Origin of the sequence: Thomasclavelia sp., from assembly GCF_047249845.1 — a bacterium.
Taxonomy (GTDB): domain Bacteria; phylum Bacillota_I; class Bacilli_A; order Erysipelotrichales; family Coprobacillaceae; genus Thomasclavelia.
Genome location: NZ_JBKTWO010000003.1, coordinates 33,759 through 91,429 on the forward strand (window position 1 = coordinate 33,759; position 57,671 = coordinate 91,429).

Annotated in this window: 57 protein-coding genes, 1 tRNA gene and 1 other annotated feature (1 of these 59 only partly in view); of the genes, 11 read left to right on the forward strand and 47 right to left on the reverse strand. The window is 29.6% G+C overall.

The window, feature by feature from the left end:
- Positions 1-4: 4 nt before the first annotated feature.
- The 4 genes from aroF to ACLR9T_RS01220 form a co-directional block, all read right to left on the reverse strand.
- Complete coding sequence (gene aroF, locus ACLR9T_RS01205; protein ID WP_413107706.1) at positions 5-1,021, reverse strand: 3-deoxy-7-phosphoheptulonate synthase; 1,017 nt, start codon at positions 1,019-1,021, stop codon at positions 5-7.
- Positions 1,022-1,058: 37 nt separating this feature from the next.
- Positions 1,059-1,302, reverse strand: a binding site (T-box leader).
- A gap of 594 nt (positions 1,303-1,896) precedes the next feature.
- A complete protein-coding gene (locus tag ACLR9T_RS01210; RefSeq protein ID WP_413107707.1) occupies positions 1,897-2,448 on the reverse strand; it encodes a Sir2 family NAD-dependent protein deacetylase in 552 nt (183 codons plus the stop codon).
- A 121-nt stretch (positions 2,449-2,569) separates the two neighbouring features.
- Positions 2,570-3,445 carry a CPBP family intramembrane glutamic endopeptidase gene (locus ACLR9T_RS01215; protein WP_413107708.1) on the reverse strand — a complete coding sequence of 292 codons (876 nt, stop codon included), beginning with the start codon at positions 3,443-3,445 and terminating at the stop codon, positions 2,570-2,572.
- A gap of 108 nt (positions 3,446-3,553) precedes the next feature.
- Positions 3,554-4,672 (reverse strand): aldo/keto reductase, encoded by a 1,119-nt coding sequence (locus ACLR9T_RS01220; protein WP_413107709.1) that lies wholly within the window; start codon positions 4,670-4,672, stop codon positions 3,554-3,556.
- Positions 4,673-4,799: 127 nt separating this feature from the next.
- Between ACLR9T_RS01220 and ACLR9T_RS01225 the strand changes: the two genes are divergently transcribed.
- The 3 genes from ACLR9T_RS01225 to ACLR9T_RS01235 all read left to right on the forward strand — a co-directional run bounded on the left by ACLR9T_RS01225 (position 4,800) and on the right by ACLR9T_RS01235 (position 6,168).
- Positions 4,800-5,567 carry a YdcF family protein gene (locus ACLR9T_RS01225; RefSeq protein ID WP_413107710.1) on the forward strand — a complete coding sequence of 256 codons (768 nt, stop codon included), beginning with the start codon at positions 4,800-4,802 and terminating at the stop codon, positions 5,565-5,567.
- Between the two features lie 65 nt (positions 5,568-5,632).
- Positions 5,633-5,977 carry a hypothetical protein gene (locus ACLR9T_RS01230; RefSeq protein ID WP_413107711.1) on the forward strand — a complete coding sequence of 115 codons (345 nt, stop codon included), beginning with the start codon at positions 5,633-5,635 and terminating at the stop codon, positions 5,975-5,977.
- A gap of 115 nt (positions 5,978-6,092) precedes the next feature.
- Positions 6,093-6,168, forward strand: a tRNA-His gene (locus ACLR9T_RS01235).
- Between the two features lie 1,259 nt (positions 6,169-7,427).
- On the opposite strand, the gene ACLR9T_RS01240 is transcribed toward ACLR9T_RS01235, so the two are convergent.
- The 14 genes from ACLR9T_RS01240 to ACLR9T_RS01305 all read right to left on the reverse strand — a co-directional run bounded on the left by ACLR9T_RS01240 (position 7,428) and on the right by ACLR9T_RS01305 (position 24,540).
- Entirely contained in the window at positions 7,428-12,464 is a 5,037-nt protein-coding gene (locus ACLR9T_RS01240) for a discoidin domain-containing protein (protein WP_413107712.1), read from the reverse strand.
- A 929-nt stretch (positions 12,465-13,393) separates the two neighbouring features.
- Positions 13,394-14,821, reverse strand: coding sequence for a C40 family peptidase (locus ACLR9T_RS01245; RefSeq protein WP_413107713.1), 1,428 nt, complete (start codon positions 14,819-14,821; stop codon positions 13,394-13,396).
- A gap of 288 nt (positions 14,822-15,109) precedes the next feature.
- Positions 15,110-15,667 (reverse strand): transcription termination/antitermination protein NusG, encoded by a 558-nt coding sequence (gene nusG / locus ACLR9T_RS01250; protein WP_413107714.1) that lies wholly within the window; start codon positions 15,665-15,667, stop codon positions 15,110-15,112.
- A 1-nt stretch (position 15,668) separates the two neighbouring features.
- On the reverse strand, positions 15,669-15,857 hold the full coding sequence (gene secE, locus ACLR9T_RS01255) for a preprotein translocase subunit SecE (RefSeq protein ID WP_413107715.1): 189 nt from the start codon (positions 15,855-15,857) through the stop codon (positions 15,669-15,671).
- Between the two features lie 11 nt (positions 15,858-15,868).
- Positions 15,869-16,018: a 50S ribosomal protein L33 gene (rpmG, locus tag ACLR9T_RS01260; RefSeq protein ID WP_413107716.1), complete on the reverse strand. Its 150-nt coding sequence runs from the start codon at positions 16,016-16,018 to the stop codon at positions 15,869-15,871.
- Between the two features lie 48 nt (positions 16,019-16,066).
- The gene (locus tag ACLR9T_RS01265; RefSeq protein ID WP_413107717.1) at positions 16,067-16,681 is read right to left on the reverse strand and encodes a sigma-70 family RNA polymerase sigma factor; all 615 of its coding nucleotides are present in this window, start codon (positions 16,679-16,681) and stop codon (positions 16,067-16,069) included.
- A 17-nt stretch (positions 16,682-16,698) separates the two neighbouring features.
- A complete protein-coding gene (rlmB, locus tag ACLR9T_RS01270; RefSeq protein WP_413107718.1) occupies positions 16,699-17,424 on the reverse strand; it encodes a 23S rRNA (guanosine(2251)-2'-O)-methyltransferase RlmB in 726 nt (241 codons plus the stop codon).
- Positions 17,425-17,461: 37 nt separating this feature from the next.
- A complete protein-coding gene (locus ACLR9T_RS01275) occupies positions 17,462-17,839 on the reverse strand; it encodes a Mini-ribonuclease 3 (protein ID WP_413107719.1) in 378 nt (125 codons plus the stop codon).
- Positions 17,839-19,176: a cysteine--tRNA ligase gene (gene cysS, locus ACLR9T_RS01280; RefSeq protein WP_413107720.1), complete on the reverse strand. Its 1,338-nt coding sequence runs from the start codon at positions 19,174-19,176 to the stop codon at positions 17,839-17,841. The genes ACLR9T_RS01275 and cysS overlap by 1 nt, the downstream gene beginning before the upstream one ends.
- Before the next feature lie 260 nt (positions 19,177-19,436).
- The gene (locus ACLR9T_RS01285) at positions 19,437-19,958 is read right to left on the reverse strand and encodes a hypothetical protein (RefSeq protein WP_413107721.1); all 522 of its coding nucleotides are present in this window, start codon (positions 19,956-19,958) and stop codon (positions 19,437-19,439) included.
- A gap of 77 nt (positions 19,959-20,035) precedes the next feature.
- Positions 20,036-20,815 (reverse strand): Cof-type HAD-IIB family hydrolase, encoded by a 780-nt coding sequence (locus tag ACLR9T_RS01290; protein ID WP_413107722.1) that lies wholly within the window; start codon positions 20,813-20,815, stop codon positions 20,036-20,038.
- Between the two features lie 46 nt (positions 20,816-20,861).
- A complete protein-coding gene (gene glgA / locus ACLR9T_RS01295; protein WP_413107723.1) occupies positions 20,862-22,292 on the reverse strand; it encodes a glycogen synthase GlgA in 1,431 nt (476 codons plus the stop codon).
- Positions 22,292-23,401: a glucose-1-phosphate adenylyltransferase subunit GlgD gene (gene glgD, locus ACLR9T_RS01300; RefSeq protein ID WP_413107724.1), complete on the reverse strand. Its 1,110-nt coding sequence runs from the start codon at positions 23,399-23,401 to the stop codon at positions 22,292-22,294. The genes glgA and glgD overlap by 1 nt, the downstream gene beginning before the upstream one ends.
- 14 nt (positions 23,402-23,415) lie before the next feature.
- A complete protein-coding gene (locus tag ACLR9T_RS01305; protein ID WP_413107725.1) occupies positions 23,416-24,540 on the reverse strand; it encodes a glucose-1-phosphate adenylyltransferase in 1,125 nt (374 codons plus the stop codon).
- Between the two features lie 223 nt (positions 24,541-24,763).
- Between ACLR9T_RS01305 and ACLR9T_RS01310 the strand changes: the two genes are divergently transcribed.
- The 3 genes from ACLR9T_RS01310 (at position 24,764) to asnB (ending at position 27,545) form a co-directional block, all read left to right on the forward strand.
- Entirely contained in the window at positions 24,764-25,186 is a 423-nt protein-coding gene (locus tag ACLR9T_RS01310; RefSeq protein ID WP_413107726.1) for a cell wall hydrolase, read from the forward strand.
- 42 nt (positions 25,187-25,228) lie between these two features.
- Complete coding sequence (locus ACLR9T_RS01315) at positions 25,229-25,546, forward strand: spore coat protein GerQ (protein ID WP_413107727.1); 318 nt, start codon at positions 25,229-25,231, stop codon at positions 25,544-25,546.
- 139 nt (positions 25,547-25,685) lie between these two features.
- The gene (gene asnB / locus ACLR9T_RS01320) at positions 25,686-27,545 is read left to right on the forward strand and encodes an asparagine synthase (glutamine-hydrolyzing) (protein ID WP_413107728.1); all 1,860 of its coding nucleotides are present in this window, start codon (positions 25,686-25,688) and stop codon (positions 27,543-27,545) included.
- Position 27,546: 1 nt separating this feature from the next.
- Here asnB and ACLR9T_RS01325 read toward each other — a convergent pair whose 3' ends face one another.
- From ACLR9T_RS01325 to ACLR9T_RS01415, 19 genes are all read right to left on the reverse strand, one after another.
- Positions 27,547-28,707: a bifunctional folylpolyglutamate synthase/dihydrofolate synthase gene (locus ACLR9T_RS01325; protein WP_413107729.1), complete on the reverse strand. Its 1,161-nt coding sequence runs from the start codon at positions 28,705-28,707 to the stop codon at positions 27,547-27,549.
- Positions 28,708-28,824: 117 nt separating this feature from the next.
- Positions 28,825-29,487, reverse strand: coding sequence for a uracil-DNA glycosylase (locus ACLR9T_RS01330; RefSeq protein ID WP_413107730.1), 663 nt, complete (start codon positions 29,485-29,487; stop codon positions 28,825-28,827).
- Entirely contained in the window at positions 29,477-30,307 is an 831-nt protein-coding gene (locus tag ACLR9T_RS01335; RefSeq protein WP_413107731.1) for a Cof-type HAD-IIB family hydrolase, read from the reverse strand. Before ACLR9T_RS01335 ends, ACLR9T_RS01330 begins: the two co-directional genes overlap by 11 nt.
- A complete protein-coding gene (locus tag ACLR9T_RS01340) occupies positions 30,307-31,128 on the reverse strand; it encodes a Cof-type HAD-IIB family hydrolase (RefSeq protein WP_413107732.1) in 822 nt (273 codons plus the stop codon). The genes ACLR9T_RS01335 and ACLR9T_RS01340 overlap by 1 nt, the downstream gene beginning before the upstream one ends.
- Positions 31,129-31,177: 49 nt before the next feature.
- A complete protein-coding gene (locus ACLR9T_RS01345) occupies positions 31,178-31,957 on the reverse strand; it encodes an alpha/beta hydrolase (RefSeq protein WP_413107733.1) in 780 nt (259 codons plus the stop codon).
- Positions 31,958-31,996: 39 nt separating this feature from the next.
- Positions 31,997-32,281 (reverse strand): FtsB family cell division protein, encoded by a 285-nt coding sequence (locus ACLR9T_RS01350; RefSeq protein WP_413107734.1) that lies wholly within the window; start codon positions 32,279-32,281, stop codon positions 31,997-31,999.
- A complete protein-coding gene (gene yabQ / locus ACLR9T_RS01355; RefSeq protein WP_413107735.1) occupies positions 32,233-32,661 on the reverse strand; it encodes a spore cortex biosynthesis protein YabQ in 429 nt (142 codons plus the stop codon). Before yabQ ends, ACLR9T_RS01350 begins: the two co-directional genes overlap by 49 nt.
- Positions 32,661-32,957: a sporulation protein YabP gene (gene yabP, locus ACLR9T_RS01360; RefSeq protein WP_413107736.1), complete on the reverse strand. Its 297-nt coding sequence runs from the start codon at positions 32,955-32,957 to the stop codon at positions 32,661-32,663. Before yabP ends, yabQ begins: the two co-directional genes overlap by 1 nt.
- Positions 32,958-33,005: 48 nt before the next feature.
- Positions 33,006-33,524 (reverse strand): GrpB family protein, encoded by a 519-nt coding sequence (locus ACLR9T_RS01365; RefSeq protein WP_413107737.1) that lies wholly within the window; start codon positions 33,522-33,524, stop codon positions 33,006-33,008.
- A gap of 123 nt (positions 33,525-33,647) precedes the next feature.
- A complete protein-coding gene (locus tag ACLR9T_RS01370; RefSeq protein WP_413107738.1) occupies positions 33,648-35,015 on the reverse strand; it encodes an aminopeptidase in 1,368 nt (455 codons plus the stop codon).
- A gap of 109 nt (positions 35,016-35,124) precedes the next feature.
- Complete coding sequence (locus ACLR9T_RS01375) at positions 35,125-35,391, reverse strand: RNA-binding S4 domain-containing protein (RefSeq protein WP_413107739.1); 267 nt, start codon at positions 35,389-35,391, stop codon at positions 35,125-35,127.
- Between the two features lies 1 nt (position 35,392).
- Entirely contained in the window at positions 35,393-37,033 is a 1,641-nt protein-coding gene (locus ACLR9T_RS01380) for a putative manganese-dependent inorganic diphosphatase (protein ID WP_413107740.1), read from the reverse strand.
- Positions 37,034-37,042: 9 nt separating this feature from the next.
- Positions 37,043-37,708, reverse strand: a complete 666-nt coding sequence (locus tag ACLR9T_RS01385) for a transcriptional regulator (protein ID WP_413107741.1) — start codon at positions 37,706-37,708, stop codon at positions 37,043-37,045.
- A 192-nt stretch (positions 37,709-37,900) separates the two neighbouring features.
- On the reverse strand, positions 37,901-38,773 hold the full coding sequence (locus ACLR9T_RS01390) for a helix-turn-helix transcriptional regulator (protein ID WP_413107742.1): 873 nt from the start codon (positions 38,771-38,773) through the stop codon (positions 37,901-37,903).
- A 106-nt stretch (positions 38,774-38,879) separates the two neighbouring features.
- Positions 38,880-39,422 (reverse strand): GNAT family N-acetyltransferase, encoded by a 543-nt coding sequence (locus tag ACLR9T_RS01395; protein WP_413107743.1) that lies wholly within the window; start codon positions 39,420-39,422, stop codon positions 38,880-38,882.
- A gap of 1 nt (position 39,423) precedes the next feature.
- A complete protein-coding gene (locus tag ACLR9T_RS01400) occupies positions 39,424-40,008 on the reverse strand; it encodes an NAD(P)H-dependent oxidoreductase (protein ID WP_413107744.1) in 585 nt (194 codons plus the stop codon).
- 254 nt (positions 40,009-40,262) lie between these two features.
- Positions 40,263-41,651: an NADPH-dependent glutamate synthase gene (gene gltA, locus ACLR9T_RS01405; protein ID WP_413107745.1), complete on the reverse strand. Its 1,389-nt coding sequence runs from the start codon at positions 41,649-41,651 to the stop codon at positions 40,263-40,265.
- Complete coding sequence (locus tag ACLR9T_RS01410) at positions 41,651-42,499, reverse strand: sulfide/dihydroorotate dehydrogenase-like FAD/NAD-binding protein (protein WP_413107746.1); 849 nt, start codon at positions 42,497-42,499, stop codon at positions 41,651-41,653. Before ACLR9T_RS01410 ends, gltA begins: the two co-directional genes overlap by 1 nt.
- A gap of 219 nt (positions 42,500-42,718) precedes the next feature.
- Entirely contained in the window at positions 42,719-43,294 is a 576-nt protein-coding gene (locus ACLR9T_RS01415; RefSeq protein WP_413107747.1) for an accessory gene regulator B family protein, read from the reverse strand.
- Between the two features lie 181 nt (positions 43,295-43,475).
- On the opposite strand from ACLR9T_RS01415, the gene ACLR9T_RS01420 reads away from it, so the two are divergent.
- The 5 genes from ACLR9T_RS01420 to ACLR9T_RS01440 all read left to right on the forward strand — a co-directional run bounded on the left by ACLR9T_RS01420 (position 43,476) and on the right by ACLR9T_RS01440 (position 47,624).
- Entirely contained in the window at positions 43,476-44,180 is a 705-nt protein-coding gene (locus ACLR9T_RS01420) for a LytR/AlgR family response regulator transcription factor (protein WP_413107748.1), read from the forward strand.
- A gap of 110 nt (positions 44,181-44,290) precedes the next feature.
- Positions 44,291-45,427, forward strand: a complete 1,137-nt coding sequence (gene tgt / locus ACLR9T_RS01425; protein WP_413107749.1) for a tRNA guanosine(34) transglycosylase Tgt — start codon at positions 44,291-44,293, stop codon at positions 45,425-45,427.
- Position 45,428: 1 nt separating this feature from the next.
- Complete coding sequence (gene queA / locus ACLR9T_RS01430; RefSeq protein ID WP_413107750.1) at positions 45,429-46,454, forward strand: tRNA preQ1(34) S-adenosylmethionine ribosyltransferase-isomerase QueA; 1,026 nt, start codon at positions 45,429-45,431, stop codon at positions 46,452-46,454.
- 65 nt (positions 46,455-46,519) lie between these two features.
- Positions 46,520-46,888 carry a DUF6483 family protein gene (locus ACLR9T_RS01435; RefSeq protein WP_413107751.1) on the forward strand — a complete coding sequence of 123 codons (369 nt, stop codon included), beginning with the start codon at positions 46,520-46,522 and terminating at the stop codon, positions 46,886-46,888.
- Between the two features lie 106 nt (positions 46,889-46,994).
- Positions 46,995-47,624, forward strand: a complete 630-nt coding sequence (locus ACLR9T_RS01440) for an epoxyqueuosine reductase QueH (protein WP_413107752.1) — start codon at positions 46,995-46,997, stop codon at positions 47,622-47,624.
- Between the two features lie 33 nt (positions 47,625-47,657).
- Here ACLR9T_RS01440 and ACLR9T_RS01445 read toward each other — a convergent pair whose 3' ends face one another.
- The 10 genes from ACLR9T_RS01445 to ACLR9T_RS01490 all read right to left on the reverse strand — a co-directional run.
- On the reverse strand, positions 47,658-49,022 hold the full coding sequence (locus ACLR9T_RS01445) for an FAD-dependent oxidoreductase (protein WP_413107753.1): 1,365 nt from the start codon (positions 49,020-49,022) through the stop codon (positions 47,658-47,660).
- 60 nt (positions 49,023-49,082) lie between these two features.
- Complete coding sequence (gene nadC / locus ACLR9T_RS01450) at positions 49,083-49,937, reverse strand: carboxylating nicotinate-nucleotide diphosphorylase (protein WP_413107754.1); 855 nt, start codon at positions 49,935-49,937, stop codon at positions 49,083-49,085.
- Positions 49,915-51,216 carry an L-aspartate oxidase gene (locus tag ACLR9T_RS01455; protein ID WP_413107755.1) on the reverse strand — a complete coding sequence of 434 codons (1,302 nt, stop codon included), beginning with the start codon at positions 51,214-51,216 and terminating at the stop codon, positions 49,915-49,917. Before ACLR9T_RS01455 ends, nadC begins: the two co-directional genes overlap by 23 nt.
- Positions 51,217-51,230: 14 nt before the next feature.
- Positions 51,231-52,142, reverse strand: a complete 912-nt coding sequence (nadA, locus tag ACLR9T_RS01460) for a quinolinate synthase NadA (protein WP_413107756.1) — start codon at positions 52,140-52,142, stop codon at positions 51,231-51,233.
- A gap of 182 nt (positions 52,143-52,324) precedes the next feature.
- Positions 52,325-52,876 carry a beta-class carbonic anhydrase gene (locus ACLR9T_RS01465; RefSeq protein ID WP_413107757.1) on the reverse strand — a complete coding sequence of 184 codons (552 nt, stop codon included), beginning with the start codon at positions 52,874-52,876 and terminating at the stop codon, positions 52,325-52,327.
- Between the two features lie 37 nt (positions 52,877-52,913).
- The gene (gene dnaK, locus ACLR9T_RS01470) at positions 52,914-54,674 is read right to left on the reverse strand and encodes a molecular chaperone DnaK (RefSeq protein WP_413107758.1); all 1,761 of its coding nucleotides are present in this window, start codon (positions 54,672-54,674) and stop codon (positions 52,914-52,916) included.
- Between the two features lie 15 nt (positions 54,675-54,689).
- Positions 54,690-55,310 carry a J domain-containing protein gene (locus ACLR9T_RS01475; RefSeq protein WP_413107759.1) on the reverse strand — a complete coding sequence of 207 codons (621 nt, stop codon included), beginning with the start codon at positions 55,308-55,310 and terminating at the stop codon, positions 54,690-54,692.
- A complete protein-coding gene (locus ACLR9T_RS01480; protein WP_413107760.1) occupies positions 55,310-56,143 on the reverse strand; it encodes a DUF5685 family protein in 834 nt (277 codons plus the stop codon). The genes ACLR9T_RS01475 and ACLR9T_RS01480 overlap by 1 nt, the downstream gene beginning before the upstream one ends.
- A 277-nt stretch (positions 56,144-56,420) precedes the next feature.
- On the reverse strand, positions 56,421-57,068 hold the full coding sequence (locus tag ACLR9T_RS01485; RefSeq protein ID WP_413107761.1) for an HAD family hydrolase: 648 nt from the start codon (positions 57,066-57,068) through the stop codon (positions 56,421-56,423).
- 2 nt (positions 57,069-57,070) lie between these two features.
- A protein-coding gene (locus ACLR9T_RS01490; RefSeq protein WP_413107762.1) for an SIS domain-containing protein crosses the window boundary here: on the reverse strand, positions 57,071-57,671 show its 3' portion. Its footprint extends 395 nt past the window's final position; the window shows 601 of its 996 coding nt (coding positions 396-996); its start codon lies off the right edge, out of view; it ends in the stop codon at positions 57,071-57,073.

Below are 57,671 nucleotides of genomic sequence, written 5' to 3' on the forward strand. Positions count from 1 at the left end.
TTAATTATATTTTTTTACCAACAACCTCAGCAATCTTGCTGATTTGTTTCAATAACTCTTCATATCTTTCCGGTCTTAATGACTGTGGTCCATCACATAATGCTTTTTCTGGATTGTTATGCACTTCTATCATTAATCCATCTGCACCCGCTGCTACTGAGGCCTTCGCCATTGGTTCTACCAGCCACCATTTTCCTCCTGCGTGACTTGGATCTATCACTATTGGTAAATGTGTCAGTTTCTTTACTACTGGTATTGCCTGTAAATCTAATGTATTTCTTGTGTATGTCTCAAATGTCCTTATTCCTCTTTCACATAATATCACATTTGGATTCCCATTGGCCATGATATATTCTGCTGACATGATCCATTCTTCAAATGTCGCACTTAGTCCCCTTTTTAACAGAATCGGTTTTTTTGTTCCCGCTCCTACTTTTTTCAACAGATCAAAGTTCTGCATATTTCTTGCTCCAATCTGGATCAAATCTACCTTCTCATTAAATTCTTCTAGATACTGTACATCCATCAATTCTGAACAGATTGGCAGACCTGTTGCCTCTTTTGCTGCTACCAGGATATCCAGACCTGACGAACCCATCCCCTGAAATGCATATGGCGATGTTCTTGGCTTGAATGCCCCTCCCCTTAAAATATTTGCTCCAGCCTCTTTAGCCGCTTTAGCAATCTCAATCACCTGTTCCTTGCTTTCAACTGAACAGGGACCAGCAATCAATGCCAGATTATCCCCACCGACTTTGACTCCATCAACATCAACGATCGTATCATCAGGATGGAAGGCCCGGTTAGCTAATTTATATGGCTCTGATACTTTCATTACCTTTTCAACACATTCTTCTACTTCGATTATTTTGGGATCAATTTGAGTAGTATCTCCAACCATTCCAATAATTGTTTGAATCTCTCCTTTTGAAACATGAGGTACTGCACCCCGAGCTCTAATCACATCTTCAATTTTTTTAATACTTTCATCACTTGTGTGTGGTTTTAAAACAATAATCATTTTCATTTCCTCCTATAAATAAAAAAACTCGTCCTAATCAAAGGACGAGATATCTTCGTGGTACCACCTTTATTCACTAACAGATCACTCTATCAGCCTCATCAAGTACGCTATCTACATAGTTCATACTCTTACACGCTAACGGGTGTTACCGGAGATGCCTACTTGATTCAACATTCTACTCCTTGATGTATTCAACTATTCATTTGGATATCGTCACACCACACCGATACTCTCTTTGCCTAAACTTATAGTCTACTCTTTCAATTCATCGTATTTATTCTATGTATTTATCATACTCACTATTTATTTAAATGTCAACTAGCATACTAGATTTTAATTTATCTATTTTAATATATTTCTTAATATCATCTTAAATCATAATCCTTAAATTTATACAATACTTAATTACTATCCATTATCTTTTTTTGTTTATAATAAACGTGTATCGCTATTACTATGTTAGATATAATTATTAAAATTTACTATCATTGATTGTATGTACATAAAACAGTTCATAAAATGCTAATTATTGTAATTTTCTATCATTTTACATAATCTCATCATTATAAATACAAATCATAATTTTAAAAGTGCAGTATCCACAATCAATTATGAATACACTTTACTATATCCAATAACAAAACAAAGGTTTTCATCATTACCCCAATAATAAAGTTTTTTTCTATAAGCTCATCATTAATTTATTTTAAAGCAACAATAGTACAAAAAACAATTTTAAATATTTGCTATATAAGCTTTACATCTTTCGTTTAATATATTTTTCTAGATTAGAACAATAAAACATATCCAAAATCTTTATAATAATCATTTGTAAAGTTTTTATTCTAGCATCACATTCCAGTACTTTTTTCTTATTTCAATATTCTTTCTAATGTCTTCCTTACATTGTGCGCCGCATCTTCTTGTATTTCAATTATTTTAGCTCCTTTTGATCTAGCAACCTCTCTTAGATCACACGCAATCGCTGTATGATAAGAACAACCAATCACAATAAATACATCATCAGGCTCTAAATCATATACCATTTCATAAGCCATTTGATAGTTTGGTGCCGGATCCCCATATAATACTGGTTTATTATACAAACTATAAGCAATGTTCATTTCATCATCTTCAGGTAATCCCCCATGCAATTCTAATGCATCACTACCTGCTAGTTTATGTAACCCATCAATATTCATTGTAATAACAGGTATATTATATTCAGCCAAACTATAATGTGCATCATTTGGCTTAGCCCCATTCATATTAGCTTTTAATTGTTTAATAACTTTATTATATTCTTCATGATGGCTATTAGCATAACTTCTAAATAATTTTTCTCTTACATCTGGTCTTTCCATAAAAGTAGGAATATTTGATTGCTTTGATATTCCAGCTCCTGTAAATGCGATAACTTTCATTTTGTTCTCCTTTAATTCATCTTTTATATAGTATATTATTAAATACTTCTGATATTTCCATATTCTATATTTTATTATCATATCACTGATATCACAATTAAAAGCCCATTATTAGGCTTGGTTAAATTATTTTTATTGATTCAATTATCATAAGAATTGATAAAATCAAAATTATTATTCCTCCAATATTTTTAAAATAATCTCTTACTCGATACTGAAGTTTAAATTTAGGTCTATTCTTAAATTCTTTGATAATTAAAATGACCGCTATAATTATTACTGCTATAATTAATATATTAATTATTATCTGAAATACTTCATTATTAATATCCTCTAATTGACCAACAGCATTATTTATCATATGAATTGTAATAGCAGGGATTATAGAATTACTTTGTAAAGTTACCCAACACAAGAACAACGAGACAATAAATGTCGGAATTGATTGAGGTAAATTACCATGCATTAAAGCAAACAATAACGAAACTATGATAGACGCAAAAACATATCCATATTGTTTTAGTTTTCCTAAGATCAGTCCTCTAAATATCAATTCTTCTGACACTGGTGCAACAATAACAGTATAGATGATTAAACAAATATTTGAAATTAAACTATCACTAGTTGAAAAATCCGGTGTTTCAAAAATAACTATTCCCGATAATAAATCCATTATATACCCTATTACTAAACTTGTTAACCAGGCTGCACCTAAAGCCATAACGATAAACTTTAAATATTGTAATAAATTAAAATCATCACTTATCTTAATAGGAATGCTTAATTCAAACTTTTTTTGGTATTTCTTAATTATATAAAAAGTTACAAAACCAGTAGTGATAAGAGGTGAAAGAAATAGTATTATATCCTCTCCTATTTTCATTCCTATAAATATTGGCTCAATAATTAACATGACAATTAATTCTAAAAGCATATAAAAAAGCAGCATTCGATTAAGTTTTTTAGCATCAGTGTCAAATTGCATTAAATTACTCATATACTTTTCCTCCTATCTATTTTTTCTTTATAATTATTTTATCATTTAAATATTATATATGTCAAATATTGACATAATAAAACTAACTATAAAAGTTAGTTTTATTAATTATTTATCTATGTAATTACATACTCGTTTTAAATCTTCACGAATTAATAACTGTTGCGGACACATTTTTTCACAAGCACCACATTGTTTACAATTTTCTGCTTTCTTTTCAGGAGCCATATTAGCAAGTTTTGTTTTAAACATCTCATGTCCTCCATAAATATATCCGTTATTCCAATATTTAAAATTCGTTGGAATATCTACTCCAAATGGACAAGGCATACAATAACCACATCCTGTACACCCATTTTGTGTTCTTGATTTTAAAGTATCCTTTACTTCTTGAATCAATGTTAGTTCATCTTCATTTAAGTATTCAAAATTTTCAAATACAGCTAAATTATCAAGCACCTGATTATAAGTAGACATACCACTTAAAACAACTTTTACATTTGGTAGACTAGCAATATATCGTAAGGCCCAAGATGAAATACTTGCCTGAGAATTATATTTTTTAAATTTATCAGTTATATCACCTGGCAAAGATGCTAATGCTCCCCCTTTTATTGGTTCCATAACAATTAAAGGAATATTATATTTTTCCGCTAATAAATAACCTTTCATCCCTGCCTGAATATCCATATCCATATAATTTAACTGTAATTGACAAAAATCCCAATCATAATATTCTAAAATTTCTTTAAAAACAGGATATTCATCATGAAAACTAAACCCAAAATAACGTATTTTACCCTCATCTTTAAACTTTTCACATAAATCCAGTATGTCATATTTAATTACTTTATCCCATTTTTCCTTATCTAATGCATGTAATAAATAAAAATCAACATAATCAACATCTAATCTCTTTAATTGATCTAAAAAAACTTTCTTTGCATCTTCTTTACTAGAAACATCCCAAATCGGTAATTTAGTCGCTAGAAAAAAATCTTCACGATTATATTTCTTTAATACCTTTCCAACAAATGGTTCACTATCCCCATTGTGGTAAGGATATGCTGTATCAATATATGTTACTCCTGAACTAATAGCCTTATCAAGCATTTTTTCAGATTCAGCTTCATCAATATTACCATTTTCATCCAACGGAAAGCGCATACATCCAAATCCTAATAAAGAAGGATTAATTCCCAATTTTTCAATCTTTTTTGTTTTCATCTCAATTCCTCCATAATACTACATATATAAATATTATACTATGGAATAATATTTTTGCCATATTTAAATATTCTTAAGAAATATCAAAATAGATATATGTTATTATATAAATATAGGGAGCTTTAAAATGAAAAAAAATAACAATTTATTTGATTATACCTTAATTTTTATATCAATTATATCAATTGGATATTTTATCCTTGTAATCTTAAATTCACGTTTTATTACCGCATATCTTGCTTACCCAAGCATTTCATTTATATGTATCTTTTATGGTTGTTATGAACTAAAAAATAATATTAATCTCTTATCTAAACTACCTCTTAAATTAGACCATTTTATAAAAATAATATTTGTTATAATAATATCGTTATTTATTACAATAGAAGGACTAATTATTCATGAAAGATTCAATAACCATCTAAAGGATAGTGATTATGTTATTGTGTTAGGATCGCGATTAAATGGTAATACCCCTTCACAACTATTAAAATACAGATTAGATGCAGCTTTTACATATCATCAATCATTTCCAAATGCAATGATTATTGTTAGCGGCGGTCAAGGAAATGGTGAAGATATTAGTGAAGCTAAAGCTATGAAAGAATATCTTATTGAAAAAGGAATTAATGAGGACTTGATAATTGAAGAGGATAAAAGTACTAATACAAACGAAAATATCATTTATAGTAAAAGAATCATTGATTCTCTAACAAAAAACGATTATAAAGTAATGATTATAACTAATGGTTTTCATTGTTATCGTAGTAAATTACTTGCAAATAAGCATAATTTGACTGCCTATACATATAGTGCTAAAGAAAATATAGATATTGCTTTACACTATTACATAAGAGAATTTTTTGGTTGTTTAAAAGATGTTTTAATATCCTAATTATTCCAAATTAATCACATAATTATTTATAATTATTATAGTAACCTATAAAAGGAGGGATAAATATGTTTAGTAAATTATATATCACAATTAAATCAAATAATGAATTAGACGATAGCATAATTGATCCTATTACATTTATCTTAATGGATTGGGGTAGCAAGAACGAGCTAATTGATTGGGATATTTATCCTAATCGAGCTAAACTTGAAATTAGTACCGAAGAAGATAACTACACCCCTTATAGTATCACATACCAAGGAATGGATTTAATTATGGAATTATGTTATGAATATGAATTTATAATGACAATCATTAATAATGATAACATTAACGAAACATACACAACATATTATAGTAAACCTGGTTGTAATAACTTTGAAACAGATATATCTGAATTATTAGATTAAAAACTCATTTCGAGTTTTTTTGTTTTTTTTTACATTTTCTCTTTACATTTATCAAAATATTATATATAATCATTCTTGCGTTGAGAGTTAACAAGCTCTTGATTAGATATTTATGGCGGACGTGGTGAAGTGGTTAACACACCAGATTGTGGCTCTGGCATTCGTGGGTTCGATTCCCATCGTCCGCCCCATTTTTTTTTACAATAATTTAGTCTATCAATCTCTTTAAGTATTTATATACATTTTATGAATACATAATTTTATATAAATATTCTAATAGTTTATCAATCCAATTGATGACTAAAAGATTATTTATATTGAATTATATTATTATATTCGTTATAGCATTAGTTGAAATTATAACAAATCGATATAATTAGTTACAATTTTTGCAGGGATTTTTATGCCAACTAACATATGAAACAAAGTTTTTCACTGTAGAAACTTTGTTTTTTATTTACTTCTATTTATTATTACTTTGATATATAGGATAATACTAAAATATTTTTTCTATCTTATTAATTTTATATTTTATTTCTGTAATAAACTAATTTCTAAACAATGATTTTTGTCTCTTTTCAAGTCATATCTTACTTTTGTATTGTTTTCTTATAAAATCAAATACTTCTTTTATTTAATTAATTGTCTCAATATATTAGACTTATAAAGATTTTTCAGGTTCTTAAACTTAAAAATTATTAGTAAATAAATTCAAAGCAGAAATCATAGATGACTTTTATAAAACAATTAAGAAATAAGCTATAAACTTTTGTAATTTATTTTATATAAGTAACACTAACAAAGAAATTGAAGCTGCAAAATATACCTAAGAAAATATTTCCAAAACACATAATTTTTAAAGGACAAAATATATTAATTTCCAAATATTTAAAATTAAAAAACTATTACTTTCACCAATCAATATCCACACTAAGCTCATGTATTCTCAAACCATAAATCGATAATTCTAGTTAGCTGACTACAACGTCATCATTGTCAATTAAGTATATTTTACAATAAGTGAAATAAAAAAATATTTTATGTTTTGAATGCAATGATACAATGTTCAAAAAGTAGTAATTTCTAATACACTGTTATCAACAACAAATCCAAATTTCTAATCAAGTAAGAGGAAATAATTATCTCCGACCTCTCACACCGCCTAGTAAGCCATTTAGCACTCAGTAGTTTAAATCTATATAATATAAGTTAACTTATAGAAATGAATTTGCATAAATGTTCCTACAACTTTTTATGACTTCGTATTACTTTTCACCACATTATATTCGTGTTCCTCGTACTGGAGTTTTCAAATTCCACTTCACTCTTGATACTGCCTAGTGATCAGCAGCTGCGATATCTCCCTCGCAATAGACTTTCACCACCTAGATATATGCCACCAAAAAAGGTAACATTTTTATACAAATGTTACCTTTTAATTTTTTATATTTTAAATTTCTTTTCTTTTTTTGTTTCCGTAGATTACTAATGAAGCAAGTGCGAGTCCTGCTAGTGGATACATCATATTCGTTGTATCTCCTGTCTTTGTTGCATTTACTGTTGTATCTCCTGGTTTTACAGTAGTTCCAGGATTATTAGTATTATTATCTACTGGTGGATTACTTGGATTAGCTACTAATCCAGCCATTGCTTTTGTTAATCCATTTGTTGCATCATTTATTTGGGCTTCTGTTGCTTCTGGATCATTTAATACTTTATTAGCATTATCTAATTCTCCTTCAAATAAAGCCCATGATGCTGCTGTATAGTTAACTTTATTATATCCGTTTGCCTTATTAATTAAATCTTCTAATAAGTTTTTATTTGGTTTTAATCTTAAGTTAACAAACGCTTTTACTAACTCTGTATATACATCATCTACTTCTGGCTGCATAGCATTTTCATCAGCTAATACTTTATTAACTTCCGTTAATACTAATTGTAATGCACTCCATGTTGATTCTGTATAATCACTTGCTGTTAAGTTAGCAATCTTATCCATCATTTCTTGTAATGCAATCTTATCACCTTTATAGAATTCTAACATCTGCATTACTTTAGCTAAACGATCAAATGCATTATTTACTTCTTCTTGACTTGCATTGTCTTTTGCATAGATAGTTTCAGCATTTTCTAATGCTGCTTTGAATTCATCAGCTACTGCTGGTACTAATTTACCCAACTGTTCTTGAGTTACATCTTTTGCCATATCAATCGCTATTGATAATGCTGTTTTATTTGTTGTAGTTTCTTCCTTTCTAACTAACTGTTCTCTAGCATTAATCAACTGATCTTTTACTTTATCTATATCTGCCTGAGAACTATTACTATTATCAGCAATAATTGCAATAGCATTATTAAGAACTTGTTTATACGCACTCCAAGAATCAACTGTATATTCATTTTCTACCAAACTACTATAATCTTTTACCAAAGCATCTAACGCATCCACATTACCACGTTCTACTAGACTATCCAAGAATTCTTGAATTCTATTACAGATTTCAAATAAATCATCTTCACCTGCATCCTTATTATTAATCACTTCATCAGCTTTCAACAATAAGTCATCAATTACCTTTTGATCAAATGATGACGTTGTATAATCATTTTCATCTAGTTGGTTAACCGTTGTAACCATGTTCATTAATATTGTTTTATCAATTTCATTATTATCTTCGTCAACAGGTGCAAAGAAACTAAATTCTGCAGCCGAAGCAAATTTATTGATAGTATCACCATGTGAACCAGTAATTACCATTCGAACTGATTTAGCTGTTTTTGAATCAAATTTTACTGTTTTTAATGCATTATCACCACTCCAAGTATAATTCTCAACAATTTTAGATTCAATATTATTTTCATCAGTTACGTATAAATCAAATTTTGTAATATTTCCATTAGTTCCATTTTGACGTGGTAAGTAATTTAATTTTGCTATTTCTGTTGGAGTATCAAATGTAAATGTCACTTCAACTGGTAATGTTACAGAGCTATCATGCCAATTTGAATGCCAGATCGTATTTGGATTATTATCCAATGTATTAGCAATTACTTCGCCATCAGCAGTATTTTCTGTTGATGCTGATGCACTTATAATATTATTATCTATCTTACCTTTTTCTTCATCACTACGAGCAATTTTGACATTATCTATTTTACCCTTAATTGCATTTGTCTTAGAACCAATTCGATCTATTGATAAAGCAAACGTACTATTAGTGATACCACTCTTTTTAACCATATCATTATGAACAAACTGACCTGTTGCATAAGCTACAAATTCACCATCCACATATAAAGCGGTTTTTAAATTTGATGTTCTAATAGTTATATTAGTCCACTTATTTAAAGGTAATTCATAATTAAATTCATAATTATATAATTCTCTTGTAAAACCAAGTTTACCATTTTCAGTAATACGAATATCATGGCTACCATAAGCACTGTCAGATTCAAATAAAATCTGTCCTGATTGAGCTTCTTCTAATTTTAAATCAAATGATAATTCATTACCATCACCTAACTTATTAAGCGGGGTTTCAATATAGCTTTCTCCACCTTCTAATTTAACTGCATTAGATTTTTTTCCTTTTGAATATACAACATTTGTTGCATCAGATAAATCACGATCATTTTTTGAAACATCATTTAACTCATTATTTTCTTCAAATGTATAATTAGCATAAACCCCATCAACTTCTGTTTCTTCAAATAATGGATTACTATTAGGTGCTAATCCAACCTGATCACTAGCCGCTTTAACATTAGCTAAACTTTCTTTTTCTTTACCATTTGCCCATGTTTTTTCTGCAATTACTGGTAATGCATCTTGGAAACGCTTATACATATCCGCTTCACTTAAACCACTAGCACGTTTATCAATATTATCATTCCAAATTGCAAAAGCAGCTCCTAAAGTTTGATCATCACCAGAAGGAATACTCTTCCATCCTGATTTAGTACTAACAATATTTGGTTCAAAATTATTAAATAAATTATTAGTATTTAAATAATCATTATACGATCCTTGTCCACCACTACCATTAGGGACCATATACATATATGTATCAATCGTATTAATTACTTTATAACCCATATCATACATTTCTATTCCATCAGCCCAATCACGTGACCATAAATTCATTTCTACATTTTCAATTGCTTCTTTATTTATTTGAGTCTCTGGATTATCTTTAATCCAAGTTAATCCTCCCCACATTCTAACTGGATTAGTTTGTTTTACGTGAGGTACAAAGTCATTAATAAAGTTACGATAAGCTGTATAATCTGCTAAAAATTCATCTGCCCCAATATGTACTGTTGTTTGACTATCAAAAGTTGCATCTTCACCAGTTGTATACTCATCAAATATTTCTTTAACTTTCTCTATTGCTTCAGGTTTACTAATATCAATATGATCAACTAATGGTCTTCTTGCAGCAGTAGATGATGTTTGGTTTTTAACCATTATTTCAGGAAATACTTTAGTAAATGAATTTGCATGGGCTGGAATATCAATTTCAGGTACAATATTCACACCAAATTTTCTTGAATCTTCAATAAATTGTTTAAATTCAGCTTTTGAATATGCATAATCTTTAGCTGTAGCTGATTCACCTTCAGCATTTTTAACATTAGATTCTAATCTAAACGCATCATATGCTTTAAATGCCTCATTTTCAGTTTCATGAACACCATAGTCTTCTAACCAAATATAATTATCACTTAAATGGACCTGGAAATCATTCATTTTATGCCATGCCATATTTTTAGCGATGTCTTTTAAAACATCCATTGAAAAAGGCTTACGAGCTACATCTAACACAAATCCTCTAACTTTATATTTTGGATAATCTCTTGTCTTACCATATGGTAAAATATTTTTATTTTCATTTTGTGTCAGGATTTGCAAAATTGTTCTTGTTGACCAATAGGCACCTAATTTATTAGTAGCAGAAACTTTCACTTGATCTTTTATATCAATGAAATAACCTTCATCACCCATAAAATCATCTTCACTATTTAAGGTAAAATAGAAATCACCAGCGCTTGCACTATCACTATAAGTTATATCAATCTCACGACCTGTAATATCTTTATAATCATTTTGAAATTCTTTTGCCATGTATTCTAATTCTGATTTATATACTGGATCAATAACAATTCGACTACTTTGAGTAACAACAAAATTTTCACTGCTATCACTATACCACTCGGCCAATTCTGGAGAAACAATTGGTTTTTCATTTCCGTTATTTGACTCATAAACACCAGGAATTATAACTGAGTAATCACTAGTTATCTTTTCTTCTCCTGTAATATTATTTTTAATCTTTAATGATATTTTAACTTCTTTATCTAAAAGCGGTCTATAAACATTAAAATCTTTATCTACTATTTGTTCAAAATCAGCACCATTATTTTCAATCGTATATCCTGCCACTTTTGGTACAACTATCTTGTTTGCTTCCAAATCATAGCTTGGACGCACATCATCAATAGTAATACCAGTTTCTGGAGTTACCTCACTAAAAGGATAATCATATAGTTCAAATTCACTAATTGCTCCATTATCCCAAACTTGACTATTGTGTGTTTTTGTCACTTCAACGCGGACATAGCGTCCACTAACTGTTTCATCAAATAAATGTGTACTTAAAATTGTTTCATTATCCATAGTTTTAGTTATCGACGGATCATTTTCATCAAAAATTTCATCTTGTGAAACAGTAATTTTAAATTCCTGAATATTATTTTTTGGGGCATCCTTGCGATCCTCTGCGAACATTCTAATATACTTTATATCTTTTTGTTCACCTAAATCAATATCCAATATTGGTTTTGTATTCCTACTTGATGATAACTTAGTAGTATAATCACCATCTATCGCTTTATCATAGGTATTTCCATAACCCTCTGTATTTTGACCTGTTGCTGTCGCACCAAGTGACAAATTAAATGGTTTTTCATATAATTCAAATTCACAAATAGCCGCATTATCCCATGAAGAATCACCGTGTGTTTCCAATACCTCTAACTTTACATAACGAGCAACTATTGTTTTAGATAATAATACATCATCCCTGCACGTATTAGAATCAAGTGTTCTTTCAACACTTGCCTTTCCCTCAGTAAAATTTTCATCAGTTGCAAATATTACTTTATAACGTTTGACATTATTTACAAAACCATCTTTTCTTTGTTCTAAAAACAATCTCATAAAGCTTATTTCTTTTTCTTGTCCTAAATCAAGCACTAAAGTTGGTTTCGTATTTTGCAATGATGCTAATCGAGTACTATAATCACCATCTATAGCTTTGTCGTATGTATTTCCATATCCCTCTGTATTTGTACCATCAGCACTTGCATTCAAAGCAAAATTAGGATTTTCAGGTGTTGCAGCCATCGTTGGCATAACAACATTTGATAATGCCATAGTTAGAACTAATTGCCCTGCACAAATCTTTTTAAAATAGTTATTCATCTTCCCTTTTCCTTTCCTTTTCTAGAATCTTTGTTTCAAATTTAAAATAAATATTTCTATTACTGCATCCCTCCTTTATCAATCATATTTAAAACACTAAAAAACAAGACAAAAAAGACTTTATTTGTTAGTGCCTTTTTGGTCTTGCCTACTTAAAGTAACAATCCAATTGTTTATATCACTATAAATATATATTGCTAGTAAAAAATTTATAGTGTCTAATTAATAGTATAAAGATAATTTATATACTTTTCAACACTTTTCACTAAACTAAAACATTAAATAAAGTATGGTTTTATCATATCAAAATTAACTTATAATAATAAAAAAGAAATAATTCCACTTTATGACAAAAAACATCCTGTTTATAATCATATTGCTCATAAATTTAATGTTAATGATAATAGTATAGTTGTATTATTAAAAAATACCATCTCAATAAAGAAAAAATCTCTTACCAAACAAAATAATAGAACTCTTATATCTGATATCTACCCCTAGCTTTAATAGTGAACAAAACAGATATGTTAAATATATGATTACTGAAGCTCAATTCATATTAAGAAAAAACTGTCTTAATAATTTTATTACGAAGAATTTTTTGATAAATAAGGTATAAGATATTAAAAATATAATGACCAAATATATAAGATATAACAAGAAAAGACTTAACTCCTTTACAAACCAGGAATCAAGCCTAATACTTAATTAAATTATTTTATCCAACTTATTGAATTTACTTCATTTTCAGTGTTTATAAAACCTATGCAAACCTTAACTCTATTATTACAAATACAAAACTGATAATAAAAATTATTTTTTAGCTAATATTATCAGTAAAGTACGAATTAAAAATAACTATATATTACTTTTACCAAAATATAATTAAAGGGCATTAAACACAATGTGCAATACCCTTATAATAAGTCTTATAAATATCTTCTCGCTGTAACATAATTTTTATGAAGTGCAGATATTTTTACTACATCACCAGTTTGAGGCGAATGTACCATTTGTCCATCACCAATATAAATTCCTACATGAGTAATACGCCCTGCACTAGAGCCAAAGAAAACTAAATCTCCTGGTTGAAGATCTCCACGCTCAACCGGTGTTCCACCCTGAGATTGAGACTGAGCTGTTCTTGATAATGATATTCCATGTTGGCGGTATACCCAAGATGTAAATCCTGAACAGTCAAATGAATTTGGCCCAGTAGCTCCCCACACATAAGGACTACCTAATTTTGTATAAGCAGTTTCTAAAATTTTTGTTCCCGGTGTATAAACCTTAACATTTAAAGTTGCAACCGACTTGTTACCTAATGTATCAGCGACTGTATATGTTACTGACTTATCTCCTGTTGAGCTGGTATCAATATTACTAATCTCAACATTAGCAGTAACATCACCATCTTTATTATCAATAGCAGAAACTAAATATGAGCGAGGATCAAACTGGTCACCTTTAACCACTTCTGTACTAACAGTAGTTAAATTAATTTGAGGACCGCTGATATCTTTAACAGTAAAATTCAATGTAGAAACCACTTCATTTTCAGCTTCATCTTTTGTACTAACTTTTATAGTTTGAATTTCATTTTCTTTTCTAGTATCGACAGTACCAGTAACAGTATTAGTTACTATACCCATATCATCTGTAGCTACTAAATAATTATCCAAATTAAATTCACTGCCATAATCAATAATAATATCTTTACCTTGTGGCAACGTAACACTTGGCGGTGTTAAATCAGAAACAGCAAACTCAAACATTTTTTCATTCACATTACCTGATGAATCAGTTACTGATAATGTGATATCCTGAATCCCAGGTTTAGCAGCATCTAATTCTTTATCAGTTTCAATAAACGGTGATACATCACCATCAACATTATCAATTGCTGTGATATAACTTGAAACATCACTACTTCCATTAATTGGAACTTGAACAACATATCCTTTATCAGCTCCAACAATTTTAAATTGTGGCGCCTCATCATCTACCACTTCAACATCAATTGTTTTAGTAGTCTCATTTGATGAACAGTCACTCGCACTAACTGTTAATCCATAAGTACCTAACTGCATTACATTAATATTACTCTCTTTAACATCAACAACTAATTCATCTCTTTGATCATGATTATCTGTAATATCAATAACATTTAAATCTAATTTTTCTCCATATGCAACCTCAATTCGATTAGAAACAATGATTGGTGCTTCTTTATCGACTGCGGCATAACCTACTAACATAAATACTGATACCCCAAGAATTGGGATAAACATTGCTTTCCGTTTGATAATATTTTCATTAATAAAACTATTCAATTTTTTGTTCAGTTTTTCTTCCATTAACTCACTTCCTATCTAAAACGTACATTTTAATTATAGCACACATTAATACCAAATGCAAATTTGCTTGATTTAATCAAATTATTTTAAATTATTAAAGAAGATGTTTAATATATAAAACATAAAAACCACTATTTTAAGAGATAAATTTAAATTTATAATCCTATTTTTACCCATTTTTTTGTCAATAAACATAATCTAATAAACTTATACGTTTTTATCCTTAATTTTTAATGTTATTTTACAATTTTGATATAAAAAAATGCCATGTTTTTCAACATGACATAATTATAAATCTGCTTTTTCTAATTGAACCAATTCAATTTCCATTGGTGTTAAATTTCCTAAAAAGTCAATTAATACTTTAGCAGTTTCTTTTTCTGTATCAATAGATTCAACCTTACCGCTTTTACCAGCAAAAGGTCCAGTAACTACATTCACTTCATCACCAACTTGATAATCTATACTAACTCCTATACTACTCAAGCCCATCTTTTTCAAAATTGGATCTAATTCACTTTTTTGAAGTGGAAAAGGTTTCGCACCACCACCCGAAGAACCAATAAATCCAGTTACTCCAGAAGTATTACGTACAACATACCAAGCCTCATCAGTCATAATCATTTCAACTAAGACATACCCAGGAAACATATTCTTTGTTTTATTAATTTTTTTACCGTCTTTAATTTCTGTTTCCACATGTTCAGGAATAACAATTTGGAATAAAACATCTTGTAACCCCATTGATTCAACACGTTTTTCCAAATTCTCTTTTACCTTATTTTCATGACCTGAATACGTATTGACAACATACCATTGTCTACCTTCATCATTCATTCCAGTCATCTTAGTTCATCCCCAACGCTTTTAAAATAAATGCAATGATTGCATCACCAGCAAAGAAATACACTCCTAAAACAAAGCAGAACAGCAATACAATTGCAGAGTTCTGTGCTAGTTGTTTCTTACTTAACCAGCTAACTTTTTTAATTTCACTACGAATTCCTTTTAAACTAAACCAATCTCTAAATTTCACGCCTATACCTCCTACTTCGTTTCTTTATGCAGAGTATGTTTCCCGCACTTTTTACAATATTTGTTTAATTCTAATCTTTCAATATTTACACGTTTATTTTTGGTAATCGTGTAATTTCTTGATAAACATTCACTACAAACTAAAATTACTTTTTGTTTCATATAATCAGCTCATTTCTACGCTATTATAATTTATCACAAATATACCAACTAGTCAATTAATTTTAGTTTAGACATCTTTTTTTGAATTCGATAATTAGCATTATACACCTTTTTAACATCTAATTCTAATATTTTAGCTAACTCGATGTCTTTATAACCACATTCATGACCTTTAATTATTGACTGTTCAAAAAATGAACATTTTTCTAAAATATATTTTTCAATATCCTTTCTACGCTCCTGTTGTAACATTTGAACATCAGGCTGATACTCCACACAACTATCTTTAACAACATCTAAATAACTTATTTTACAATCTTCACTACAATAACTATTTAGAGAAAAACAAATAATTTTTTCCTTAATCGTCTTTCTTTTTCTACTAACCAAAATTGAACTAATTGTCCGCTTAATAATCAAAGATAAATAACTCTTAACTAACATTCCTTTATCCGGTCGATAACTATCCAGGTTTTTAACACATCTTATCACAACATCCTGAATGCAATCCTCTCTTTCATTACGATAATTTTCATTATAAAAGTAATAAGCCGGTAACATCAGTTCCACTTGCCAATAACAATATTTAATCAAGAGCGCCCCAGCAACAGGGCTACCTTGTCGATATAAATAATACAATTCTTCAATATTGTAACCATCCATGGTTACCTCCTTCCCGCTTACAAAGGATTACGAGAATTGTATACCTGGTATAAAATTACCGCTGTTGCTACAGACGCATTTAAAGAAGTAACATGTCCCACCATCGGTAGAACAACATTAAAATCACAATTCTTTTTTACCAGCCTAGATATTCCAAAACCTTCAGAACCTATAACAATCACAAGAGGCATATCATAATCAATCCGTCGATAATCTTGCGACTGATCAAGATCACAACCTACTACCCAAAAAGAACGTTTTTTCAAATCCTCCAAAGTTCTAGTAAGATTTGTAACCTGAGCCACTTTTACATAATCAATAGCACCAGTTGACACTTTGGCAACCGTTGCATTTAAGCCAACACTGCGATTTTTCCCAATTATCACACCATCAACGCCTAAAGCATCGCATGTTCTCAATATCGCACCTAAGTTATGAGGATCTTCTAGTCCATCCAGCATCAATAATAAAGGCTGTTTCCCTTCAGGAATACTATTAAGTATCTCATCAACACTATAATAGCGATACTCTTCTACTTCAGCCATTACCCCCTGATGTGTTACATTTCCTAATTTCTTGATAAATTCAGACTTATCAACCAATTCAAAACGAACTTTTCTTCTTTTGCATAGTTCAATAATCTTGTTATCCTTTACGTTGTTTTGGATATACACAGTATACACACTCTTTTCTCCCTTCAAAGCCTCTAATATTGTGTTTTTACCATATATATATTGTTTCATATTTTTCACCTATTTTCGTCTCAAATTTATCTCAATTTTATTTTCCATTTATATATTCTTTATAACGATTAAATATCACATCTAATCGTTCATAATTCTCTTCTAAATATAAAGTCCCAATGACCGCTTCAAAACCTGTTGAATGTATGTGATCAAGACTTTCCTTTTTACTTTCTTTAGTATTACGACCTCGTTTATATATACCAATCTCTGTTTCATTAAAAAATCCTTCAGATATCATTTCATGCATAAACTTCGCATGTGAAGAAGCTGAAACATACTTTATAGCTTCTTTTTGAAAATCATTAGGTTTTACTAATTTACTTTCTCTAACCAAATAATCTCTGACCATCATTTCAAAAACACTATCTCCTAAATACGCTAAAACAGTTGCATTTATCAATTCGGGACGCATTAAATAATCTCCTTTTCAATTAATTCCACACGCAATTTATCAGCTGTTTCAAAGTCCTTAGTCTCTTTGGCCATTATCCAATTTTGGTACAGTTCTAATTCCTCCACTGTTAATTGTCGTGGTTGAAAAACAAAACCAACTACAGCTGTCATTTTAAGAAGAGTATTATAATTTTGTAAAATAATTTCATTATTTTTTTCTTTAGTTCTCATCAACTGATTTAAAGACTTAACCTGATTTAAAATTTGTGTAAGTGCAAGCGATGTATTTAAATCATCCTGCAGTGCCTCAACCATTACATCAACCGTTTCCTTATAATAATCATCACCAGAAATATCATTAGTTTGTAAATATAACGATGTTGATTTGACTACATTATTAACTTTTGCAACTTCTTTTTTAACATTTTTAAGAACCTCATCCGTTAAATTTAACGGATTACGATAATGACTAGATAACATAAACCACTTGTAAACATTACATCCAAGTTCATGAATCATATCCTTGGCCCAAACAACATTCCCTAAAGATTTAGACATCTTTTGATTATCAATATTAATCATTTGATTGTGCATCCATGTATGAGCAATAGGGTGATGATGACAAGCCATAGACTGAGCAATCTCATTTTCATGATGTGGGAATTTTAAATCCTGACCGCCTCCATGAATATCAATTTTACCACCCTCAAAAATATCGTTTATCATGACAACACATTCAGTATGCCATCCAGGACGTCCTTTAGACCATGGGCTGTCAAATTGGATACCTTCATCAGTTTTTTTCCATAATGCAAAGTCTGTTGATTCTTCTTTCCTATCATTTTCATCAACTCTCTCACTTGCACCTGCAACTAAATCTTCTATTTTAATCCCTGACAGTTGCCCATATTCTTTTATTTTCGAAACTCTAAAATACACATCTCCATCAACTTCATATGCATATCCAGTTTTGACCAAACTGTCAATAAAACCAATTATCGCATCCATGGTATTTGTTACCCGAGGTGCATAAGTAGGGAACAACAAATTTAAATTACGCCGTACTTCTTCATACGCTTTGATATACTTATCAGTTAATTCTTTTTCACTAATCCCTTCTTGTTTGGCTGCTTTAATGATTTTATCATCAACATCAGTAAAATTAGATACAAAAACCACTTTATATCCTATATACTCAAATGTTCTTCTTAAAACATCAAAAACAATCATTGGACGAGTATTCCCTATATGAACATAGTTATATACAGTCGGTCCACAAACATAAATACTTACTTCACCTTTTCGTATAGGTTTAAATTCTTCTTTTTTGTTTGTAAGAGTATTAAATAATCTCATAGTTACCTCCATAAATAAAAAAGCATAATATTATCTGGACACATATTGTGTTCTTCCACCTGATAATAGATGCTTTGACATCACTATTAACGCTAGTTCACGTTCTTTCTTTTCAAAAGACTCAGATAAGGGCATTTCAATTATTTCCATTTAGCCATTTCCACCATCAGGCTATCTCTATAAATTTCTGATAATTTACTTAACTTATCTATAATTTAAATATATGTCCTATCTTAACAAAATAAAACTTAAAATACAACTTATTTACCTGTCGACTTTGAAAAACTTTGTAAATAAACACTCATATCTTCTTTATTAGCATCAAAATCATCCTTTGTAGCCCGATAACCATAAATATATGTATGCTTATCACCAAAATAAACAATTTCCATTGTTTTAATTCCTGTATCACTATAATTAAAAAGATATTGATATACACTTAAACCACTATCTAGAGCTGGTCTTGAAACCTCTATTGAATTGGCTCCACTTTGTTCAAGTTCTCCTGTATATAATTCATCTTTATCTTCTACAACATTGTCTGTTTTATCATCAATAACAGTAAAATATAGTGTATTATTATCCTTTGAAAATTCTATTGTTTTTGTATCTTTAGAATTCAAATTAATTACAAAATCATTAGGATAGTAAAAACTAACACCTCCATCAGTACTATACTTTTTTCCTGTTTTTTCTAAATTAACTTCTTGGTCACGTGCCCCACAAGCAATCACAAGGCCCAAACATAAAGTTGTAATAATTATTAAAATTATCTTTTTCATTACAACCACTCCTCTACTAATCTAATTTTACACAACTCTAACTATTATTACAACCTTAATTAACAGTCATTTTTTATCTAAATTAAATCAAAATAATCTAATGCTGTCACAATCCCATCCTCATCAACACTTTTAGCTATATAATCACTAATGCTTTTAGTTTCCTCATGTCCATTTTCCATACAAATTCCTATACCAGCAAACATTAACATTTCAATATCATTATGACCATCTCCAAAAGCCATTATCTCACTTTTATCAAATTCATAATACTCTAACATGGCTTTTATTCCTTCGTGTTTACCACCTGTCTTAGGTATAATATCATAACCACTTTCATACCACTGAGTATATTTACAGCATTTAGTCAACTCCATAATATTTTTAATTTCATCAGATTTCACAAAGGGATCAATTTGATAAATATCATTATTTAACGCTCTATTTATATCTTTAACTGGAGGTAAAGAAGTATTTAAAAAAATTTGTGCATCAATAACTAAATCATCAATCTTATTAACATATAAATCATCAGTTTCAACAAAACTACAAGCTAAATTATATTTTGTTATATACTCAACAATTTTTGCAACATCACCCTTATCAATTGGATTACTGTAAATAGCTTCTTCATGATTAAAACAGTATCCCCCATTTAAAGTTAAATACCCGTCAAAAACAAACTGCTTATTTATTCCTAATTTTTCTAATTCAATATAATGACGTCCAGTAGCAATAAATAACTTAATGCCTTGTTCCCTAAGTTTTTCTAACGCTTTTAAAACACCATCACTTATATACGAGCGCCTCCTTGATATTAATGTACCATCTACATCAAAAAAAATTCCTTTAATCATAAAAATCCTCCTTTTAAGAACACGAAAAGACAGATTACTCTGTCTTTTACCCCATTAACGAATTAAATACTTTTAGATATTGATCTGCACTAGCATCCCAATCCAGTTTAGCATTCATTGCTCTAATCATAATTTGTCTCCATGCCTCTGGATCATCATCATATACCTTTAATGCATAATCGATGGTTTTCATCATCTCATGAGCATTATAATTAGCAAAGCTAAATCCTGTACCTGTATTTGCATATTCATCATATGCCTGAACACTGTCTTTTAATCCACCAGTCTCTCTTACAATAGGAATCGTTCCATACCTAAGCGACATCATCTGCGATAATCCACATGGTTCAAATAACGATGGCATCAAAAACATGTCACAGCCAGCATAAATACGGCAAGATAAACCAAAGTCATATTTTAATTGTAAAGATACTTTATCTGGATGGTGATATGCAATGCCTTTCAATGCGTCCTCATATACATGATCACCAGCTCCTAAGATTACGATTTGGACATTTCTACTACACATTTCACTAAATTGATTAATTATTAAATCTAATCCTTTTTGTTTTGTTAATCTAGTCACTATTCCAATCAAAGCAACATCTCTATTTTCAGGTAAGCCAACTTCTTTTTGAAGTGCCAGCTTATTTACAACTTTATCTTTAAATACTGTTTCAAGATTATAGTTTTTAACGATTTGCGAATCAGTCTCTGGATTGATGACATCATAATCAACCCCATTTAAGATTCCATATAAATCATATTTACGCATTTCTAAAATACTTTGTAATCCTTCTCCATATTCAGGTGTTAATATTTCTTTAGCATATGTTGGTGATACTGTTGTAACAATATCACTATAGAAAATAGCCGCTTTCATCATATTTAAGCATCCATCATTACGACAGTTACCATTATAATATAAATAATTATCTAAACCAAATAATTCACTCAACAACTTAGGATCGGCTTTCCCCTGAAATGCAATATTATGAATTGTAAAAACAATCTTAATATTATCATAATGCTCATAATAACAATATCTTTCTTTATACAACATTGCAATCATCGCAGTTTGCCAATCATGTAAATGAAGAATATCAGGTTTAATATCTAAATGAGAGATTAATTCAAGAACTGCAAAATCAAAATATGCAAATCTCTCATAATCATCATCATAACCGTACAATCCAGGACGTCGATAATACTGTTCATTATCAATAAAATAGAAGCGTACACCATCTACTACATATGTGAAAACTCCACAATATACTTTTCTCCACCCAACCCAAATATCAAAACTAGTCACAAATTCAATTTTATCTGCTAATTTCATATCTTGATATTTTGGTAAAACAACAATACTTTCAACACCTTTCTTTACCATCTCTTTTGGTAAAGAACCTAACACATCAGCTAGTCCTCCTGATTTTATAAAAGGGGTTGCTTCTGATGTTGCAAATAATACTCTCATTAAACAACATCTCCTTCTTTAATATACAATGGAGTATAACTATCACCTTTTAAATTTAACTGCCGTTGTACTTTAGAAGTCTTATCCATAATTACATTTTCAAGATTAGCACCTGGACTAACAACAGACCCAGACATTAAAATACAATTTTTAACAACTGCCCCACTACCAATAACAACATCACGACCTATGATACTATTTTCCACACTACCATTGATCATTGCCCCATTAGCTACAATACTTTTCTTCACTTCAGAACCAGTCAAATATTTAGCTGGTGGTGTATCATTAGTGATTGTATAAATAGGCCAATTACTTTTAAATACTGCTGATGAAATATCTAAATCTAAGAACTCTAATGAATATTGATAATAGTGTTCTAACGAATCCATACAACGTGCATAACCTTTATATTCATAAGCATTAATTTGTTTTTCATCACATAAATATGCTAATACATCTCTTAGACTAAAGAACGAACTAATCTTTTGGGCTTGTTTCATTATTTTTAATAAAGATTTAGTATTTACTACATAAGTTTCTAATGAAATACTACGATCTTTACGACTACCTTTATTGCGCTCAACTTTAGTAACTACTTTATCTTTTATAGTTAAACAATCACATCCTATATACGCCTCATTTGCATCATGTACTTTTTTATAAACCATAGTAATTTCCGCACCAGCTTTTTCATGACTTTCAATCACATCACTATAATCCATAGTTGTAATGATATGAGCTGGAGCAATCACTACATAATCAGCACTATTAGCTTCTAAAAATGCAATATTCTCAATCAAATTGTTAATATCGTGATTATAATTAGGGTTATTAGCATATCTTTCATTATACAAAAAAGATACACCTCCAGCTTTGGAGTTAAAATTCCAAGAATTACCACCAGCTAAATGCTTAAATAATGAACGTGGTTTCTTTTGAATCAATACCCCAACAGCATCAATAGTTGAATTAGACATATTTGATAAAACAAAATCAATCAATGCATATCGTCCTAAAAAACTAACTGATGCTACTGGTCTTCTTTCTGTAAGTCCTACAAAATCTACATCAGAGTGTAAATTAACCAATCCTATTGCTTTTACCATCTCTATTTCCTCCCCTACTTATTATCACTTACTAAAGCGACTTTTTTAGCCTCTTCATTAACTTTACTTTTTGCTCTAATTACTACCCCTTCATCAACGATAGCTTTATATACTTCTGCCCCTTCTTCAACTAACACCCCTGGCATTAAGACAGAATCAATAACCTTGGCTCCTTCACCAACATTAACATTATTAAATAATACTGAGCCTTCAACTGTTCCATTAACTAAACAGCCTTGGGTTATCAGTGAATTCTTAACGACTGCTTTATCACCAATAATTTGTGGTTTACCTAAAGTATCCTCAGTATAAATTTTCCAATCTTTTTTAATATTATAAAGATCTAATTCCTTATCTTTTAATAAATCCATATTGGCCTGCCACAAACTTTCAACAGTTCCAACATCTTTCCAATAACCATCAAACTCATAAGCAAATAATTTCTTATTATCATTTAACATATCTGGAATAATATTCATACCAAAATCATGTTTACTATCAGCTTTTTTAGCATCATTAATTAAATATTTACGTAATTGTTTATAAGTAAAAATATAGATTCCCATTGACGCCAATGTTGATTTTGGTTTTTCAGGTTTTTCATCAAACTCATAAATACTTCCATCTTCATTTGTATTCATAATTCCAAATCGGCTTGCTTCTTTTAGTGATACATTTAATACAGCGATAGTTGCATCAGCTTTACGTTGTTTATGTGCTGTAAGCATTTTATCATAATCCATTTTATAAATATGATCACCAGATAAAATCAAAACATACTCTGGATCATATTGATCAATAAAACTTATATTTTGATAAATAGCATCAGCAGTTCCTGCATACCAGGTAGCTCCTACTTCCCCTCTTTCACGTGCTGGTAAAATAGCTGCTAAAGACTGTTTACCATCAAGTCCCCACTTTGTTCCGGCACCAACATAAGTACCTAATAGTACGGATTCATATTGAGTTAATACACCAACAATATCAATTCCTGAATTAGCACAGTTACTTAATGGAAAATCAATAATTCGATATTTTCCTCCAAAATGAACTGCTGGCTTAGCTACTTTAGCTGTTAAGGCTTCCAAACGAGTACCTCTACCTCCAGCTAAAATCATTGCGACAATCTCTCTTCCCATTTTAAATACCTCCTTGTCTGAATGTAAGCGCTTTAACTATAATTTAATTCTATCACAATTTAGAAATAAATTCGAGTTTAATTATCACAAAATATAATTATATATCTTGTCATATATTATACTCTAAAAAATTTTTTATTAAAACAATATCATAATAACTTTTTAGACACTAAAACATCATAATCTTTATAATCTAAACATATATATATAAAGAGGTGAAAAAATGAGTCCACGGATAGCTTATAATGATAAAGAAGTAGATTTATTAGCCCGATTAATAAGATCAGAAGCTTTAGGCGAAGGACAAGAGGGAATGTTATTAGTTGGAAATGTTGTTGTAAATCGTGTTGCTGTATCATGCGATGTCTTTAGAAACGTTACTACAATTACTGAAGCCGTTTATCAAAAAAATGCTTTTGCAGGGGTAAACACTCCATTATTTAATGGTCCAATCAACGCTCTTGATAGAGAATTAGCTTTAAGAACTATTAACGGTTACAGAAACGCTCCTGCCACATATGCTCTTTGGTTTAAAAATCCTGGGAGAAATGTAGTTTGTCCAGAAGTATTCTATGGTTATTTAGCCGGGCGCTTTGGAAATCATTGTTTTTATGATCCTGGCGAAGATTTAAATTGTGAATTTTAAAGGAGAGAAATTATGGATTATTTTGATGACTTAAACCCTTATATGGTAAGACAACAAGAACCTCAATCCCTTACAGGAGAGGCTCCAGCAGTTCCACCTGTCAATCCCGGTGTTATCGGGCAAGCATTTCTTGGAAATATTATAAAGTTAAATGTAGGAAAATTAGGTACTTTTTACTTTAGTTACAACGGTAGTAATGAATGGCGTGATAAAAGTTATGTAGGAATTATCGAAGATGCCGGCCGCGATTATTTTATAATTAAAGAACCTAATGGTCCAAAACGTTTATTATTATCATATGTTTATTTATTATGGGCTGAGTTTGATGAAGAATTAGACTTTCAATTTAGCTATCAATAAGGACTTTGTCCTTATTGATTCTTATTTAGTCTTAGTACATCTTAATTTTATCTAATATATCTTAGCATTATTTAATAAAACTTAACTTTCATCCTTTTCAATAAATTCATGCATATAATGCCAATATGGAGGTATTTATATGTGCGGAATTGTTGGATATACAAACAGTATCACAAATAATCAAGATGTTATTGAAAATATGTTAAAGAAGATTACACATCGTGGACCTGATGATCAGGGGTACTATCAAGATAGTTGTATTTCACTTGGAATGCAACGCTTAAGTATTATTGATTTAAACAGTGGCAAACAGCCACTATTCAATGAAGATAAATCACTAATTTTAATTTTTAATGGTGAAATATATAATTATCAAAATTTAAGAGATAAATTAATATCTTTAGGTCACATTTTTAACACTAATAGCGATAGTGAAGTAATCATTCATGGCTACGAAGAATATGGTAACGATGTCGTTAATCATTTAAGAGGTATGTTTGCTTTTGCAATATATAATCTACATACAAACAAACTTTTTCTTGCTCGTGATATTTTTGGAATTAAACCCTTGTTTTATACGATCATAAATAATCAGTTAGTGTTTGCTTCTGAAATCAAAGCATTATTTGAATATCCTGGTGTCGAAAAAATATTTAATGAAGACTGTCTTGCAAGTTATTTGGCTTTTCAATATAACCCTTTAACAGAAACTTTCTACAAAGGAATCTATCAATTATTACCATCCCATTATTTAGAGTTTAATGATGCTATAAAATTAACCCACTATTTTAAATTTAAATATAATATAAATTCCCATTTGAATGAAAATGAAGCTATTAAAATTATTGAAACAACCATGAAAGATTCAATCACTCAGCATCAATTAGCAGATGTCGAAATGGGTTCCTTTTTATCAGGCGGGATTGATTCATCATACCTTGTTGCCAATAGTCAAGTAAAAAAAACATTCAGTGTTGGTTTTGAGGATCCTCAATGTAATGAGCTCCCCTTAGCTAAAGAACTATGCAAACAATTAGAAATTGAAAATTATCAAAAAACCATTACTAAAGAAGAGTTTTGGCAAAGTGTCCCGACTATTCTAAAAATATTAGATGAACCAGTTGCCGATCCCTCGATCATTCCCTTATACCATGTTTCAAAATTAGCTAGTCAACATGTAAAAGTTGTTCTATCTGGTGAAGGGGCAGATGAATTATTTGGTGGTTATAATATTTATCAAACCCCATTAACTTTAGCTCCAACAAAAATAATTCCTTATTCTATACGAAAAAAAATTAAAAATATTTTTTTAAATTCCAATTGCAATTTTAAAGGAAAACAATACTTAATTAGAGCTGGTCAAACAATTGAAGAAAGATTTATTGGTAATGCCTTTATTTTCCAATATGATGAATTAAAAAAATTAATTAAACCTCAATGGCATATCTATCAGCCCCAGACATTAACAAACCCTTATTATCGAGAAGTCACTAAATATGATGACATAACTAAAATGCAATATATTGACTTGAATTTTTGGTTACGTGGTGATATCTTGCGTAAAGCTGACCATATTTCAATGGCCAATTCACTTGAGGTTCGAGTTCCTTACCTGGATAAAGAAGTATGGTTAACAAGCTCCATTTTACCAACTCAATTTCGAGTTAATAAAAAAGCTACCAAATATATATTTCGAAAAACCGCCGAAAAATCCTTACCTCTTAAAAATAGCCAAAGAAAAAAGCTTGGTTTCCCAGTTCCTATTAATGAGTGGTTAAAAGAAGAAACGTATTACAAACAAATTAAGGATATGTTTAATAGCTCTATTGCTCAAAAATATTTCAACTGTAACTATTTAAATAACCTTCTTGATAACCATTTTAAGGGTATACATAATAATGCTCGAAAAATCTGGACTGTCTATATTTTTTTAACTTGGTATTCTTACAATTTTAATATTATACAACATCAACCACTATCTAATAACACAAACCTCTAAGTTAAACTTGGAGGTTTGTTAAAATATATTTACGAACATTACTAATAAAATGTAAAGAGCCAGTAACAATTAAATTATCATATTTACTAAAATTATTTTGAATTACTTCTTTAAAATCAATCCCATATAATTGTAGTCGCTCATCTAAAAACGTGGCCTGAATCAAAGGATACTCACTTAACAGATTTTTCATTTCATCTATATCTTTATCACCTAAAGCACTGAAAATAATTAATGGATTTTTTATTTTTTGATCATGCAATGTTTTAACTAGCGCTTTGATTCCATCAATATTATGAGCTCCATCCAAATAAATCTTACCAATTTTTTCAAATCGTCCTGGCCAACTAAAAGCATCTAATGCTGCCTGTACTCGTTCATGATCTAAATTTATCAAATGACCACACAAAGTAATTGCAAGCGTTGCATTATCAACTTGATAACTGCCACAATTACTTAAGCGATAACTATGACCAAGACATTTAAATATATATGGATACTGATAGTCACATTCTACGGTCGCTTTAACTACATGACTATTCTTTAACTGAGCTGTTGTCTGAAATATTTTAACTAAATTATCATTTGTCTCACCAGTAAAACAAATTTGATTTTCTTTAATAATTCCTGCTTTATGATAAGCTATTTGTTCTAATGTATCACCTAGCATAAACTGGTGATCATAACCAATATTTGTGATTGCACTGCAAACACTATTAATTACATTGGTTTTATCATTTAATCCTCCAATTCCAGTTTCAATAATCCGAAAATCTAATGATTCTTCATTAAAATATTGCAACATTATCAAAGTATCAATTTCAAACATTGACAATTCTTCAGCAACAATTATTTCAAATAGACTATTTATAATTTTTAGTAATTTTTCATCATCAATCATTTTCCCATTAATACAGATACGATCATTATGACAAATAAGATATGGTGAGGTAAAAGTTCCTACTCGATAACCATGTTCCATTAAAATATTTTTAATAAAATTTGTTGTTGACCCTTTCCCGTTTGTTCCAGCAATATGTATCATATTTTTTTGATGAACATTAAAACTATACTTTTCAATCGTCTCTTTAAATTGTTTTAAAGATCGCTTAGTCCGTCTTGATTCTATATATTTCAAAGCACTTTCAATATCACTAAACATTATTTTCTCCTTTAGCTTATTTTATATTTTTTAATAACAGGTAGTTATTATAATTTTTAATAAATTCAAAAAGGTTGTACTTGACAGTCTTATTACTGTCTAATACAACTTTTATATTTATTTAATATTCTCTATTTGCCAATCAATTGGGGTCATATTATTTTTGATTAAAAATTCATTGGTTTTACTAAAAGGCCGTGATCCAAAAAATCCCCGATGAGCAGAAAGCGGTGAAGGATGAGCGCTTTCTAAAACTAAATGTTTTGTAGTATCAATAAACTGCTTTTTACTACGTGCATTATTTCCCCAAAGAATAAACACCATTGGTTTTTCACGTTTATTTAATGCTTTAACAATATTTAACGTAAAAATTTCCCAACCAATTCCTGCATGACTATTAGCTTTTCCTTGTTCAACTGTTAAAACATTATTAAGTAATAATACACCTTGTTTTGCCCATTTTGTTAAATCTCCATTATTAGGAATAAAAGTTTTAACATCATCGCTTAATTCTTTATATATATTTACTAAACTTGGGGGTATTCTTACTCCAGGATAAACACTAAAAGCTAAACCATTAGCTTGATGCAGCTCATGATATGGATCTTGTCCTAAGATTACCACTTTTACATCTTCATAATCACAAAGGTTTAAAGCTCTAAAAATATTTTGACGGGGTGGAAAAATTGTTTTATGTACATATTCATTTTCTACAAACTGATGTAATTTTTTATAATAATCCTGCTCAAATTCAACAGCAACAATATCTTTAAATCTCATTGAATATAAACCTCTCAATCAACTCAGCCACAACACCTTCATTATTATTAGCCTGAGTAACATAGTCACATACAACTTTTACATCATCCACAGCATTATTAGCACCAACTGCTAAACCTGCCACTTTCAGCATAGACAAGTCATTATAATTATCTCCAACTGCAATCGTATCTTCAATATCAATACCAAGTTTATTTGCTAAATCAATCAATCCCTGACCTTTATCAACACCAACAGCATTAAATTCCATATATCTATTTGATGAATAACTAACCGCTACACAATCATCAGTAATAGACTTTAATTCATCTTCTAAACTCATTAAATATGGTACATCAATATTTTGATAAAGTATTTTTGCAATCGGTATGTCCTTTAAAAAATCTACGTTGTTTTCTTTTGGATAAATAACATCTAATTTTAAATGTGCCAAACGTTTCTTTTCAGATTCACTTAAATTAAAAACATATAACTTATCTGCTGTATAAATATGTTGACAAACATCAAAACTTAACCCTATTTCAAAAATTTCTTTCATCTTTTCAAATGGTAAACCATTAAATTCAATAATACGATTACCTTTATTCTCACTCAATGCTCCCCCATTAAAAGAAATTACATATTCACCCTTAAGATCATTTAATTCTAATTCTTCCAGCTCTGATTGAATCTGCATGAATCCCCGACCAGTTGCTGGTACAAATTTAACCCCATACTCTTTTCTTGCTTTTAATATCGCATCATGGTTTTTCTTTCCTACAAGATGATCATCATTTAATAATGTCTCATCTAAATCACAAGCAATTAACTTATATCCCATTATTTCTCCTCCAAAACAAATTTTTCTATAACCTCTTTAACCGCTCCTTGATAATAATCTAATTTTGTTACATATTGAGCATTTGCTTTAATATCATCAGCAGCACTAATGACACATGTACCAAGATTTGCTGCCTTAATCATTTCTACATCATTGTAATTATCACCAATTGCAATTGTTTCCTTTATATTGATACCTAAGTAATTTGCTAACCATTTTAATCCATAACCCTTATTTACTCCTAGAGCATTAAATTCAAGATACCGATTTGATGAATAACTAACAGCTACTTTTTCTTCAATGATGTTATTCAAATCCCGTTCTATCATCTTTAAATATGATATATCATTTTTTTGATATAATATTTTAGCTATTTGTTCATTTTTTAAATGATCGATACTATAATTATCCATTATAGTAAATGGAGCTTTTTGAGCAATTTTACGTTCTATTTCTTCATTATTAGCATTGTATATGTAACACATATTCATTGTAAAAACTAGTACACAAACCTCATAATCTTTAGCTTTTTTAAATAATATATCTGTTTGTTCAAAAGAAAGGCCTTTAAAATTTAAAACTCGGCTATTTTTGTTCTCAACAATCAATCCCCCATTAAAACAAATTGAATATTCTCCTGATTGTTCATAAGTACCAATTTCTTTTAAAACATCTAAAATCATATTATAAGCTCTTCCTGTTGCAGGAATAAACTTTAAACCTTTTTGACGGGCTTTTTTTATTGCCTTAATATTAAAATCTGGTACATGGTGATCTATCAGTAAAGTTTCGTCCAAATCTGATAACATCAACTTATACATAACTTCCTCCATAATATAATAACATAATTCACTTTAAATCTCCGCTATTTTATCTTCCATAAAATAATTCCATAAAAATCGGCACTCTCATTCTCCATTGTTCTTCATTATGACAAGCTTCTTCAAAAAAACGGACTTCAATTCTATCACTTTTTTCAATCAGTTTTTGATAGATAATCTCATTACTCTCATAATAAATTCGACTTATATTTTCATCACCATTTCCTTCATTACCTCCTAAATCAAGATAAAAACACTCTACTTTACTTAAATCACTATGTTCAATCAACTCACAAAATTCATCAACATAAAACCAATAAGCAGTTGAAAGAGAAGCTGTTTTTTTAAAAACATTACTATATTTTATTCCCGCATAACTAGTAATTATCCCCCCCATAGAACTACCAACCATTGCATTATCATCTTTAAGAGTAGGAAAATGTTCATCAATATATGGTTTTAACTGCTTAATTATAAATCTCATATATTTATCCCCTTCTCCTCCAATATCTATGCTATCATCGCCATATTCTAATTGTAAGATTTCTTTACCTATAGGCCATGGTCCATATTCATCTTCACGTTTATTTAATCGAGTATTACAAGGAATTGCAACCATAATAATATCTAAATTCGTCTCTTTTACATATTCATAAAATCCCCAACTAATTCCCATATAAGATTCATCATCAAAAAAAGCATTTTGACCATCGTTAATATACAACACAGGATAACGTTTATTACTTGTTTGATAATCATCAGGAACATAAATAGTAACCTTTCGTATTCTTCTTAATGCTTTCATATAAATTTTTTTCTCAATAAACACTTTTTGACCTCCATAACAAAAATAAGCACTAAGTGCTTATTATTTAACCCCTGGAATAATTGAAACTTGTTCTCCATCACGGGTAAAAACATAGTTTTCACGAGCATAACGAGCCACATAATCTTCATCATTCAATAAATCTATTTCATTTTCTAACGCCTTTTTTTCTTTAACGACAGCCGCTTTTTGCTTTTTTAATACAGCTACTTCATCTTGATGTTGATAGACCATTATCATACTGTTAAATAAAGTCAACAATAATCCACATCCAACAATCATGTACAAGAATCCTTTGACTGTTTTGAAAATTTTTCTTTTGGCCATCTCATCACCTTCTTTACCCGTTTCATTATACCATTAACTTTTCTAAAAATAAATATTATTGGTCTTAAAATATACTTTATCATTCGAACAATTAATTCAATCAGAAAAAACATATAATAGCTATAATAATTAAGATATAAAATATACCCGACCAACATACTAATAAAAAAGTATAATCTGATTACACCATTATTGATCCTCAACAAACCAAGATAGTAAATATACCCAAAAATAATACCAATAATAATCTGTAAAAAAAGTCTAATGATGCGCTGGTGGTATTTATACAACAAACGGTTGATAAGACTATAAACAAAAGTAAAGACAAACCCAAAAATAAATGAATAACTGATCCCTTGAATCTGTTTAACTAAATCCATTATTTAAGTAATTTATTAAATACACTTTCTTTTACTTTAGGGTTCTTTTTATTTGAAACATAAGAAATTGAATCAATGTTCCCCTTAATACTAACTTCACATTTCTCTTGATCAAGTCTTGTCAAAGAAAGATCACTCCCCTTTATATTTAAAAAACCTAGTGATGTTTCAATTAAAAACTCTAACGAATCAAAACTCTCAATATTCTTAACACCTGTCAATTCAATATTTTTGCGATCTTTTAAATAAACATTATGATAAGGGGTATGTTCAAAACGTATACTATTATTTTCCATATTATTACCTCCAATAAATAATATGAAAAAATTTAAAAATAAGAACAATTAAGCAACATGAATATTTTTACTTCGATACCATAGACAAGCATCCATTTCAATTTCACTAAAAAATTTTTCCTTTTCTTGATAATACTTTTTATTTATATATTTATTAGCAGACCTCTCTTTAATACTCACATACTTAGCTGCTAACTCATGATGTTCTTTTAAATAAAGAGACACTGCAAGATATTTTTCAATCTCGGTCACCTGATCTTCATAAAATACATATAAACAAAAACTATCATTTTTCTTTTTCAAACAATAATATTTTGTATTATCGTTTTCTTTATCGTAATTATAATCTAATTTTTCAAGCTGTCCTATTAATTCACTACTGGATATTGTTTTTTTAACTACAATTAATATATCAATCATTGCCCTAGCTTTTATACCCTTTATTGCAGTTGAACCAATATGATAAATGGAAATAAGATCATTTATAATAACATTACGAATTTCATTTGCTTCAACAGCATATTCTAACGGCCAGTTTTCATTATAATCAACAATTTCAATTGTCATCTTCAATCACCGCCTTGAATATTATTATATCATAAATTAATAAATATAAAAAACAAACTATAACAACAAACAAAAAACGCTAATAAAATCAAAAAACTAATTTTACTAACGTTTAACATTAATCTAAATTTTCTGTAAAAAGGTACGATAAGCTAAATACGCCTCGTAAACATCAACTTTACTTACAATCTCCATTGGAGCATGCATATTTAACACCGCTACCCCAGCATCAATAACATTCATATTATAATTACCTAAAATATAAGCAATCGTACCCCCGCCTCCTTGGTCTACTTTACCAAGTTCTGCAGTTTGATAATAAACATTATTTTCATCAAGAATATTTCTTATTTCCGCCATATACTCAGGATTAGCATCATTAGAACCACTTTTACCACGAGCCCCTGTGTATTTATTAAAAACAATCCCCTTTCCTATATAAGCAGCATTTTTCTTATCATTAACATTTAAATAAAGCGGATCAACCCCTGCACTAACATCGCTAGATAACATTTTAGAATTTGCCATTGCTTTTCTAGTCTTTATAAAGCTATCAATTCCTTGTTTTAATAATAATTCACTAATTGTATTTTCAAAAAATAATGATTGAGCTCCAGTTGCTCCAACACTACCAATTTCTTCTTTATCAACAAGAATTGCACAACTAGTATATTCAGGACTTTCAATATCAAGAATAGCCATTAATGAGGTATATGCACAAACACGATCATCGTGCCCATATCCAGCAACCATACTGCGGTCTACTCCATAATCTCGCGCTTTCCCACTTGGTACAATTTCAATTTCTGCACTTAAAAAATCTTCTTCTTCAAAATCATATTTTTCTTTAAGTATTTTTAAAACATTAGCTTTAACTGAATCCTTTTCCATCTCTTTTAATGGCATACTTGCAAAAGTCACATCCAGGTCTTCTCCCTCAATTACTTTTGCGGCTTCTTTTTTTAACTGATCAGCAGATAAATGAATTAATAAATCACTGATTCCAACAACTGGATCATTTTCATCTTCTCCAATATTTACATTAATTACTGTACCATCTTTTTTTACTACTACTCCAATTAGTGATAATGGGATGGTTACCCACTGATATTTTTTTACTCCTCCATAATAATGTGTATCTAATAATGCAAAACCTTCACTTTCATATAATGGATTTTGTTTTAAATCCAACCTTGGTGAATCAATATGCGCTCCTAAAACTCTTAATCCTGCTTCAATTGGTTTTTTACCAATAACAAATAAAGCAACATTTTTATTCATATTAGTTACATACACTTTATCACCCGGTTTTAAAATATCAACATCTTTTAGCTCTTTATAACCAGCTGCCATCGCTTTTTTCACAGTTTCATTAACACATAGTCTTTCAGTCTTACCTTTAGTAATAAAAGCTTTATACCCCTCATTAAAATCCATTATTTCTTTTATTTGTTCATCATTATATTTTTCCCATGCATTTTTTGCGTACATAAATTTCTCCTTTCATTTCTCCATATATAGTATACCAATTTATTCAATTTCTCAATCATTATGAATGTAAAAATATTATACATTTAGTTACAAAAAAGATATCTAGTAACTAGATATCTCGTTCTATTCGTTCTTCTTTGATTATTTCATATAACATCGTACTATCCTCTTTTAAAACATGTTCACGAAGTTCTTTAACTTTTACCGTTAAAAGATTACGACCAAACTCAATTTCAATCTCATCTCCAACATGCAGCTTAGTACTAGGTTTAGCAACTTTACCATTTACTTTAACCCGTGAACTTTCACTAATTTCCTTTGATAGAGTACGACGTTTAATTATTCGTGATACTTTTAAAAATTTATCTAATCTCATCTTATTTACTCATCACTGCTGTAATTGCAGGAACCACTTGTTTTTTACGAGATATTACCCCTTTTAAAGTTGCCTGATGATCATTTAATTTAATATCAAATGCTTCTTCAACTAAATATGGTTTTGGTCCTGCTACAAAGATTTCACTATTTGCATTAATAATGTCCGTTAATAATAATAGTGTAAAATCCAAACAGTTATCCTCAGCAAATTTATTCATATATTCAAGCATATCCGCTTTATAAGGCATAAAGCCTTCAATATCCATAGAATTAACTTGTCCTACACCTACAGTTCCTTGTTCAAATGGAAACTTTTTAAAATCTTGATTAAAAATTTCCTCAACAGTTTTACCAACTAATGATGTTCCAGCTCTAAACATCTCCATAGCAAAGTTTTCTATATCTACATTTGCAATTTTAGCTAGCTTACGTGCTATTTTAGTATCAATAGGTGTACATGTTGGTGATTTGAATAATAATGTATCTGAAATAACAGCCCCTAATAACGCTCCAGCAATTGATTGAGGAATTTCAATATCATTTTCTTCAAAAATTCTTGTTACAATAGTCGCGGTCGAACCTAAAGGTTCTCCTCTAAATAATAACGGTCCAATCGTTTGAATATCAGCTACTCTATGATGATCAACGATTTCAAGAATATCAGCTTCTTCAATTCCAGGTATTGATTGTCCCCTTTCATTATGATCAACTAAAACAACTTTTTTTCTTAAACCTTTTAATAAAGCAAATCGAGAAATACTTCCAACACAACGATTATTTAAATCAAGCACTGGATAACTACGATATCTTGTTTCACTCATGACTTCTTTAACATGATCTAAAGTATCATCAGTAGTAAATAGCTTTAAATCACCTTTTTGCATAATATATTCAACTGGAATAGCTTGAATTATCTGTTGTGATGTTAGATAAGTATTATAAGGAGTAGAAATAACACTAATACCTTTTTCTTTTAACTTCTCCAACACTTCCATTTCAACATCCAAAGATCCTGTTAAAATAATCAATGATACATTTGCTTCAATCATTGAACTAACCGCATCTTCACGATCTCCACCAATAATTATAATATCACCGGGTTTTACTCGCTTTTTCGCCTCTTCACCACGCATTGCTGCAATATGTAAATCACCCTCAATAAATTTTAAATTATGGTTTAAATATAATACTGATGCTTCTAAAGTATCAACAACATTTTCAATTGGAGTGTGCGCATCCTTTAATAAACTACTATCCCATTTTTCCATATAGCCTTCAACAATATTTGAAGTTGATAATAATCCTAATAATTGTCCATGATCATCTAAAATCGGTGCTGATTTTAAGTTCTGTTGTTTCATTAAAGACCATGCCGTTTTTAATGTTAGCTCTTTAGAAAAAACAGTTACTTTATCATAATTCAAATCTTCTACTTTTTGTTTAACTGTTTTTAAAAGCATTGGTATTTCTAGATGAAATCTTTTTAAGACATACTCTGTTTCACGACTAATTTCTCCCAGTCTAACTGGAACAGCATTATAACGATCGATCGCTTTTAATAAATAGGCATATCCAATCGCTGAACAAATTGAATCAGTATCAGGATTACGATGACCACTTACATAAACCAATTCTTTCATTTTATCCTCCTATTTTTCCATCTTCTTTAAATAACGGTATACCGTTGGTTCAGAAACCGCTAATTTTTCAGCAACTAATACAATTGCCCCTTTTACTTTAAAAGTTCCTTTTTCTTGTAAATATTTTACTACTTTAATTTTCTCATCAACATTTAATCTTTCGGCTAAAAAATAACTAGGGAAGCCCATTTTCTCAAGTGACTCCTTAATATACATATCAATCATTTCATCTAAAGGAGACGATAAAATTTCAACTGGATTATCCATCTTAAATTCAATATCATTTTCATCTTTAATCCCTAAGATCCTTTTTATAGTTGAAGTCAAATACTCTAAATCTGATATATTTACATTAACACATAACATTCCCACAGGTATTTCTTTACCATTTTCTTTAATAAAATATGTAGCTGAACGCATTAATTTACCATCTGGTCCTGTCGTTTTATAATTTAACACATAATCATTGTCTAAATATTGTTTTTCTTCTAAGTAATGCAATGATAAATTCGATAACTTTGCCCCTATTTCTCTTCCTGAATTATGATTATTAGTAATTGCAACAATCTCCTGTTCTTTAGAAGTTAAATCATGCAATGCAATTTCCACATTATCTCCTAGAGCTTTTCCCAAAAATTCTGTCATTGCAGCATATGGTTCTAGATATTTATACATTTTTATTAATCACTCCTTTATCGCAATTATACACGAATTTCGATAAAATTAGTAGCATTTTTTATCACGATAATAAAAAAACTAGATTTTATTAAAAAATTTATCATTATAATAATTATAACATAATCTTTCTACTATTGATTCATTAAGATATCAAAAATAAAAAATGATAATATTAAATATTACCATTCTTTATTCCTCTTTACCTTCAAAAATCAACCAGACTATACCACAGACAATTCCCCCTATTGGGTAAACTATCCAAGAAACTCTCCATGCATTACTCATAAATGACCACCATAAATAAATTATTGTTGCAATCATCATAATAATTCCACAATACATAGATGCTTTCTTATTCTTTTTCTCTTCAATAATTTTATTATGATCAACACGATCATATTTACTCTTAAGAATTCCAAAATATACAAAAATCCCAATTGCTATTGTTACAAGTATCATAAACAATCCATTAGCTAAACCTTCATTATACATATTATCAACCAGTATCTGAACAACCACTCCAAATAAAATCAATCCAACACCTACAGTAATAGCTAGAGAATACTTCTGATTAAAAACCATTCGCTCATTTTCATCATAAAAATCATCAAATTCTATTTTTCGTTCTTCAAAATGAGAATCTACCATCCCAAAATAAATAAAACTGATTACCCCTATTAAAACAAAGAATAAAAACAAAATTTGGGGAATAAACTCATATTTAGTATTTTCCGGGAAATAAATTTCCGTAAACAAATACACACAAACCCCAGACAAAATAGAAACTATTCCAAAAGAATATGCCTTAGCTATTAGATCATAATGTTTTTCATATATATGTTTGGCAGCCGAATCATGAGATGTTAAATCATTCTTTAATAGATCATCAATAGTACATTCAAATATTTCACTTAAGATAATCAACGAATCCATCTCTGGCATTCCATTTTTAGATTCCCACTTAGACACAGCTTGTCTTGATACATTTAATCGCTCGGCCAATTGTTCTTGAGACAACCCTTTCTGTTTTCTTAATACTTTTAAATTTTCACTTAAACTCATCTTTATCACCTCACTATAAATATTAAATGAGCAATTATATTTTTACCACCAACAAACTGTTGCACCTATTAGCTTTTTAGCAACTTTTCGTTGCAATTATATAATATCAACGTTTTTGCCACATTTTTTTAGTAATACCATAATGAATGACATCTTGATAAATTCCTTTTATTTTTAATTCTTGAATTCCAATCCCTTCTAATTGCATCCCAGATTTAGCCATAACACGTCCTGAAGCAGGATTTGTTCTATAATGTATAGCTTCAATACGATTCAATTTTAAATCTTCAAAACAATATTCTAAGATTTTCGTTAATACTTCTTGCATATATCCTAAATTCCAATAATCATGATCCAGTAAATAGCCAAAGCTTGCTTTATCATTAGCCTCATCAACCCTAATATCTATTGCTCCAATACACAGATCACTATCTTTTAAAGTAATTGCATATGCACCTAAACTATTTAAATAATAACTTTCAATGATATCTAATGCCTGTTGCCTGGTGGTTACCCCATTCCAATCAAGATATTTTACTACCTGTTCATCACTACCATATTTATATACGGCATCAATATCACTATGTTTGAACCTTCTCAATCTTAAACGCGACGTCTCTAAAACACCTTTTATCAAGTTTCTATTCACTCTAAAAATCCTTTCCTATTTGATAAGCACGTTTTAAATTATTATTATAATTACATTCTCTTTCTGGATAATCACGTGACATTCTATCAAATACGATCATTTCTTTCAATTTAGCTCTTTTTCCAATACGATCACCTAACATCACAACTTTCATCGCTTCTACCTGCTGCTGGCGAATCGTTTCATTTAAATCGCCACCCATAGTTACAAGCATTAATACTCTATCTAATTGTTTCATTTCAGCTTTTTTACCATATGCAAAACCATATGTCCAAACTCGCTGAAACCAACCTACTAGTTTACTTGGGGCTTCAGTCCAAAAAACAGGATAAATAAATACCAGGGCATCACTTTTATTAATTAAATTTTGATGTTGTTTGATATCTGCAGGTATTTCTAAATTATCATTATAAAAAGCTTCTCTTAAATATTCCTTTTCACTAAAAGTTTCATTAAAATCTAGATTATATAAATCTAATACTTGATACTCATGATTACTATCTTTCAAACCTTTAATAAACTCATCTTTCATATTAGCAGTAAAACTATTATCACAAGGATGACAATATATTATTAATACCTTCATAATATTCTTCCCTTCTTTTCTATCTGGTATTGCGTTATTAAGAATATCTCTAATAAGTCACTTTTATTCTTTTAAAATATCAAATACTTTGTAGAAGAACTATTTACAAAATACATTAATTGCAATCTTAATATACTTTATCTCTTATAAATTATTAAAAAGTTCTTATACTAATAATATTCTTATTATAGTCAATAGTAAAGTATCCCTATAGTATACGAATAATGCCTAAGCAAATGCTTAGACATTATCTATTATTTTGTTGAAAGATACTCATCCATTGCTTGAGCTGCTGTTTTACCAGCTCCCATAGCAAGAATTACTGTAGCTGCTCCAGTAACAACATCACCACCAGCATATACACCATCTTTACTTGTTTTCATTGAGTCTTCATCAACGATAATTCCACCCCATTTTTGAGTCTCTAGACCTGGTGTAGTTTGTCTAATTAATGGATTTGGACTTTGTCCAATTGAAACAATTACTGTTCCTGTTTCAATTATGAAATTTGATCCTTCTTTAACTACTGGTCTTCTTCTTCCACTTTCATCAGGTTCCCCAAGTTCCATTTCAACACATTCCATTGATTTAACCCAACCATCTTTACCTTCGATTTTAACAGGATTTGTTAAAAGTTTAAAAATAATTCCTTCTTCTTTAGCATGATGTACTTCCTCAGCTCTTGCTGGAACTTCTTCAGCTCCTCGACGATATACGATATACACATCTTTAGCACCTAAACGCTTAGCTGTTCTAGCTGCGTCCATTGCGACATTACCCGCACCAATTACACATACTGTATCAGTTATTTTAACTGGTGTTGGGTGTTTAGGAAATTCATATCCTTTCATTAAATTAACCCTTGTTAAAAACTCATTAGCTGCATAAACTCCATTTAAATTTTCACCAGGAATATTTTGAAACCGTGGCAGTCCTGCCCCACTCCCAATAAAAATACCTTGATATCCTTGTTCTTGGAGTTCATCAATTGTAATTGAGCGTCCAACAACCACATTTGTTTCAAACTTAACCCCTAGAGCTGCAACACTGTCAACTTCTTTTTGAACTAAATCTTTAGGTAATCTAAATTCTGGAATTCCATAAGATAAAACTCCGCCGGTTTTATGAAGGGCTTCAAAAACAGTCACTTGATATCCTTTTTTTGCTAATTCACCAGCACAAGTGATTCCCGCAGGTCCTGATCCAATTATCGCAACTTTAATGCCATTACTTTCTATTTTTAATTCTGAAACTTTTCCATGAGCCATATGATAGTCTGCAACAAATCTTTCCAAACGCCCAATCCCTACAGCCTCTCCTTTAATTGCTCGCACACACTTACCTTCACACTGATTTTCTTGTGGACAAACACGACCGCAAATTGCAGGTAAAGCATTTTCACTTGTAATAATCTTATATGCTTCTTCAAAATTGCCTGCTGCAACTTCTTGGATAAATTCAGGAATTGGCACACCTACTGGACATCCCTTTTTACAAGGCTGATGTTTACAATTTAAACATCGTGTTGCCTCCTCCATCGCCATTTCTTTAGTATATCCTAAAGCCACTTCATCAAAATTTTTATTTCTTACATCTGCCTTTTGTTCAGGCATAGTAACTTTTGTCAATGACATATTTGGCATTATTTAGCACCTCCCATTAAATTACACATCCGATTTGCATTTTCATTTACTGTATGTTCTTCTTCTTTAAACATTCGTTGACGCATCATTAATTCATCAAAATCAACTTGTAAACCATCAAAATCAGGACCATCAACACAAGCAAATTTTATTTTACCATCAACACTAACACGACAGCAGCCACACATACCTGTTCCATCAATCATAATTGGATTTAATGATACAGATGTTTTGATGTTATTAGGTTTTGTCACATTAACAACTGCTTTCATCATCGGTACTGGACCAATTGCAATTACCTCATCTATATTTTCACCTTTTTCAATCAAATTACTTAATACAGTAGTAACAAACCCTTTGGTACCTAAAGATCCATCATCAGTTGCTATATAAACATTTTTACAAAATTTTCTAAATTCATCAGCCAATAAAACATATTGTGCTTCACGTCCACCAATAATAACATCAACCTCTACACCTCGGTTTGCTAACTCACGAAGTTGAGGATATAATGGTGCACTTCCTACCCCACCAGCTACACCAATTACATGTTTAACTTCATGAAATTTAGTAGGAATTCCTAAAGGCCCAACAAAATCAGTTAATTCATCACCTTCATTTAATTTAGCTAACTCCTTTGTTGAATATCCAACAACCTGATATATAATTGTAATTGTTTCTCTATCTCGATCAAAATCAGCAATTGTTAAAGGAATTCTTTCACCATCTTCACCAACTCTCAAGATGATAAATTGTCCAGGTTCACATTTTCTTGCTACATACGGAGCATGAACTTCCATTAGTTCAACAACATCATTTAGTACTTCTTTTTTCAAAATCTTGTACATACTATTTCCCCCTACATTATTTATTCCTACCTATTGTAGCTTGCTTAAACAAAAAAAACAATGCTAATTCAAAATTTTTGTATACAATATTATAATAAGAATTCTATAACTAAATAATTCTAACTCTAATTTCTATAATATAATAAAAAACACTTAATTATTTAATAATCAAATGTTTATAATAATTATTCAATTCAGTAGTCAACAATATATTAAAAATTAATTTAATAAATCAAATTTATCAATTACTTTTTCACCGATCATAAAAACAGCAACTAACGAAAACGAATATATTAGAATCGTATATAATTGAATATCTAATAACTTTAACATTAGACAAGTAATACCGATTAGAATAGACAATGTAATACTATAGAGGTGATACTTTTTTTGTTCCAATTCATTTAATATTTTATTATTAGGCTGGACCGGTGAAAGATAGACGATGCTTCCTTCAATTATCAAAATGTTTATGCATAGTACTACTATTGAAAAGTTAAAATACTCTTTTATTATTACATATAATCCAAAAAAAGCTACATATGTACTAATACACCCCAAATGTGTTGTACAATGATATCCTCCTGTATATCTTCTTAAAATAAGAAAAATAACATTATATATAACAGCTTCAAAAAAACAGTCTAGGATAAATCCAATCATCATTATTAATAATATTTCTACAAGAATAGATATCAAAATCTCTATCCTAAATTTATAAATCGCACGGTTTTTGGATATTATGTTTAACGATTCTAATATTTGTATTGTTTTCTCTGCTAAGAATTCAAACAAATATTCTCACCCCCTGATACCTAAAATAACATAAACATAATATATTTATCTATACATTTACAAATTCGGTCATAAATCCAACATATTTGGGAAAAATCTTTTTTAGGCCAAATCCAACTATGTTAGACAATCATCTTTTTGTTTGTGTATAATATAAACACTTAGTAAAGGAGGAAGCGTTTTGTATAATATTGCCATTATTGATGATGAAACTGAAATTCTTGAAATAATCTATAATAAAATTAAACATATCTTTGATAATGAAGGAATTACTCCTATATTCACATGTTTAAATAACTCTCAACAACTAAAGATGGATAACTTTTATGATATTTTATTTTTAGATATTGATATGCCTAACATAGATGGTATTGATTTAGCACAAACTTATTTACAAAAACATAGTGATACTATTATTATTTTCATTACTAATAAATATGATTTAGTATTTAATGCGTTTAGTGTTCATCCATATGATTTCATTAAAAAGGAAGATCTTGATGAAGGGTTGATTCAACCAATTAAACATCTAATTTCTAAACTTAATAAAGAAAATAAAATTATATCAATTCGTGATAAAAATAATATTATTAATATAAATTGTAAAGATATTATTTATTGTGAAAGTTATGGTCATAAATGTTATATACATACTATACATAATACTATAGAAACTACTAAATATAAATTATCTAATATTGAAAGTATTATCAATTCTCCTGATTTTTATATGATCAATCAGTCATATTTAATTCATTGGAAATATGTAACTAGAATTGAAAATAAAAGTGCAATTATTAAGGATAAAACTAATCTTTTAATAAGCAAACGCCGATTAAAAGAATCCTTAATCTCTTATCAAAAATATATAATAAGAAATTTATAAACCCTTATTTTATAGCTTAATCTAATCTTTAATTGTGGGAGATTTTTTAAACAAAAATTGTATTTATATTGATATTGGGGTATAATAATGCTTGCTTTAAGGAGGATATTATGGCAGCAATAAGTTATGAATTAAAACATATTTGTAAACAATCTGGTGCTCGCTATGGAATTTTGCATACTCCTCATGGTGATGTTGAAACACCAATGTTTATGCCAGTAGGAACATTAGCTACTGTAAAAGGAATTTCCCCAGAAATGTTAAAAGAAATGCATTCACAAGTTGTTCTTGCAAATACTTATCACTTGTGGCTACGTCCTGGTGAAGATGTAGTTGCACAAGCTGGTGGCTTACATAAATTTATGAATTATAATGGACCAATGCTAACTGATAGTGGTGGATTTCAAGTTTTCTCATTAGGGAAAACACGAAAGATTGAAGAAGAAGGCGTAAAATTCAAAAGTATTATCGATGGCAGCTCACTGTTTTTGTCACCAGAAAAAGCAATTGATATTCAAAATAAGTTAGGTGCTGATATTATTATGTCATTTGATGAGTGTGCCCCTTATCCTTGTACTTACGACTATATGAAAAATAGTATGGAACGAACCCTGCGTTGGGCTAAGCGGGGAAAAGAGGCTCACAAAAATACTGATAAACAAGCACTATTTGGAATTGTTCAGGGCGGTGAGTTCCCTGACTTAAGAGAACATTGTGCTAAAGAATTAGTTGCAATGGATTTTCCTGGATACTCAATTGGAGGAACTAGTGTTGGTGAACCAAAAGATGTCATGTATAAGATGGTTGATGATACTATTAAATGGCTGCCAGAAGATAAACCTCGTTATCTGATGGGAGTAGGCAACCCCATTGATTTAATTGAATGTGCCATTCGTGGAATTGATATGTATGACTGTGTCTTACCTACTCGAGTGGCTCGTCATGGTGCTGTTATGACAAGTCAAGGACGTTTAAATATTAATAATGAAAAGTTTAAATATGATTTTACTCCCTTAGATCCTGAGTGTGACTGCTATGCATGTAAGAATTATACAAAAGCATATATTCGTCATTTACATAAATGTGATGAAATCTTTGGCAAAACGCTATTATCAATTCATAATGTTAATTTTTTACTACAATTAGCAACAGATATTCGTGAAGCAATTAAAGAAGACCGTTTACTTGACTTCAAAAAAGAGTTTTTAGATAAATACGGTCATGATGTATATAAGAGGGCCTTTTAATATGAAAATAAGTGAATTTGATTTTAATCTACCAGAAGAATTAATTGCTCAAACTCCACTAGATAAACGTGATACTTCCCGTTTAATGGTGTTAAATCGTAATAAACAAACTATTGAACATAAGCATTTTTATGATCTTATCGATTATTTAAAACCTGGTGATATTCTAGTTAGAAATAATACTAAGGTAATTCCAGCTCGTCTATTTGGAATCAAAGAAGAGACTAATGGACATGTTGAAGTATTATTATTGAAAGATCAAGGTGATGATAATTGGGAATGTCTTGTTGGTAATGCCCGAATTGTCAAAATTGATACGATTATTAAATTTGGCGATGGACTTTTAAAAGCAAGATGTATTGGAATTAAAGATGAAGGAATTCGCATCTTTAAAATGATCTATGATGGAATATTTTATGAAATCTTAGATCAATTAGGAACTATGCCTTTACCACCTTATATTAAAGAAAAGTTAGATGATCAAAATCGATATCAAACAGTGTATGCTAAAATTGAAGGAAGTGCTGCTGCACCAACTGCTGGTCTTCATTTTACTGATGAAATTATTAATAAGATAAAAGATAAGGGAATTGAGATTCTTGATGTCACTCTACATGTTGGTTTAGGAACATTTAGACCAGTAAAAGTTGATGACGTTCTTAATCATCATATGCATAGTGAATATTATATAATCGAGCCTGATGTTGCTAAAAAGCTGAATGCAGCTAAAACTAATGGTCAGCGGATCATTGCTGTAGGAACAACTTCAACTAGAACACTTGAAGCTAATATGAAAAAATACGGAAAATTTACTGCTACACATGAAAATACAGATATTTTTATCTATCCTGGATATAAATACGAAGCAATTGACTGTTTAATTACTAATTTTCATTTACCTAAATCTACTTTGTTAATGTTAATTAGCGCTTTTGCTAATAAGGAGTTTATTTTTAAGGCTTACCAAGAAGCTATTGATGAAAAATATCGTTTCTTTAGTTTTGGCGATAGTATGTTTATAATGTAAATCTTAAAGAGATTTACATTTTTTTATTTTTATATGATACAATTAAAAGCAAAGGGGGTGGAAAAATGTTTTCATATCATAAAGAAGATTTTATTATCCGCCAAATCCAAAATGTTGCCAAAACCTTAGCTAAATTATTTTTTGGTACTGAGCAAATCACCTATGTTATCAAAGATGAAAATAATTATACACAAAGTGATCTTATTTATTTAAAAATAATTACTTTAATAAAAGAACAAAAATACTTAGAAGCACAAACTTTATTATTAAATAATATAGATACAAATGATCTTCAATATCTAAAAATAATTCTTTTTTTCTATGATTATCTTGATCATATGAGTGACAAACAACTTATTGAACATCAGCTAAACCGCCATGAAATAACCAATAATTTTATGGATGCAACCAGTAAATATAATTGTTTAATATAATATAGAAAAATAATATATCTTTCCAACAAAATTTTATAAATACTATTTCTTAAAACTTTAAATCATTCTATATGATGCTTTTAAAAAATTATGTTATAATTATTTCATGAAAATAAACTATGATCTAAAATTCAAAGAAGAATTAACTAAAATAAAAAATACTAAACCTCGTCTACTGCTTCATGTTTGCTGTGGACCATGTAGCGGAAATGTAATTAAAGAACTTATTGAAATATTTGAAATTACAATTTACTATTCAAACTCAAATATTTATCCTATTGTTGAATATCAGCGCCGCTATCAAGAACTACTTACTTTTATAAAACAATTTAATCAGGATTACCATCAAAATATTAATGTGATCGAACAAACATATCAGCCTAATAGTTATTTAAAAGATATTTCTAAATTTAAAGAAGAGCCAGAAGGGGGAAAACGTTGTTATCTTTGTTATCAAAAAAGAATGAATGATGCATATAATTATAGTCTAAAACATAATTATGATTATTGGACCACAGTATTAAGCGTTTCGCCACATAAAAATAGTCAATGGATCAATGAAATAGGAGCTAGTTATCCACAACATAAAACCAAGTTTTTATTTAGTGACTTTAAAAAAAACAATGGTTACCTAAAATCCGTTAAATTTGCAGATAGTTACAACCTATATCGTCAAAATTACTGTGGTTGTGTTTATTCATATCAAGAAATGTTAAAACGAAAAAGGGAAATTTAAAATATTTTAAAAACCACACTTGTAATGTGGTTTTTAGTATCTCTTTAACGGTTTAGTTGCAGGACCACTAATCAAGTGACCATAACAATCAAAAATAGACCCATGACATGGACAATTCCATGTTTGATCCTTTTCATTAAATTCTATTACACATTTTAAATGTGGACAATAAGGGGAAAAATAAAAAAATCTTTTTTGACTATCTTTATATATCGCAACAAGTCGACCTTGATATTTAAATACTTTACCTTGATTACATCTTAATTTTAATTCCTTTGTCGCTAGTATACGATTTTTAATCATTCCGTGATAATTATTTTTAACCAACTTCACTATATCATCTTTAGAAGATAAATATTTTCCATATCCTGGACTATATAACGAAGCATATTTACTATCACCAAATATCAGCAAATCATAAATTAGCTTACTTGCAACATGACTCAAAGTCATACCCCATTTGTTATAACCATAAGCAACGAATTCATTATTATTAATTTTCCCGATATATGGGATTTTTCGTAATGGAACGCTATCTTGAGCATACCAATATAAATGATTTTTAGAAAATTTTTGTTTTATTTCCAAAATCCCACTATTATCTATTGGTCGTTTAGAATAATTTGTTGTTATATTTAAATAACTATTATCAATATTTTTTCCCTCTTTATAAATTACATGTTCTTTTTCCTGGAGAATTTTAAAAAAGTATCCTTTTTGTAAATTAGGTGGATAACGTGTCATCCAAATTACTTTTTTTGCACTAATCTTACACCCGTTTATTTTTAAATAAATTTTATTATCTTTATTTTGTTTTTCTTTTACTAAAGAATGTTCATAAATATCAATTTTATTACATTTTTTTAGTAATTCATTAAGATACTTTAAAGGATGAAATACAGCCTGATTATGTAAGCCCATAAATATATATTTACCCTCATTTTTTTCAATAACGTCTAATCCCCATGATTTAAACAATTTAATTTGTTTTTCTATCTTTTCATTATTAAAATTATCTTCGGCTTCAATATAAGCAATATTTTCTTTAAAATCACACTCAATTTGATTTAAATTAACAATTTTTTTTATCTCTTGATATGCCTCATAATTTGAATCAAAATATTCTTTTGCTATACTTTTATTATAAGCTTCAGATATATCAATACAAAGTACATCGTGTAAATAACTAACTTTAGCTGTTGTGTGACCCGTTGTCTTACTTGCAAGAGTATCACTTTCAATTAAAGCAACCTTTAAATTACTATCATTTAACCGATATGCTAAAGTAATCCCACTCATTCCTCCTCCAACAATTACAACATCATAACAATCATCCTGTTTTATACTAGGATAGCTAGGCAACTTTACTGTTTTTTGCCAATATGATTCATTATTCATCTTTTATCACCTTATTAATTATATCCATTAAAATAAAAAAGATACTGAATATTTCAGTATCTAATATGGTTTTAAGTTTTTCATTGAAAAATCAAGAATTGGTGCAGCATAGGTAATTGCTCCCGAAGAAATAAAATCCACTCCTATTTCAGCTATTTCTAATAACCTCTCTTTAGTAACATTACCTGAACATTCACTTTGGGCCTGATCTCCAATTAAAGCAATTGCCTCTTTCATCATCTGATTATTCATATTATCTAACATAATAATGTCTGCTTTTGCTTCTAACGCTTCTTTTACTTGTTCTAAATTTTCTACTTCTACTTCAATTTTACGTACAAACGGTGCATAATCACGAGCCATTTCAATCGCTTTTTTAATACTTCCTGCAGCTCCAATATGATTATCTTTAATTAAAATACCATCTGATAGATTATAACGATGATTTGTTCCACCACCAACTTTAACCGCATATTTTTCAAAAATCCGATTGTTTGGTGTTGTTTTACGAGTATCAAGCAGTTTTGTTTTGAATCCTTTTAAAACTTCTACTGATTCATGAGTATATGTTGCAATCCCACTCATCCTTTGCAAATAATTTAAAGCCACTCTCTCTCCTGACAATAATACTCTAATATCACCAATCACTTCTCCAATATAGTCTCCGTTTTTTACTTCATCACCATCATGATACTTAGTAATAAACTTACAGTTATTATCTAATAATTTAAAAGTTCTTTCAAAAACCTCTAATCCACATATAATTCCCTCTTGTTTACAAATTAAATCAACATGACCCAATTTAGCATTAGGCATAACCGCATTAGTAGTAACATCATCGCTTGTAATATCCTCTTTTAAAGCATTTAAGATATAATCATCAATATTAACTTTAAGATTTACACCATTTATCATAAAACTCACCATCTTTTCTTTTAATTTCATCCATAATTATTTTTTTATTTTCAAGTTCTAGTTTACCTTTATCATATTTACTCACATCAATATATTTAGGATCAAAATCAATATCATTAATAGTCTCCTTTATAACTCCAGCTGCACGTTTTGCAAATACCAAACTTTCTAATAAAGAATTACTCGCTAAACGATTAGCACCATGCACCCCATTACAAGCAGTCTCACCAACGGCATAAAGATTTTCCATTGAAGTTCTACCATATGTATCACTTTTAATTCCTCCCATTAAATAATGTTGGGCAGGAACAACAGGTACTGGTTCCTGATACATATCATACCCCTCCTCAAGACATTGTTTGTAAATATGAGGAAACCTAGTCTGAATTTGTTTATGATCCATATGCATAACTGATAAATAAACATAGGGAGAATGATCTTTATCCATTTCTTTTTTTATTGCATTACTTACTACATCACGTGGTAACAACTCATCCACAAAACGTTTCATATCAAGATTTAATAAATGTGCCCCTTCACCCCGAACTGATTCACTAATCAAGAAACTTCTTCCTGGTTTAGTGGTATATAAGGTCGTTGGATGTATTTGTATATAATTAATATTTTCTAGTGCAATATTATTTTTTAATGCAATAGCAAAACTGTCACCTGTAATATGTCTAAAATTTGTAGAGTGTTCAAATAATCCCCCTATTCCACCTGTCGCTAAAATTACTACTTTAGCATTCATTTGAACAACATCATCATTATTCTCCATTATGATTCCAGTTACTTTATTACCATTATGAATAATATCTAACATTGTTGCTTCTTCTACTAGTGTAACATTATTACATAATTCAATTTGTTTAATTAATTTAGAAGTAATTTCTTTACCAGTAACATCTTGATGATGCAAAATTCTAAATTCCGAATGTGCTCCCTCACGTGTATAAGCTAGATTTCCTTCACTATCACGATCAAACTCAACTCCAAAATCCATTAGATTTTTCATTATTTGTGGCGCTTGTTGAATCATTATTTTAACAGATTCAGGATTATTTTCATTACGTCCTGCTTTTAATGTATCTTGATAAAACGCATCAAAATCATCTGCACTTTTCAATGTACAGATTCCGCCTTGAGCTAAATAAGAATCACTATTTTCTATTTTGCTTTTAGTAATCATTAAGATATTTAAATCACGAGGTAAACAAAGCCCTGCAAATAAACCGGCAGCTCCTGTTCCTACAATGATTACATCAAAATTATTATTCATTATTTTACGCCCTCTTATTTTGCTAACTCATGCATTCTTTCTAATGGTTTCTTTGCTCTTGTAATAAATTCTTGATCTAGTTCTACTTTATTCGTATTATTTTTTAAACAATCACGAATTTTTTCTAGCGTATTTTTTTTCATATTAGGGCAAATCAATTTATCTGATGCAAGATAAAATTTCTTTCCTGGATTTCGTTTTTCCATCTCATGAACTACACCCAATTCTGTTACTACGATAAATTCATCATGTTCTTGATCATTTGTTGCATAATCAATAATTCCTGATGTACTTCCTGCATAATCAGCTAACTCTACACATTCTGGTTTACATTCTGGATGTATCAATACTGGCGCTCCTGGATGAACTTTTTTAGCATCTGATATATCTTGTGCTGTAATTCGATAATGTGTTGGACAATATCCATTACAAAAAACAAAATTTTTGTCTGGAACTAACTGAGCAATATGCTTTCCTAAATTCTGATCAGGAATAAATAGAATATTTTTATTAGGTAAAGCTTCTACGATATTCTTTGCATTTGATGACGTTACACAAACATCAGACATTGTTTTAATCTCAGCAGTTGAGTTAATGTAACAGACAACACACAAATCATCATATTTTTCTTTCATACGAGCAATAAAATATTCGTCTACCATATGTGCCATTGGACAATCAGCATCACTATCAGGCATTAGGACTGTTTTATCAGGACTTAAAAGCTTTGCACTTTCACCCATAAATTCGACCCCTGCAAAAACAATAACATCTTGTGGACAATCTACTGCAATTTTAGATAAATAATAAGAATCTCCTAAATAATCAGCAATATCCTGAATTGCTCCATCTACATAATAATGTGCTAATATAACCGCATTCTTTTCTTTTTTTAACTTTTCAATTTCATCAATAATATTGTTCATTTAACATTCCCCATTTACATAATTTTAAGACTCATATATAAGGTAAAATATCCCATAAATCTCCATCCTTGTCAAGTGAAATAGTTAACAAGACTAAACAGAAAAATCATAAAATATTTCTACATCATCCATTATACCTTATTTCATTACATAATTAAAAGATTCTAATAACAAAAGTAAAATTATCGCTCATCCATTAGCATATTTAATGCTCCTGTTTGAGAATCCATTACAAATCCATGTATTTTGATTCCATTAGGAATAAGAGGATGTTGTTTCAACAAATTAACACTTTCTTTAACTGATGTTTCAACATCATCAAATCCACCGAGCCATTTATCAAAATCAATTCCACAATATACTAAATCATTAATAACCGTTTCACTAACCCCTCGTTTTTTCATTTTTTCTAATAATAATGTAACATCAATATTACCAACTCCACAATCTGTATGACCAATAATCATAACTTCTTCAACATTAAGTTCGTAAATAGCAATTAATAAACTACGTACAGCACTTCCAAAGGGATGTACTATTACGCCTCCTGCGTTTTTTATGATTTTAGCATCACCATTTTTTATTCCTAATGCTGCAGGTAATAATTCGATTAAACGAGTATCCATACATGTTATGATTGCTAATTTACGATCGGGATACTTACTAGTTGTGTATGGTTCATATTTTTTATTTCTAACAAAATTTTGATTATATTTTAAAATTTCCTCTATCATTTTTTCCTCCTAAAAAATCCTTGGTTATAACCAAGGATTATTGCATTGATAATAACGATGCTGCTACTGATTCTAAATTAATCTTAGCACTTTTTATTTCATCAAATTTTACTTGATCACAAGTTTCATAATCAACTTTTTTTGTTAATTTTTTAAAAGATGCTAATTCGTTTTTGATATTTGATTTTAACGTTTTATCAATTTGTTTACTATTTTTTGATAAAGCTGCTTCAATTGAAAGGACCAAATTTTCTACTTCGTTTTTAAAAATCAATCGCTCTTTAGTAACAGCATCTTGCTGTTCAAATTGTTTAGCTTCATTAATTGCCCTTTCAATATCAATATCTGACATATTTGATGTATTTTCAATAGTAATACTTTGCATATTCCCACTAGCTAGATCTTTAGCTGATACATTAACGATTCCATTTGCATCAATATCAAATGTTACTTCTATTTGTGGTACTCCACGCATTGCTCTTTTAATCTTTTTTAACTTAAATTTACCTAAACTTTTATTATCCTTAGCAAGAGGTCTTTCGCCTTGTAAAACATTAATTTCAACTTGAGTTTGAAAATTTGCAGAAGTTGTAAATGTCTGTGAATGACTTGTTGGTATAGTAGTATTACGTTCAATCAAAGGAGTTGCTACACCTCCTACTGTTTCAATCGACAAGGTCAATGGAGTTACATCTAGTAATAATACATCAAAATTTCCTGTCGTACTGACGTCACCAGATAATTTACCACCCTGAATACTTGCCCCCAAAGCAACGCACTCATCAGGATTTAAAGATTTACTAGGTTCTTTACCTGTAATTTCTTTAATTTTATCTTGAACAGCTGGAATTCTTGAAGAACCTCCAACTAATATTATCTTATTTAACTCTTCAGGAGTTAATCTAGCATCATTTAATGCATTTTGCATAGGAATCACAATTCGATCAACCAGGTTTTTAGTTAAATCATTAAATTTAGCTCTCGTTAGTTCTATTTCTAAATTTTTAGGTCCCGTATTTGTATTAGTAATAAATGGTAAGTTGACAATTGTAGTAACCATTGTTGAAAGTTCAATTTTGGCCTTTTCACCAGCCTCATTGATTCTTTGCATAGCAACTTGATCATGAGTTAAATCAATACCTTCGATTCTCTTAAACTCTTCAACTATATACTTTGCAACACAGTCATTGAAATCATCACCACCAAGATGATTATCACCAGAGGTAGAAAGAACTTCAATAACGCCATTTCCAATCTCAATAATAGAAACATCAAAAGTTCCTCCACCTAAATCAAATACCATTACTTTTTGACCATAACTATTTTCTAATCCATAAGCTAACGCTGCAGCAGTAGGTTCATTAATTATTCTTTTAACTTCTAATCCTGCAATTCTTCCAGCATCCTTTGTCGCCTGACGTTGTGCATCATTAAAATAGGCAGGAACAGTAATAACTGCTTCTGTTACTTTTTCTTGCAAATATGCTTCAGCATCAATTTTTAATTTTTGTAATACCATAGCTGATATTTCTTGTGGACTATAAGCTTTACCATTAACTGTCTTACGAAAACCAGTTCCCATCTCACGCTTAATTGATGATATGGTATTACCAGGATTTGTTACCGCTTGACGTTTAGCATTTTCACCAACTAAACGTTTACCATCTGATGTAAAAGCCACTATACTTGGAGTTGTTTTGTTACCTTCTCCATTAGGAATAATTACTGCTTTACCGTTTTCCATATAAGCCATACAACTATTAGTTGTTCCTAAATCAATTCCAATTACTTTACTCATTTATATTTTCTCCTTTTAACAAACTCTACAGCCACAACAGTTTAATAAACAACTACACAACATTATATTGTAACAAAATGACATGTCATTAAATGGTGAACCATATGTCTCTTGTCCTGTTTGATACTGTCTCTGTCCACCTTTTAATTGTTGTAATAATAACAGATATTGCAAATTACCAGGTTCCATTTGAGCTGCAGTTTGAGCATATTCTACTGCAGTTATATTATTACCAATTCCATTTTCAGCAATTGCACTATAATAAAACCACATTCCATTACGGGTTTTGATCTGTGCTAAAATATTAAGTGCTTCCTGGTATCGATGGGCATTAATAAACCCCGCTGCCTCATTAAAAGCCGCCTGATCATTACCAGTGTATTGATAACTATATTGTCCACTTTGTCCTGTTCCAGGATCACCACCATAATTACGATTAGTAAAACCTCTTTTTCGATCATCCATTATTGTTTTATAGGCAGTTTGAACCTCTTTAAATTTTTCTGTATAAGCAGCTTGATTCGGATTGTTTATATTAGCATCGGGATGATATTTTTTACTTAATGTCCGATATGCTTTTTTTACCTCGTCATCACTTGCACTTGAATCTATTCCTAATATTTGATATGGGTTCATTATTTCCTACCTTCCATTCGTTTTTTCTTAATTAATTCATATTTGGTCCACACACCGCTATATAATATATTTCTAATAATTGCAGCATTTTCAATTACTGGCAATCTTTCAAAAGCCATAGTTGCCTCAGATATCATTAATTCTAAAATATCTCTACACCGTTCATCAAACTCTTCCGTTTGATACATTTGTTTTAAAGGATTGTAATTTCCTTTTTTTAAATCATCCTCTATATCCTCATAAGCATCAATAAAATATATAAACTTACCTAAATAAAAACCAAGCTCATACAATTCATCATACCATTCATCATCTTTATATGCACAAATAAGCCCCATGACTTCCCCAAAATACTTCGAGACTTCATCTAAATTATTCAATCCCTGCTTTTCATAATCATTTATTTTATGCAAACATAATTCTATTCTATTTACTTTATCAGGATATTCTTTTTTTACTTTATTATAAGCTTTTTTTATTATTTTCTTATACGTCTGTCGACTAATTTTTCTTTCATCTAACCAATCATCTTCACACTTAAAATATGTTAAGACTATTGTCATTTTAGCTGCATAATCAACACATTTATTATAGCGTTCCTGATGTTTCTTTAACGGATGCATGATACAACGTTCATATTTCAATTCTGTTTCAGGTTCATATAACCCCGTCAACAAAAGAGCTAAAAAATTCATATCAAAATTTAAAGAAACTTGTGCTCTTAATCCAAACTTATCTTTCAATGTTTTACACAAACCACAATAATAAGAATGATAAAGGTCAAATTCTTTAAATTTCATTTCTGGTTTATTTACAATTACATACCCAAACATAATCAGCTTCTCTTTTCAAATTTATTTTTATAACTCGGACATGTTTACCATGTCATCTCAGTTCCCTTATACATCTTACATATAAGCTTCATAATCTATGACATAGTATATTTTTCTATTATTAACTATTCATGAACTTAGCTATTATAACATAATAATTTTAGATTGTATAATCAACCAAAAATCAAATAATTTTCTTTTATTTCATGATACAAAAAAGTAGACTCATAATAAGTCGTTTTGACTTCTTGATGTCTACTTTTATAATAAAACTTCACTAAAATTTATCTAAATATTTTATAATATCAAGCAGCTTATCCACAACTATTTGTGCCTGACTTTGATCAATTCCAAAATTTTTATCTTTTAAAGCTATTACATCTATTCCTGCATTGAAAGCTGCTTGAATTCCTGGTAAAGAATCCTCAATAATAAGTGTTTCATCTTTTGAACTTTGAAGTTTATCAATAGTATATAAATATATTTCAGGATTAGGCTTACTTTGTCTAAAAATTTCACCACTTGTTATTAAATCAAAATAGTGTCTAAGATAAGCTGAACTTATTGCCTGATTAATCAATTGAATACTTGAAGATGAAGCTAATGCAATCTTATAGTGATTATTTTTTAAATATTTAAGTAAAGTGTAGATTCCTGGATTTATTATTGCTTGATAATCTCTTAATAAAGAATCATAATAATTATTTAAAATTCGATCAAACTCTTCTTTAGAAGTTCTGTTTTGCCACCAATTATAAATAATACTTCTAAATTTATGATGATCTACACCGATAACTTTTTTACAATCATTTATCGATATATCTATATGATGTATTTTAAAGAAAGTGATAAGTTCATTGACATACATTGTTTCACTATCAAAAATCACACCATCCATATCAAATACAATAGTTGTCTTTTTCATGATTAATAATTTAAAGCTTTATAATAACGTCTAATATCAATTGGATGACGTCTGCAATGTTCTAAATGTACATTTAAACGCATAAACGCTGATCTCATCACAATTGGAGATAAAATACCTCTAAATTCATCACTAATACCATCTAATTTGAATTTCTTTGTATCAAATACAGTAACTTTAGCACTTACTCTATGAACAAAACTTTCTACTCGATCCATTTCTGGACGTGTTGCATCTTCCCCCTTAATTAAGATAACAGGAATATCCCTTTCAATTACTTCTAATGTTCCATGGAAAAAATTTGCTGCTGAAATCGGTCTTGTACGCATCCATTGCATCTCTTCCATAATACACATACCATAACATACTGCCCAATCTTCTAAGTTTCCAGAAGCTACTAAATATGTTATTGGCTCATCACAATATTTTTCAGCGTAATTTTTCATATCAGCATCAGCATCTTTATAGATTTGTACAACATTTTCCGGCATAGCTTTAATTTCTGTAAATAACTGGTCATACTTATCAAATTGTCCAGCATTTTTTATAAAGCGTAAGACAACTGAATACCAATAATAATATTCTCCACCAAATGTATTTACT

What these genes read in the sequence shown, in the direction of transcription:
- dnaK (WP_413107758.1), bottom strand. Translation starts at nt 54,674, where the DNA reads ATGAGTAAAGTAATTGGAATTGATTTAGGAACAACTAATAGTTGTATG.
- ACLR9T_RS01245 (WP_413107713.1), bottom strand. Translation starts at nt 14,821, where the DNA reads ATGGAAGAAAAACTGAACAAAAAATTGAATAGTTTTATTAATGAAAAT.
- ACLR9T_RS01455 (WP_413107755.1), bottom strand. Translation starts at nt 51,216, where the DNA reads ATGAATAATAATTTTGATGTAATCATTGTAGGAACAGGAGCTGCCGGT.
- nadC (WP_413107754.1), bottom strand. Translation starts at nt 49,937, where the DNA reads ATGATAAATGGTGTAAATCTTAAAGTTAATATTGATGATTATATCTTA.
- tgt (WP_413107749.1), top strand. Translation starts at nt 44,291, where the DNA reads ATGGCAGCAATAAGTTATGAATTAAAACATATTTGTAAACAATCTGGT.
- ACLR9T_RS01390 (WP_413107742.1), bottom strand. Translation starts at nt 38,773, where the DNA reads ATGAGTTTAAGTGAAAATTTAAAAGTATTAAGAAAACAGAAAGGGTTG.
- ACLR9T_RS01275 (WP_413107719.1), bottom strand. Translation starts at nt 17,839, where the DNA reads ATGCGTCCCGAATTGATAAATGCAACTGTTTTAGCGTATTTAGGAGAT.
- ACLR9T_RS01310 (WP_413107726.1), top strand. Translation starts at nt 24,764, where the DNA reads ATGAGTCCACGGATAGCTTATAATGATAAAGAAGTAGATTTATTAGCC.
- aroF (WP_413107706.1), bottom strand. Translation starts at nt 1,021, where the DNA reads ATGATTATTGTTTTAAAACCACACACAAGTGATGAAAGTATTAAAAAA.
- ACLR9T_RS01335 (WP_413107731.1), bottom strand. Translation starts at nt 30,307, where the DNA reads ATGGGATATAAGTTAATTGCTTGTGATTTAGATGAGACATTATTAAAT.
- glgA (WP_413107723.1), bottom strand. Translation starts at nt 22,292, where the DNA reads ATGAGAGTATTATTTGCAACATCAGAAGCAACCCCTTTTATAAAATCA.
- ACLR9T_RS01340 (WP_413107732.1), bottom strand. Translation starts at nt 31,128, where the DNA reads ATGTATAAGTTGATGTTATCAGATTTGGACGAAACTTTACTGATAGAT.
- ACLR9T_RS01285 (WP_413107721.1), bottom strand. Translation starts at nt 19,958, where the DNA reads ATGAAAAAGATAATTTTAATAATTATTACAACTTTATGTTTGGGCCTT.
- yabP (WP_413107736.1), bottom strand. Translation starts at nt 32,957, where the DNA reads ATGGAAAATAATAGTATACGTTTTGAACATACCCCTTATCATAATGTT.
- ACLR9T_RS01435 (WP_413107751.1), top strand. Translation starts at nt 46,520, where the DNA reads ATGTTTTCATATCATAAAGAAGATTTTATTATCCGCCAAATCCAAAAT.
- ACLR9T_RS01370 (WP_413107738.1), bottom strand. Translation starts at nt 35,015, where the DNA reads ATGTACGCAAAAAATGCATGGGAAAAATATAATGATGAACAAATAAAA.
- rlmB (WP_413107718.1), bottom strand. Translation starts at nt 17,424, where the DNA reads ATGAAACAATATATATATGGTAAAAACACAATATTAGAGGCTTTGAAG.
- ACLR9T_RS01365 (WP_413107737.1), bottom strand. Translation starts at nt 33,524, where the DNA reads ATGACAATTGAAATTGTTGATTATAATGAAAACTGGCCGTTAGAATAT.
- cysS (WP_413107720.1), bottom strand. Translation starts at nt 19,176, where the DNA reads ATGAGATTATTTAATACTCTTACAAACAAAAAAGAAGAATTTAAACCT.
- ACLR9T_RS01290 (WP_413107722.1), bottom strand. Translation starts at nt 20,815, where the DNA reads ATGATTAAAGGAATTTTTTTTGATGTAGATGGTACATTAATATCAAGG.
- ACLR9T_RS01225 (WP_413107710.1), top strand. Translation starts at nt 4,800, where the DNA reads ATGAAAAAAAATAACAATTTATTTGATTATACCTTAATTTTTATATCA.
- ACLR9T_RS01440 (WP_413107752.1), top strand. Translation starts at nt 46,995, where the DNA reads ATGAAAATAAACTATGATCTAAAATTCAAAGAAGAATTAACTAAAATA.
- ACLR9T_RS01315 (WP_413107727.1), top strand. Translation starts at nt 25,229, where the DNA reads ATGGTAAGACAACAAGAACCTCAATCCCTTACAGGAGAGGCTCCAGCA.
- ACLR9T_RS01465 (WP_413107757.1), bottom strand. Translation starts at nt 52,876, where the DNA reads ATGATAGAGGAAATTTTAAAATATAATCAAAATTTTGTTAGAAATAAA.
- yabQ (WP_413107735.1), bottom strand. Translation starts at nt 32,661, where the DNA reads ATGGATTTAGTTAAACAGATTCAAGGGATCAGTTATTCATTTATTTTT.
- ACLR9T_RS01480 (WP_413107760.1), bottom strand. Translation starts at nt 56,143, where the DNA reads ATGTTTGGGTATGTAATTGTAAATAAACCAGAAATGAAATTTAAAGAA.
- ACLR9T_RS01220 (WP_413107709.1), bottom strand. Translation starts at nt 4,672, where the DNA reads ATGAAAACAAAAAAGATTGAAAAATTGGGAATTAATCCTTCTTTATTA.
- ACLR9T_RS01445 (WP_413107753.1), bottom strand. Translation starts at nt 49,022, where the DNA reads ATGAATAATGAATCATATTGGCAAAAAACAGTAAAGTTGCCTAGCTAT.
- ACLR9T_RS01325 (WP_413107729.1), bottom strand. Translation starts at nt 28,707, where the DNA reads ATGTTTAGTGATATTGAAAGTGCTTTGAAATATATAGAATCAAGACGG.
- queA (WP_413107750.1), top strand. Translation starts at nt 45,429, where the DNA reads ATGAAAATAAGTGAATTTGATTTTAATCTACCAGAAGAATTAATTGCT.
- ACLR9T_RS01350 (WP_413107734.1), bottom strand. Translation starts at nt 32,281, where the DNA reads ATGGCCAAAAGAAAAATTTTCAAAACAGTCAAAGGATTCTTGTACATG.
- ACLR9T_RS01380 (WP_413107740.1), bottom strand. Translation starts at nt 37,033, where the DNA reads ATGAAAGAATTGGTTTATGTAAGTGGTCATCGTAATCCTGATACTGAT.
- ACLR9T_RS01265 (WP_413107717.1), bottom strand. Translation starts at nt 16,681, where the DNA reads ATGGATGGTTACAATATTGAAGAATTGTATTATTTATATCGACAAGGT.
- ACLR9T_RS01475 (WP_413107759.1), bottom strand. Translation starts at nt 55,310, where the DNA reads ATGAACCCATATCAAATATTAGGAATAGATTCAAGTGCAAGTGATGAC.
- ACLR9T_RS01410 (WP_413107746.1), bottom strand. Translation starts at nt 42,499, where the DNA reads ATGTACAAGATTTTGAAAAAAGAAGTACTAAATGATGTTGTTGAACTA.
- gltA (WP_413107745.1), bottom strand. Translation starts at nt 41,651, where the DNA reads ATGCCAAATATGTCATTGACAAAAGTTACTATGCCTGAACAAAAGGCA.
- glgD (WP_413107724.1), bottom strand. Translation starts at nt 23,401, where the DNA reads ATGGTAAAAGCAATAGGATTGGTTAATTTACACTCTGATGTAGATTTT.
- ACLR9T_RS01385 (WP_413107741.1), bottom strand. Translation starts at nt 37,708, where the DNA reads ATGTATAAATATCTAGAACCATATGCTGCAATGACAGAATTTTTGGGA.
- nusG (WP_413107714.1), bottom strand. Translation starts at nt 15,667, where the DNA reads ATGACTGGAATGAATGATGAAGGTAGACAATGGTATGTTGTCAATACG.
- ACLR9T_RS01305 (WP_413107725.1), bottom strand. Translation starts at nt 24,540, where the DNA reads ATGGGAAGAGAGATTGTCGCAATGATTTTAGCTGGAGGTAGAGGTACT.
- ACLR9T_RS01485 (WP_413107761.1), bottom strand. Translation starts at nt 57,068, where the DNA reads ATGAAAAAGACAACTATTGTATTTGATATGGATGGTGTGATTTTTGAT.
- ACLR9T_RS01330 (WP_413107730.1), bottom strand. Translation starts at nt 29,487, where the DNA reads ATGAGATTTAAAGATATTGTTGCTGTTGAATTTGAGCAGGATTATTAT.
- asnB (WP_413107728.1), top strand. Translation starts at nt 25,686, where the DNA reads ATGTGCGGAATTGTTGGATATACAAACAGTATCACAAATAATCAAGAT.
- ACLR9T_RS01210 (WP_413107707.1), bottom strand. Translation starts at nt 2,448, where the DNA reads ATGAAAGTTATCGCATTTACAGGAGCTGGAATATCAAAGCAATCAAAT.
- ACLR9T_RS01230 (WP_413107711.1), top strand. Translation starts at nt 5,633, where the DNA reads ATGTTTAGTAAATTATATATCACAATTAAATCAAATAATGAATTAGAC.
- ACLR9T_RS01375 (WP_413107739.1), bottom strand. Translation starts at nt 35,391, where the DNA reads ATGAGATTAGATAAATTTTTAAAAGTATCACGAATAATTAAACGTCGT.
- nadA (WP_413107756.1), bottom strand. Translation starts at nt 52,142, where the DNA reads ATGAACAATATTATTGATGAAATTGAAAAGTTAAAAAAAGAAAAGAAT.
- rpmG (WP_413107716.1), bottom strand. Translation starts at nt 16,018, where the DNA reads ATGAAACAAAAAGTAATTTTAGTTTGTAGTGAATGTTTATCAAGAAAT.
- ACLR9T_RS01400 (WP_413107744.1), bottom strand. Translation starts at nt 40,008, where the DNA reads ATGAAGGTATTAATAATATATTGTCATCCTTGTGATAATAGTTTTACT.
- ACLR9T_RS01240 (WP_413107712.1), bottom strand. Translation starts at nt 12,464, where the DNA reads ATGAATAACTATTTTAAAAAGATTTGTGCAGGGCAATTAGTTCTAACT.
- ACLR9T_RS01215 (WP_413107708.1), bottom strand. Translation starts at nt 3,445, where the DNA reads ATGAGTAATTTAATGCAATTTGACACTGATGCTAAAAAACTTAATCGA.